Consider the following 57,671-nt stretch of genomic DNA (forward strand, 5'->3'; position numbering starts at 1 on the left):
ACCAGCTGGGGACGCGTCTATGTCGTCGAAGCTCTCTGCAGACTCGACGACCCGGCTGCCCGACCATGGCTGCTTCGCAGGGCCTGCGACGGCGACTTCCTCAACGGATACTTCGCCGACAAGGTCGCGACAGTCGCCAGACTCCATGAGGCGCTTGCAGACCTCGATACCGACAGCGAGATGGTCGACCACATCGGTCGACTGCTTCATCTGATGAGCGACTGCGGGGGAATGGGGCTCACCCTCGCTCACTACCCCCATTCGAGAGCGGTCCTAGAAGCTCATGCTCGCCATGTGGGTTCGCTCAGCCCGACGATCGAGCGCTACTTCACGATCGCTGTGCTCACTCAGCACCTGACCACGGAGCATCCCGAGGCTGCGGGGTGCACTGCGACTCAGCAGGAAGCGCTCCGAGAGACGTACCTCGAAGTCCTCGACCGAGAGGAGTGGACCGAGACGCACGCGCTGGGTTCACTGCGGATGACAACCGGATGCGGTGGCTCGCCGACCACCGGGCGTCACAGCTGAGGCTGCGTGCGTTCCCCGATCTAGAGTCGGATACCGAGGAATAGCGCACGTCAGGAATAAGTGCTCTCCGCCAGTATCGAGGCCCACGCCTCAGGGCGTGTGCGACCCGGTCGGGGCGGTGGAGTCGGCTCCACCGCCCCGGCGGGCGCGGCCCGGCAAGGCGCGAAGAGGGCGCCGGCGGACAGCCGGCGCCCTCTTTCGGTACAACGAGGGAGCCTCAGGCCTCCCGCGCCCGGCCCATGACCGCCGGGAAGGTCGCCGGGTCCGCGTCGAAGCCCCGGACGTCGTCGTGGAAGACCCAGCCGTCGGACGGGTCGCGCACGAACTCCGCGATGGTCGCCGCCGTGGCAGCGGGCACCGTGCCGAAGTCCCCCTCGGAGAGCACCGAGTAGCCCTCGCGGATCCTGAACCCGGGATCGGCGACGCCGTCGAGCGCGCGGTACGCCGAGCGCTGCTGGATGACCACGCCGACGACCACGCGCGCGTAGCGGGCGTCCAGTCGCTCCAGTTCCGCGGTCATGACCTCGTCCCAGCCGAAGCCCTTGCCGTCCTTGCTGTCGCGGTTGAGATAGATGGTGCCGTCGGGTGAACGGCTGTCGAAGTGCACCACATAGGCGGGCTCCCCGTACGGGGCGTCCGCGAGGTACGTGGCGGCGACGATGTCGAGGTCCGTGGGCGGCTCTCCCGCCGGGCTCGGATCCCACTTCAACGCGATCTCGACCTTGCTCAAACCCTTGTTGAGGCCATTCACAGGCTTCCCCTTCCCCGTCTCCCCGTTGCTCCCCGTCGGCCCTCGGCCTGAACTGCCCTCTGCGCAAGGCAGGTTGTCCATCCTGCCACGCGCGCGTGCACCGTCGCGCGTCCGCGGTGGGCCAGAGCGTGACCGACGCCACGTCCGGTGGCCTTACGATGGCGCGGTGCTGGTCAAGTGGATTCGCTGCACCGTGGTCGACCGCCGCGGTTTCGAGCGGGGGCAGCGAAAGTGGGCGGGGCTTCTGGGCGAGCCGGGATTTCGTGGCCAAGGCGGGGGCTGGAGCAGGGCCCGTCCCTCCGTGGCCCATGTCTTCGCGTTCTGGGAGAGCCGCGCCTTCTACGACTCCTTCATGGCGCGCTCGCACGATCGGCTGGCGGCCACCCAGGCCGGTACCTTCAAGAACGCGCAGGTCAGGCTCTTCGACTACCGCTTCGACGTGAAGACCGGCTTCGAGCCCCGGTTCACGGACACCGACCTGCTCCGCGTCGCGCTGTGCCGGGTCCACGAGGAGCGCGCGGAGCACTTCACCCTGATGCAGGAGAAGGTCTGGAACCCCGCCATGGCCGGCTCGCCCGGCATGATCCGCGGACTGTTCGCCGAGGCACCGGGGCATGAGTTCCTGGTGCTGTCGATGTGGCGCTCGGAGGCCGAGCACGGCAAGTACCGGACCGAACGCGTCGAGCGCCTCGCGCTGCGGGCGCAGACCGAGGCGGACATCGCCTCCCTCACCGGTGACATAGTGGAGCTGGAGCCCTCGTGGACGGTCTGATCCGTGTGAGCTACGCCGTATGGAGCCCGTACGAGTGCTCGGAACGCCGTCACTCGATCTAGGGTTTCGGCATGGCACGACCACGGCGCATCGTCCTTGTCCGCCACGGGGAGTCAACGGGCAATGTTGATGACACCGTGTACGAACGCGAACCCGACCACGCGCTGGCGCTGACCGAGCGCGGCTGGCGGCAGGCGGAGGAGACCGGAAAGCGGCTGCGGGAACTGTTCGGCCGCGAGCACGTCAGCGTCTACGTCTCGCCCTACCGCCGTACCCACGAGACGCTGCGCGCCTTCCACCTCGAACCGGAGCTGATACGGGTCCGTGAGGAGCCCCGGCTGCGCGAGCAGGACTGGGGGAACTGGCAGGACCGCGACGAGGTACGGCTGCAGAAGGCGTACCGCGACGCCTACGGGCACTTCTTCTACCGGTTCGCCCAGGGGGAGAGCGGAGCCGACGTGTACGACCGGGTCGGCGGCTTCCTGGAGAGCCTCTTCCGCAGCTTCGAGGCCCCCGACCACCCGCCCAACGTGCTGATCGTGACCCATGGGCTCGCCATGCGCCTGTTCTGCATGCGCTGGTTCCACTGGACGGTCGCGGAGTTCGAGTCGCTGTCGAATCCCGGGAACGCGGAGATGAGGATGCTCGTTCTCGGAGACGACGGCAAGTACACGCTTGACCGGCCGTTCGAACGCTGGCGTGATCCGGAGCCGTACGGGATCACCGGATGGAGTGGCAGCCGATGACCTCCGACTCCTCTTCCTCAGGGCGCCTGGAGCGCGCCCTGGCAAGCCTGCGCGGACTCTCCGTGGGGGACGCACTCGGCTCGCAGTTCTTCGTGCCGGACCACTATCCGCTGCTCAAGCGCCGCGAGCTGCCGCCGGGCGACTGGCAGTGGACCGACGACACCGAGATGGCCGCCTCGGTCGTCGCCGTCCTGGCCGCGCACGGGCGGATCGACCAGGACGCGCTGGCCCGCTCCTTCGCCGAGCGGCACGACTTCGACCGGGGGTACGGTCCCGCCGTCAACCGGCTGCTGCGGCTGATCCGGGAAGGCGGCGACTGGCGGGAGCTGGCCGCCGCGCTCTTCAACGGACAGGGGTCCTGGGGCAACGGAGCGGCCATGCGGATCGCCCCGCTCGGTGCCTGGTACGCGGACGACCCCGAGCAGGCCACCCACCAGGCGGAGATCTCCGCCTACCCCACCCACCAGCACCGCGAGGCCGTCGTGGGCGCCATGGCGGTGGCCGCGGCCGCAGCCCTGACCGCGGCGCCCGGGGGACCGCCCAGGGCCGAGGCGCTGCTGGACGGCGTCATCGCCCTGGTTCCCCGCAGCGCGGTCGGCGCGGGGCTGAGGCGTGCCCGGGACATGCTCGACTACGGCGACGCCGCCACCGTCGCCGCCGTGCTCGGCTGTGGACGGCGTACGACGGCGCACGACACCGTGCCCTTCGCTCTCTGGTCGGCCGCCCGGGCGCTCGGTGACTTCGAGACGGCGTTCTGGACGACCGCGCAGGCCGGCGGAGACATGGACACGACCTGCGCGATCGTGGGCGGCGTGCTCGCCGCGGGCAAGGCGGGGGCGCCCCCGGCCGCATGGGTCGAGCGCACGGAGGAGCTGCCCGGCTGGCTGCCGACCGCCTCGTGACGGGCCGCCGGGCCGGCTGAGAACCGGACCGCGCCCCTGTCCGCCCGGTCCCGCGGACCGCCGGGAGGACCAGCGGCCGGCCTCTCGGCCGACCGTACGCTGCCCGGTGACTCGTCGGGGTGGTGATGGGGGAGTCGAGGGAAGTCGACGAAGGTGTGCCCGGCGCTCCCCCCGACGACTCCTGGACCGTGCCGCACCGCCGTCGGCCGCGTCCGCGGCCGGTGGCCCATCGGACCGTGGTTCCACGCTTCGCGAACGCGACCTGCCAGGACCTGGGGGAGTGTTGCGTGAGGGCAGCCGGATCGAGGCTTCCGGTCGGCTTCTTTCCCACCGTCGGCAGCGAGGTCGCCGATCCTGAGACCGGAGCGGATGCACGACTGCGAACGCAGTCGGTCACTGCCCGGCGGCCTTCCCGCCGAGGCTGCGCGGCGGCCCGGATTCGTAAGGGGAACCGGGGTGTCGCCCGCGGATCACGGCGGCGTAGGCTAAGGGCGCCATGCCGTACGAACCGCCCACTCACACCGTCGAGCGCTCCCTCCGCGCCACGACCGGAGCGAAGATCATTGCCGGTGTCGACGAGGTGGGCCGCGGTGCGTGGGCCGGTCCGGTCACCGTCTGCGCGGCCGTCACCGGACTGCGTCGACCCCCTGCGGGTCTCACCGACTCCAAACTGCTCACCGTCAAGCGACGCACCGAGCTCGCGGAGGAACTGCGCACCTGGGTGACCTCGTACGCCCTGGGGCACGCCTCCCCGGAGGAGATCGACGACCGGGGGATGACCGCAGCCCTGCGCCTCGCGGCCGTACGGGCCCTCCAGGGCCTGCCGCTCCGCCCGGACGCGGTCATCCTGGACGGCAAGCACGACTATCTGGGCACCCCCTGGCGGGTGCGCACGGTGATCAAGGGAGACCGGTCGTGTGTGGCGGTCGCGGCGGCCTCGGTGATCGCCAAGGTGCAGCGCGACAAAATGATGGCCGAACTGGGTATCGACCATGCAGACTTCGGTTTTGCGGACAACGCCGGGTATCCGTCTCCCGTGCACAAGGCCGCACTGGCGGAGCGGGGACCCACCCCGTACCACCGGTTGTCGTGGGCGTATCTTGATGCGCTGCCCCAGTGGCGGCACCTCAAGAAGGCCCGCAGCTGGGCGGACGGAAGCGTTCCGGAGATCGAGGGCCAACTCGGCTTCGATTTCTGACGCGTCCGCTCGCACCGCAGTGCCCCCGCCGACGCGAGCCGCACCACCGTTTGATAAATATCAGCCCATGCCTCTCATTCCCGAGGAGCCTCAGATTCACGAGAGTGCCCAGGGTCCCCGCGCCACTCCGGCCAGCGGCCGCACCGCGCCGACCCCCCGCCCCGTACCCGGCCCACGTTCCGTGGCCCCGTCGCGACCCGGTCGTCCCGGTCCTCCGCGGCCCACGCCTCCGGTGCAGCGCGCGCCCCGCGACCCGGCCGCCGTCAAGCCCGGGCCGCCGGCCCCGGCCGCTGCCGCCGCCGCTCCGCAGGTCCAGCTGATCCCGGCCTCGGCCGAGGGCGCGCTGGACGCCGCCGAGGAGGCGGTTGACCTGCTGCTGGAGTCGGGCCGCGCCCCCGGTGAGGTCCTGGTGGTCACCACCGGCGAGCCCCACCCGTGGGCGACCCACGAACTGTCCTTCGGTGAGGCGTCCTACTGGGCGCAGCACGACGCCCGGGACGACGTCTTCTACTTGGACGCCGCCTCCGTCGGCCGGGCCGCCGAGCGTCCCGTCGTCGTGGTCGCCGTCAACGGTGGTCCCGCCTCAGCCGCCGCCACCGCGCTGCCGCTGGCCCACTCCCGGGCCGGAGCCCTGCTGATCGTCTGCGGCGACCCGCAGCAGATCAACGCGGTACTGGGCGCCGGACTCTGAGCCGACGGGCGGCAGCTGGAGCGGGCGGCCCCCGGTGTCGACGCCGGGGCGCCGTGCCGGCCGCCGTCGGCGCGTGCGGTGACAAACCGGCGGTGACTGCTCGGCGGGCTCGGTGACCGGTAGTGGGGGCGTGGGGGAGTCCGGCGGTCGCGTGCGGGCCCGTGACCGCACGGCGGTCCGGCGGAGTCGTGCTCGGCCGCGGACTCCGGCGCCCCGGCTCCTGCGTGCCTGCGACCCCTCGCCGTGCCTGCGGCAACGTGGCGGAACGCCTCGGCCCGCCGGGCCGGGGTTCGCGTGTCCACGGCGCCGGGTGCGAGATCGGGTGCACACGTCGAGGGCGTTCCCGCGTGGTCGTGCGGCCGGAGGCCGGGGCGGTCCGCTGTGCGAGCGGCTCAGGGCCGACGGCTCAGCGTGCGGCGGCGCGACGCAGCACGTCCGACGCCGCACCCCCGGTGCGCGGCAGCGGCGGAGGCGCTTCGGACAGCGCGAACGGCTCCGGGGCGGAGTCCGTGTTGGGCCGTCGGCCGCCCCGGCCCTCGCCGAGAACCTGCCAGCCGTCACGGGTCAGCGTGACGTACGCACCGCACCGCAGCCCGTGCAGGGTGCAGGCGTCCCGCAGACCCCACATCAGCGCACCGTCCTCCTCCGTCCAACGCGCGTCACCCTCACGGCAGTAGAGGAGTACGGCGGTGCGCACCGGGGTGCGGCGTCTGAGGTCGTGCGGGATGATCCGGCGCAGCTGGGCGAGCAGCGCGTTGCGGAAGATCCACCCGTCGGCCGGTGCCTGCCGGCGCACGAACGAGGCGCTGGCCCGCACCCGCTCGTCCGGATCGAGCACGGCCACGATCGCGGTGGCCGGCCCGGGGCGGTGCCGCGCATGCAGCCCGCTGACGACCTCCCGCGGATTGCGCAGCAGCGGAATGCCTGCCGCGGCCCACTCGGCGGGCTCCAGCAAGCGGGTGGCGGAAGCGTCGGACGTGGACGTCGACAACGGCGCCGCCGAGGACGGAGCGAATCCGAAGGTCACGTTCCTCCCTTCGGCTACGGCCCACACAGCGGGCGGGTCGGATTCGGGGGAGCGCACACCGCAACAGAGCCCTACCGGACCACGGCCGAGCCGTACGGGGAGCGGACCTCAATTCTTCCTGTCGAACTGGGATGCGGCAACGAGCAATTGGGGCCACCGAGGGTTATGTAGTGGTGCGCGGCTTATATCACTACCCAGAGTGGCCGGGGTCGATGCACGGGGCGTGGGGAGAGCCGCCGTCACGGAGGGTGAAGTGGCTCATTGTCAGTGCCGTCGGGTTGCATGGAGGCATGGACGATGTGGAGCTGCGCACCGAGGCCGACGCGATCCTCGCCGAACTGGTGGGGGCGCCGCAGGGTGCGGCGCGATTGCGGGAGGACCAGTGGCAGGCGGTGGCCGCCCTGGTACGCGAGCGTCGGCGGGCGCTGGTGGTGCAGCGCACCGGGTGGGGCAAGTCGGCGGTCTACTTCGTCGCCACCGCCCTGCTGCGCCGCCGCGGCGCCGGCCCCACGGTGATCGTCTCCCCGCTGCTGGCGCTGATGCGCAACCAGGTCGAGTCGGCGGCGCGGGCCGGCATCCGGGCGCGCACCATCAACTCGGCCAACCCGGAGGAGTGGGACGCCATCCACGAGGAGGTGGAGCGGGGCGAGACCGACGTGCTCCTCGTCAGCCCCGAGCGCCTCAACTCCGTCGACTTCCGGGACCAGACGCTGCCCAAACTGGCGGCCACCACCGGCCTGCTGGTGGTCGACGAGGCGCACTGCATCTCGGACTGGGGCCACGACTTCCGGCCCGACTACCGCCGGCTGCGCGCGATGCTCGCCGAACTGTCCCCGGGTGTGCCCGTGCTGGCCACCACCGCGACCGCCAACGCGCGCGTGACCGCCGACGTGGCCGAGCAACTGGGGACCGGCGCCGGGGAGGCTCTGGTGCTGCGCGGCCCGCTGGAGAGGGAGAGCCTGCGGCTGGGCGTCGTACGCCTGCCCGACGCGGCGCACCGCCTGGCGTGGCTCGCCGAACACCTCGACGAACTGCCGGGGTCCGGGATCGTCTACGCGCTGACCGTGGCGGCGGCCGAGGAGGCCACGGCCTATCTCCGGCAGCGTGGTTTCCCGGTGGCCCCGTACACCGGCCGCACGGAGAACGCCGACCGACTCCAGGCCGAGGAGGACCTGCTGGCCAACCGGGTCAAGGCACTCGTCGCGACCTCGGCCCTCGGCATGGGGTTCGACAAGCCCGACCTCGGTTTCGTGGTCCATCTCGGCTCGCCCTCCTCGCCGATCGCCTACTACCAGCAGGTGGGGCGCGCCGGCCGCGGTGTCGACCACGCCGACGTGCTGCTGCTGCCCGGCAAGGAGGACGAGGCCATCTGGCGCTACTTCGCCGACACCGCCTTCCCGCCCGAGGCACAGGTCCGCCAGACCCTGGCGGCCCTCGCCGACGCGGGGCGACCGCTGTCCGCACCCGCTCTGGAGGCCCTGGTCGACCTGCGGCGCACCCGGCTGGAGACCATGCTCAAGGTGCTCGACGTGGACGGCGCGGTCAAGCGCGTCAAGGGCGGCTGGATCGCCACCGGCGAGCCGTGGGTCTACGACGCCGAGCGGTACGCGTGGGTCGCCCGGCAGCGCGCCGCCGAACAGCAGGCCATGCGCGACTACGTCAGTACCGACGGGTGCCGTATGGAGTTCCTGCGCCGGCAACTGGACGACGAGGGAGCGGCCCCGTGCGGCCGCTGCGACAACTGCGCGGGCCCCTGGGCCGACCCGTCCGTCTCCGCGGAGGCGCTGACCGGGGCGACCAGGGAACTGGACCGGCCGGGAGTGGACGTCGAGCCCCGCCGCATGTGGCCGACGGGGATGCCCGCCCTGGGCGTCGACCTCAAGGGGCGCATCCCGGCCAAGGAGCAGTGTTCGGCCGGGCGGGCCCTGGGCCGGCTCTCGGACATCGGGTGGGGCAACCGGCTGCGCCCGCTGCTCGCCGACGGCGCGCCCGACGGTCCTGTCCCCGACGACGCGCTGCGGGCCGCGGTGGCCGTGCTCGCGGACTGGGCGCGCTCCCCGGGCGGCTGGGCGTCGGACGGCCCGGACGCCGTCCCCCGGCCGGTGGGCGTCGTGGCCGTGCCCTCCCTGAGCCGGCCGCGGCTCGTGGAATCCCTGGCCCAGGGCATCGCGGCCGTCGGCCGCCTGCCCTACCTCGGCACCGTGACCTACACCGGGGCGAGCGACCCGCACCGGGCGCACCGCAGCAATTCCGCCCAGCGCCTGAGAACCCTGTCCGATGCCTTCGCCGTCCCCGAGGAACTGGCCGCCGACCTGGCCCGCGCACCGGGGCCCGTCCTGCTCGTGGACGACTACTCCGAGTCCGGCTGGACCCTCGCCGTCGTCGCCCGCCTGCTGCGCCGGGCGGGTGCCGAGCAGGTGCTGCCCCTGGTCTTGGCCGTGGCGGGCTGAGAGCGTGGTGGGCCGGACCGGGCCGGGCCGACCGGTCGGTGGCGCGTGGCCGGGCCGCTGTGCTCGTGGCTGCGGAGGGACGGCGGGAGACGTTCCCGCGGTCATACCGGGGGAGGAGCGACCGGCGCCGTGCAGCGAAGGGACTTCGGCGTCCTGTTCCGGCAGTCGGTTGACGTGGTCCTGATCGGAGTTATCCACAGGTCAAGCGGAGCTTCGCATTCCGCGAGATCGTCTGATCATGACGCATCACAGCGAAAACAGTGCATCTTCCGAGAATGACGACATGTCAGGAGTTCGCCGACCGGCACCGGCTGGCGAACCTGCCCCGGACGGCGCAGTCACGCCGCCGTACGTGTACGAGGGCGCCGCTCCGTACGACGGCGCGGCCACGTTCGGTCAAGGCAGCGGTGCCCACCAGGTCACCCTGCGCACCCCGGCCGAACTGGCCGACGCCCTCCCCTACCTGCTCGGCTACCGTCCCGAGGACAGCATCGTCCTGGTGTCTGTGCACCGACACTCCGGACGCGGCCGGTTCGGCGGCCGGGCCCGGCTCGGCATCCCGGCCAACCGCGACGACTGGCAGTCGGTCGCCCGGCAACTGGCACACGGCCTGGTGACGGGCGGTGAACGCAGGGGAGCCCGACCCGAACAGATCGTCGCCTATCTGTGCCAGGAGCCGGCACCGGGCGAGTCGGCCCATGAGGTGATGGAACGCCTGCGGCCCCTCGCCCAGCATCTGCGCGTAGAGAGCGGCCGACTCGACGTCCCCGTGATCGAGGCGCTCTGCATCTCCGGCGGCCGCTTCTGGTCGTACTGCTGCGGCAGCGCCTGCTGCCCGCCCGAGGGCACGCCCATGGGCCTGCCGGGCACCTCCGTGCTGGCCGCGGCCGCCACCTATGCCGGCATCCAGGTCAGGGGCAGCCTGCGCGCACTGCGCGCCCGGCTCCAGCCTTTGGAGACCTCCCTGGTCTCGGAGCAGGAAGCGGCACTCGACGCCCTGGGCAGCGCGCTCGTCCCCAGGATCCTCGACGACTCCGGCCGCGCTCAGGTGGCCGCGGAGACGATGGCCCTGGCGCACAAGGTGCTGCGACGCTTCGCCGAGGTGCCGCCCCCGTCCGGCAGGCAGACCGAGGACCGCCGCGACGACGACCTGCTCGACGCCGACGAGGCGGCCACCTTGATCCTGGGCCTCCAGGACCGGACGACACGCGACCGCGCCGCCGAATGGATGGAGGGGGACGAGGCCGCACCGGCGCTCCGGCTGTGGCGGGCCCTGGCCCGCCGCTGCGTCGGCTCCTACGGCGAGCACGCCGCCGCCCCCCTGAGCCTCGCCGGCTGGGTGGCCTGGTCGACCGGCGACGAACTCGAAGCACGGGAAGCCCTCGCCATGGCCCTCGGCGCCGACCCCGCGTACCTCTTCGCCCGTCTTCTGCACCAGGCGTGCAATGAGGGCCTCGACCCCGAGTCGGTCCGCCGCTGCCTGCGTGCCGAACGCGTCGGTCGTACCGCGGGTGCGGCACGCGATGTGCGCTCCGGCGGACCTGACACCGGTGCGCTGTCCGGCGACGGCCCGTCCGGAGCCTCCGTCCTGCCCGGCCCGAGCGAGACGGACCCTCAGTGCCGTGTACCGGCCACCACAGCGCTGCCCCGCCGCAGTCGCCGATCCCGTATGCGGACGCCCTCCGGATCCGGACCTCGCCGCCCCGCAACCTCCACACGTGACGGCGTCCCGAGGCCCCGTACGCCGGGGAAGACGAACGCACGACGCCGCGGCGCGGCCGCGGAGGGACCGCGGCCGACTGACGGCGACGGCCCTGTGGAGTGACACGGCCGACGGGCACCAACAGCGGCCCGACGGGGTGCCAACAGCGGATCGGCGGCGTCGCACGGCGGGCCCGACCGGGTGCCACGAGCGGGCGACGGGGTGATGCGGAGGGCCGCTCCGGCGCCAACAGCAGGCCGATGCCGCGCCGTGAAGGCGGGAGGGGCGGGGGCCGCTACTCCACGAGTGGCGGGGTGCCGCAACGGCTGGAGTGGCGGGCTGCCGCAAGAACACGGGCGCGGCGATGTCGGGCGGTGCCGCTCAGCTCCCCGTCTCGTGCCGCACGCCACCTCGCCGAATCACCCCCGCCATTCGGTGGGCACCGCCCCGTACGGGCGTGACCCGGGCGAGGGCCGGTCCGTTCACCTGAGTGGCGCAACGACCTGAGCGGCCCACCGTCGCGCAGGCCGCGCGCCGCCCCGTATCCGTCCGGTCGGGCCCCGGCACCGCACCCGCCCGAGGCACAGAGAGCAGAAGAAGCAACCGTATGCACCAGCCGACTCCGCCCTCCTCCGACGACTGCCTCCCCTCCGGACGGCCCGGGCACCACCCGGGGCCCGGCGTCGGTACCGCCGGCACCAGCGTGCCGGCCGACCGGTTCCGCCACGGCGCCGAACGCGCCTCCCCGACCAGCGGCCGAGGTGGCCTCCCCGAAGCGGACGCAGCAGCGAGCCGATCCGACGGGGAACGCGTTCCCGCGGCCACCCCCGTCCCGGCTCCCGCAGCGCCACGCCCCCCGGCCCCTCGGCCGCCCGCACCGGCACCGGCACCGGCCACCCCACCACCCGCCACCACCCCCCACCCGCACGCCGCTGTCCCCCCAGTCCAGCCCGGGGCCCTCGGCCCGCCCGCCCCCGGCCCGCGCACAAGCCCCGCTCCGACCGCCGGAACCGCACCCACACCGCCGCGTGGCCCGGGGGATCTGCCCCCGGCACACGAAGTGCTGATCTGCGTGGCCCTTCCCGGCCTGGCCATCTCCCCACCCGGAGGCCAGCTGACCGGCCGCGGGCTGGACGGCTACTACCGGGCGGGACGGCGCGTCCTGTCCCGGTGCCAGGTCCGCGTCGCCGGACGCGAACCCCTGCCCGTGCAGTCCCGGCTGACGTCGGCCGACCGAGCCCACTTCGTCGGCACGCTGCGCGCCTCCCCACCCGGCGGCCCCGACCCCGATGTCGTCGTGGAGCGGATCCGCACCGCCGACGGCACCGAACGCATCACCCTGCGCAGCTCCGCGCCCCGCCCGATGCGCCTGCCGGTCGAGGTGGCCCTCGGCACGGACCTCGCCGACCTCGGGACGATCGCCGCGGGCGCCACCGGCCCCGACCTGCCCGCCAGCGTCCACGACTCCGGACTGCGCTGGTCGGCCTCCACCGGAAGGTCGTCGGTGACCGCCACTCCGCCGCCCACCGACTCGCTCGCCTCCGCCGGCCTGCTCCGCTGGGAGGTGGACCTCCCGGCCGGCGGAAGCGCCACCCTGGAGTTGCGGGCCCGCCTGGACGGAACCGGCCCCGTCCGGCCCGCGGGCCGCACCGCCACCAGCCCCGTGGCCCACGCCAGGGCCGACGGCGACGACCCTCGGGCCGAAGCGCTCCTGAGGACCAGCATCGAAGACCTGCGGGCACTCCTCGTACGCGACCCGGCCCGACCGACGGACCAGCACCTCGCCGCCGGCGCCCCCTGGCGCTGCGGCCTGGCCCCGGCCGAGGCACTCGCCGCGGCCCGCATGACCCTGCCCCTGGGTACCCGCCTCGCCGCGGGCACCCTGCGTACCCTCGCCCGCACCCAGGTCACCGCCCGCGGACCGCGCTACGGCATGATCCCGGGCCCCCGACGTGACGCCGGCCCCCACCTGCCCCCGGGCTGCACCGGCACCGAGGCCACCCTCCTCTTTCCCGTCCTGCTCGCGGAGGCCCGCCGCTGGGGACTGCCCGAGGGCGAGACGGAAGAACTGCTCCCGACCGCCGAACGCTGTCTCACCTGGCTGACCACCATCGTGGACGAGAGCGCCTACCTGTGCGACCCGCAACCCGGCGGACCCGTGCGCTGCGAGACCCAGGCGCAGGCGCACCGCGCGGCCCTGCTCGGCGCGGACCTCCTCGACGCCTGTGGCAGGCCGGGCAGCATGGGGCTGCGGCACTGGGCGCAGACCCTGCGGACCGCCTTTCACACCGACTTCTGGATCGACGACCCCTCCGGCGGCCGTCCGGCGGCCGCGCGCCTCGCCGACGGGCGTCCGCTGCCGTACCTCGGGGCGGGCGCCGCCCATCTGCTCGACACCGGCCTGCTGGGTGCCGGCACCGTGGCCCCCGGCCTCCTCGACAATGTGCGCACACAGCACCTGGCCCGACTGCTGGCCGGCCCGGCCCTGGACTCCGGGTGGGGCCTGCGCGGGCTCGGCGCCGAGGAGAACGGACACAACCCCTTCGGCCACCGCAGCGGCGCGGTGCGGGTCCACGAGACGGCCGTCGCCGTCGCGGGGCTGACCGCGGCCGGCTACGAGCGCGAGGCCGGCTCACTGCTCAACGGGGTCCTCTCGGCCGCCGCCGCCTTCGGCTACCGCCTGCCCGAGATGTACGCCGGCGAGCGGCGGACCGACGGCGGCGTACCCCTGCCCCACCCCGCCGCCTGCCGGCCCGCCGCCACCGCCGCGGCAGCCGGCGTCCTGCTGCTGACCACCCTGGCCGGCATCCGCCCCGACGCCCCCGCCGGAACGGTCACGCTGCGGCCCGTGCGCAGCGCCCCCCTGGGCGAGATCGGCCTGACCGGGCTGCGCGTGGGAGGCGCTCCCTTCTCCGTACGCGTCAGCAGACTGGGCCTGGCGATGGTCGAGGAAGCCGCCGACGGACTGCAGCTCGGGGTCTGACCTGGCCCTGCGTACCGCCCACAGGGGGCCGGACGACCGTCGCCGCGCCACGGCAAAGCCCCCGGCGCGCGGCGGGGGACCAGCCACCGATGCGACCGACCGAGGGAGTGTTTATCGTCAGGCAGACGACTATGATCGCGGCATGCCCTACGACCCGTCAGCCTTTCCGCCCTTCGCCGTCACCGTGGACCTGGTCGTGCTGACCGTGCGCCGCCATGCCCTGTGCGCGTTGGCGGTCCGCCGGGGCGAGTCACCGTTCCAGGGGCGGTGGGCATTGCCGGGCGGCTTCGTACGGGCCGACGAGGACCTGGCTCAGGCGGCGGCGCGCGAACTCGCCGAGGAGACCGGACTGCGAGCCCACGACCCGGCCGCCCCCGCCCAGGACAACGGGGCCCACCTGGAACAGCTCGCCACCTACGGCGACCCCGAGCGCGACCCCCGGATGCGCGTGGTCAGCGTCGCCCACCTCGCTCTGGCACCCGACCTGCCCGCGCCCCGCGCCGGCGGTGACGCCAGCAACGCCCGCTGGGCTCCCGTCGAGGAACTGCTGCAACAGGGCGGCTACGGCCGCGACGGCGAACCCGTCGCCCCCCTCGCCTTCGACCACGCCCAGATCCTCTCCGACGGCGTGGAGCGAGCCCGATCGAAGATCGAGTACTCGTCACTGGCCACGGCGTTCTGCCCGCCCGAGTTCACCGTCGGCGAGCTGCGCCGTGTCTACGAAGCGGTGTGGGGCGTCGCGCTGGACCCGCGCAACTTCCACCGCAAGGTCACGGGCACGCCCGGCTTCCTCGTCCCCACCGGCGGCACCACCACCCGCCAAGGCGGCCGCCCCGCACAGCTGTTCCGCGCGGGCGGGGCCACTCTGCTCAACCCGCCGATGCTGCGACCCGAGGTGTGAGCGCCGGGCACCTGGCGATACCCGAAAAACCGGACATAGCGCGCTATCTTGCTACGGGTGATCCAGGCCTTCGGACTGACCAGCACCCCCCGCAAGGACCTCCCGCCCGCCGTCGACGACCTCACCTTCGAGGCACCCGCGGGTCGCGTCACCGCACTGCTCGGCGCGCCGGGCGCGGGCAAGACCACGGCCCTGAGACTCATGCTCCAGCTGCAACAGGGCCGTGGCATCACCCACTTCAGGGGGCGCCCCCTGCACCGCATCGCCCACCCGTCGCGCGAGGTGGGAGTGGTCCTCGGGGACATCCCGGGCCACCCCGGCCGTACGGTGCGCGGACACCTGCGCATGCTCTGTGCCGCGGCCGGAGTCCCGGCCCGCCGGGCCGACGAAGTCCTCGAAGTGGTCGGCCTCGTCAGCCTGCGAGACGAACGCCTCGGCACGCTCTCGCGCGGCATGGACCGTCGGCTCGGCCTCGCCTGCGCCCTGCTCGCCGACCCCCACACCCTGGTGCTCGACGGCCCCACCGAAGGCCTGCCCGCCCGTGAAGGCCGATGGCTGCACGGCATGCTGCGCGCCCATGCCTCGCAGGGCGGCACCGTGCTGCTGACCACCGCCGACCCCAAGGAAGCGGCACGCACCGCCGACCGTGTCGTCACCCTCGAGCAGGGCCGACTGGTCGCCGATCAGGACGCCACCGTGTTCGCCCGCACCCGCCTGCGCCCCCGCGTCGCCGTTCGCACCCCGCACGCGCCCCGCCTTGCCGCCCTGCTGACCCGGGAGGCCCGCGCCGCACAGCGCTCCGTCGAGGTCGTCCAGGAGGGCGGCAACCGGCTCTCGGTGTACGGCAGCAGCTGCGCCGAGGTCGGGGAGACCGCGTTCCGCCACAGTGTCCTCGTCCACCGGCTCGCCGACGAAGTGGGCGACGAGGGACCGGGCGCCGGCGCCGACGGCCTCACGCGGAACGACGGTGTCGGCCCGTCGGGAGCCTGCGCCACCCCACCTCACTCCGCATCCGTCCCACAGCCCGCATCCGTCCCACAGCCCGAGCCCGGCCCGGAGCCCGAGCCCGTCCCGCAGCCTCGGCCCCTCCCGGAGCCCGAGCCCTGCCCGCAGCGCGAACTGGGGCCCGACCGGGAACCCGCCTCCCCTCCCGAGCTCCCCGCCCCCGACGCCCAGCCGGCCCCGCCGAGCCACGATGCGGCTGGTGGCGAGACGGGAGAGGGTGAGTCCGTTGCCGCGACGGACGCTCCTCCCCGCCCCTCACCCCTCCCCACCCGCCCTCCCGCCCTCCCGCCCCCCATCTCCGTCCGCCCCGCCCCCAGCCCCCTCCGCCCCCTGCGCTACGAACTGCGGCGTGCCACCGGCATCGGCACCGGGTTCCTCACCGGCGCGGCCGTGCTCGTGGCCTCCGCGGTCACCGCGGTGGTGGCGGCGAGCGTCGGGCACACTCCGCAGGCGCGGCTGCTGGCCGCGTGGCCGGCCGAGTTGCCGCTGCCGCCCGCCGCGCTCGGGGCGGGGCTGCTCGGCGCGCTGGCCTTCGGTGACGAGTTCCGGCACCCCGCGCTGGCGGCGGATCGTGGCACCGTGCCCCGCCGGCTGGGACTGCTCACCGCGAAGCTCCTCGTGGCCGCGGTCACGGCGCTGCTGCTGGCGTTCCTCACGGTGGGGTGCGACGCGGAGGTGCTCTATCTCTTCTACGGTCGGGAGCTGGGGAGAGTTCCCGAGGAGTGGGCGGTGTTGAGCGCGGGGTGGGCGGGGCTGGTGGTGGGCTGTGCGTGGGCGGGGGTGCTCGCGGCGGGTGTGTTCCGGTCCACGACGGCGGGGCTGGCGGCGGTGGTCGGCGTGCCCGTGGTCGTCGTACCGCTGGTGCGTCGGGCGTGGGCGGGCGTCTCGGTGCGGAGCGCGGCCGGGTTGCCCGAGCGGCTGAGGGAGACGGTGCTGCCGCAGTGGCCCTTCGGAGGGGAACAGCATGTGACTGCTGTGACCCGTGTGATCGCTCAACCCGTCGGCTGGGCGCTGGCGTTGTCGTTGGCCGCCCTGCTCTGCGCATATCTGGTCACGACTCTGCGGAGCAGGGTCCGATGACGACCATCCGTGCGCTTTCCGTCACGGCGTGTGCACAACTCCCCGCAGAAAGCCCGTTTCTTTCCGATTAGGCGTCAATTGCGACGGGGTGAGCGATCACCCTTTCGTGTGCTTTTCACCAAAGACCTCAAGGGAGTTGGAGACGACGCCGACAAAGGATCCGTGAGTACCCTTGCGCACACCATGATGACCGCCGCCCGCTCCGCCGACTCCGGTCTGGCAGGCCCGGGCGAACTCGACCGCTACCCCTACGCGGAGGCCCCCGCCGCCGCCGACCGTGTCGGTGCTCCCGCCTGGGAGGGCGCGGATCCCGAGCTGGGCCGGGTGGGCCGGCGCTCCGCGGGCAGCCGCGGGCGCGGGCTGCACGGCCAACTCGTCCAGCAGCTCGGCCAGATGATCGTCTCGGGCGACCTGGGCGCCGACCGTCCGCTGGTCCCCGAGGAGATCGGGCAGCGCTTCGAGGTCTCCCGCACCGTCGTCCGCGAGTCGCTCCGTGTCCTCGAGGCCAAGGGCCTGGTGAGCGCCCGGCCCAACGTCGGCACGCGCGTGCGCCCCGTGAGCGACTGGAACCTCCTCGACCCGGACATCATCGAGTGGCGGGCGTTCGGTCCGCAGCGCGACGACCAGCGCAGGGAGCTGGGCGAGCTTCGCTGGACCATCGAGCCCCTGGCGGCCCGGCTCGCCGCCGGGCACGGGCGCGAGGACGTCCAGCAGCGGCTGGCCGACATGGTCGAGATCATGGGGCACGCGATGGCGCAGGGGGACGCGCTCACCCACGCGCGAGCCGACGCGGAGTTCCACTCGCTGCTGATCCAGGTCGCGGGCAACCGCATGCTGGAGCACCTCTCCGGCATCGTCTCGGCCGCGCTCCAGGTGTCCGGCGGCCCGGTCACCGGCTGTGACCGGCCCACCGAGGCGTCCCTGGCGCACCACGCGCGGATCGTCGACGCTCTCGCCGCGGGCGACGGCTCGGCCGCCGAAGCGGCGATGCGGCAGCTGCTCACCGTTCACCCCGAGGTGGAACGTGTGGTGCCGGCTCCCCGCGAGCACTGACCGCGCGCCGCGCGCGGTGCCGCCGGTGATGTCCTCCCCCCGTCCGTGCCGCCTTCGGGGCCGGTGCCCCGCCCCGTCGTCGGACCCCGCAGAGCCGCCCCGGGCCCTGCGGCGTCCGACGGTGGCGGTGCACGGTGGTGGCGCGGGTCACCGGCCATGGGTCTCCACTGCAGCACCGGTGACCGTATCTGTTCGCGTATGAACACTTTTGAGCGCTTTCGCGGTGTGACTCGGGCCACGCAGATTGGGCGTAACGCTCGTGGGAGCCCTGCGATGACCTAAGAGGTGACAGCCGCGGAGGGAATACGGACGCCGTTCAAGGCGCTGTGCATCTTCCCGGCCCCCGCCCGCGCCGTCGGCCCATCCCCAGGCCGGTGGTCGGCTCCTGTCCGCTGTGGACGGGGCCGGAAGCCGTTTTCCAACGTTCCGAGAGGTTGTTCGTGTCGGCCAGCACATCCCGTACGCTCCCGCCGGAGATCGCCGAGTCCGTCTCTGTCATGGCGCTCATTGAGCGGGGAAAGGCTGAGGGGCAGATCGCCGGCGACGATGTGCGTCGGGCCTTCGAAGCTGACCAGATTCCGGCCACTCAGTGGAAGAACGTACTGCGCAGCCTCAACCAGATCCTCGAGGAAGAGGGTGTGACGCTGATGGTCAGTGCCGCGGAGCCCAAGCGCACCCGAAAGAGCGTCGCAGCGAAGAGTCCGGCCAAGCGCACCGCCACCAAGGCGGTCGCCGCCAAGACGGTGACCACGAGGAAGGCCACCGCCGCTCCGGCCGCGCCCAGCGCGCCCGCCGCAGCCGATCCCGCCGCCGAGGAGGCCGCGCCCGCCAAGAAGGCAGCGGCCAAGAAGACCACCGCCAAGAAGGCGGCGGCGAAGAAGACGGTCGCCAAGAAGGCAGCGGCCAAGAAGACCACCGCCAAGAAGGACGACGCCGAGCTGATCGAGGACGAGGTCCTCGAGGAGACCAAGGCCGGCGACGAGCCGGAAGGCACCGAGAACGCGGGCTTCGTCCTGTCCGACGAGGACGAGGACGACGCGCCCGCCCAGCAGGTGGCCGCGGCCGGTGCCACCGCGGACCCGGTCAAGGACTACCTCAAGCAGATCGGCAAGGTCCCCCTGCTCAACGCCGAGCAGGAGGTCGAGCTCGCCAAGCGCATCGAGGCGGGCCTGTTCGCCGAGGACAAGCTGTCCAACGCCGACAAGCTGGCCCCGAAGCTCAAGCGCGAGCTGGAGATCATCGCCGAGGACGGCCGCCGCGCCAAGAACCACCTGCTGGAGGCCAACCTCCGTCTGGTGGTCTCCCTGGCCAAGCGCTACACCGGCCGCGGCATGCTGTTCCTGGACCTCATCCAGGAGGGCAATCTCGGTCTCATCCGCGCGGTCGAGAAGTTCGACTACACCAAGGGCTACAAGTTCTCCACGTACGCCACCTGGTGGATCCGGCAGGCGATCACTCGCGCCATGGCCGACCAGGCCCGCACCATCCGTATCCCGGTGCACATGGTCGAGGTCATCAACAAGCTGGCGCGCGTGCAGCGTCAGATGCTCCAGGACCTGGGCCGCGAGCCCACCCCGGAGGAGCTGGCCAAGGAGCTCGACATGACCCCGGAGAAGGTCATCGAGGTCCAGAAGTACGGGCGCGAGCCCATCTCGCTGCACACCCCGCTGGGCGAGGACGGCGACAGCGAGTTCGGCGACCTCATCGAGGACTCCGAGGCCGTCGTTCCGGCCGACGCGGTCAGCTTCACGCTCCTCCAGGAGCAGCTGCACTCGGTCCTGGACACGCTCTCCGAGCGCGAGGCGGGCGTCGTCTCCATGCGCTTCGGCCTCACCGACGGTCAGCCGAAGACCCTCGACGAGATCGGCAAGGTGTACGGCGTGACGCGTGAGCGCATCCGCCAGATCGAGTCCAAGACCATGTCGAAGCTGCGCCACCCCTCGCGGTCCCAGGTGCTGCGCGACTACCTCGACTAGGACCACTTCGGCCCGGACGGGTCGAACGCGTACGACGCCGAAGGCCCGGTTCCCGATACGGGAGCCGGGCCTTCGGCGTGGACAGCGCAGGTGCGCCGCGTCCGCCGGTGGATCACTCTGGGTGTCTGATCGTCGTCTCAGGGTGAGGAGTATCCCATGCGTCGTGCTCTCGTCCGGGCGCTGGCCCGGCCGCTGGCCCTGGTGGCCGCCGCCCTGGCGATACCGCTGGTGACGGCCGCCCCCGCGGCTCCGACGGCCCCGGCGGCCTCCGACGGCATCGTGGTGGGCGGCTTCCCCGTCGATGTCTCCGACAGCCCCTGGACGGTGGCGCTGTCCAGCCGTGACCAGTTCGGCCGTATGCGCTCGGGACAGTTCTGCGGGGGCGCGGTGATCGCACCCACCTTCGTACTCACCGCGGCTCACTGCATGGCCGAGGAGGTTCTCGGGGCGCCACCGGACCGCGCACGCGACCTCAAAGTGATCGTGGGACGCACCGACCTCTACTCCTCCGAAGGCCGGGAGATCGCCGTGCGGGGGGTCTGGGTGAATCCCGACTACGACAGTCGCAGCAACGCCGGGGACTTCGCCGTGCTCACCCTGGCCGAGCCGGTGCCGCAGGCGTCGGTGATCCGGATGGCCCCGGCGGGTGATCCGGCGTACGCCCCCGGGAACGACGCCACCGTCTACGGCTGGGGGGACGCCACGGGGACGGGGGGCTACGCGCACAGCCTGCGGGCGGCGCGGATGCACGTACTGCCCGACGCTCTGTGCCGGACCGCGTATCCGGGCGGGCTCAGCGGCGGCTACAGCGCCGCGACCATGGTGTGCGCAGGGGAGCGGCTGGGCGGCCCGGACGCCTGCCAGGGGGACAGCGGTGGCCCCCTCGTGGCGCAGGGCCGACTGATCGGCCTGGTGTCGTGGGGGAGCGGGTGTGGGCGGGCGGGGAGCCCCGGCGTCTACACGAGGGTCTCCGACGCCGTACGGGCGCTGGTCCGGCCGCAGGCGGCCACTGAGGGCCCCGTGGGCGCGCCCGGCGGGGGCTGAGGGCGTCTTTCGACCACGAGTGCGGGCGGCAACCCCTGGGCAGGGTGGCCGCCCGCGTGCCGGCCTGTGCCGGTCTGGCTCGTCGTGGTGCGAAGGGACCGAAGGGTCAGCGCTCTGCGTCCGAGGCGGATGCCGGGGCGGACGTGAGCCGCTCCGTCTCGTCCTGTATCTCAGCGGCGATCTTCTTGAGTTCCGGCTCGAACTTGCGACCGTGGTGGGCGCAGAAGAGCAGTTCTCCGCCGCTGAGCAGGACGACGCGCAGGTATGCCTGGGCGCCGCAGCGGTCGCAGCGATCAGCGGCCGTCAGCGGGCTCGCGGGGGTCAGAACAGTAGTCACGTCGCCTCTTCTCTAGCTCGACGAGCTGTCGTACCAGGGTCAACATCCAACCAGCCCGAAAACGTTCCCGCTCGTGGCTTCTCCTCGAAAAAATCTTCCGAGGTGGCTGGCTGCTGCCGGTTTGGCGGCGAATGTGCCGTATTGCGTCTCTTGTGCCTACGGTTTCGCTCTGTCGATCATGGCTCGGTCCTCCCGGCCGGGTTGCCGGTTTGTTCATGAGGACGTGCCCGGAGCCTAAATGGTTCATGCCTCGAAGGGAACGTGATATGTACTTCACTCCATCGAGGGATCGAACATCCATACGACTCTGGACTAGGGTGACTTCAGACGAGGGTGGCGTTACAACGGCTCTACCAGGCCTCGGTACCCTCTGAGCGGCAACCGACGCCGCGCCCTTACCCAGAAGGGCCCCACCTGAAATTCAGCGAGGAGCGAACCGCGTGACCGCCGAGACGTCCGTGCCGTCCACAGCTCTGCTGGCAGGAGCAGACCGGGACGGTTCCAACTACACCGCGCGGCACCTGCTCGTCCTCGAGGGGCTCGAGGCCGTACGCAAGCGCCCGGGTATGTACATCGGCTCCACCGACAGCCGTGGTCTGATGCACTGCCTGTGGGAGATCATCGACAACTCCGTCGACGAGGCCCTCGGCGGCTACTGCGACCACATCGAGGTGATCCTCCACGACGACGCCTCGGTGGAGGTCCGCGACAACGGCCGCGGAATCCCGGTCGACGTGGAGCCCAAGACCGGTCTCTCGGGCGTCGAGGTCGTCATGACCAAGCTGCACGCCGGCGGCAAGTTCGGCGGCGGCTCCTACGCCGCCTCCGGTGGTCTGCACGGCGTGGGCGCCTCCGTGGTGAACGCCCTGTCGGCCCGCCTGGACGTCGAGGTCGACCGCGGCGGGCACACGCACGCGATCAGCTTCCGGCGCGGCGTCCCCGGCGCCTTCACGGGAGCCGGCCCGGACGCCGGGTTCGACGCGAAGAGCGGGCTGCGCAAGGCCAAGAAGATCCCCAAGGCGCGCAGCGGCACGCGCGTGCGCTACTGGGCCGACCGCCAGATCTTCCTCAAGGACGCCCGGCTCTCCCTGGAGAACCTGCACCAGCGCGCCCGCCAGACGGCGTTCCTGGTGCCCGGCCTGACCATCGTCGTCCGCGACGAGTTCGGCCTCGGCGAGGGGGGCAGCAAGGGCGAGGAGTCCTTCCGCTTCGACGGCGGCATCAGCGAGTTCTGCGAGTACCTGGCCACCGACAAGCCGGTCTGCGACGTCCTGCGCTTCCAGGGCCAGGGCACCTTCAAGGAGACCGTCCCGGTCCTGGACGACCGCGGCCACATGACCCCCACCGAGGTGGTGCGCGAGCTCGGCGTCGACGTCGCCCTGCGCTGGGGCACCGGCTACGACACGGCCGTCAGGTCCTTCGTCAACATCATCGCCACGCCCAAGGGCGGCACTCACGTCGCCGGCTTCGAGCAGGCGGTCGCCAAGACGATGAACGAGGTGCTGCGCGCCAAGAAGCTGCTGCGCGTCGCCGAGGACGACATCGTCAAGGACGACGCCCTGGAGGGCCTGACCGCCGTCGTCACCGTGCGTCTCGCCGAGCCGCAGTTCGAGGGCCAGACCAAGGAGGTCCTCGGCACCTCGGCGGCCCGCCGCATCGTGAACAACGTGGTCTCCAAGGAGCTCAAGGCGTTCCTGACGTCCACCAAGCGGGACGCGGCCGCCCAGGCGCGGGTCGTCATGGAGAAGGCCGTCGCCGCCGCGCGCACGCGGATCGCGGCCCGCCAGCACAAGGACGCGCAGCGCCGCAAGACGGCCCTGGAGTCCTCGTCGCTGCCCGCCAAGCTCGCCGACTGCCGCAGCGACGACGTCGACCGCAGCGAGCTGTTCATCGTCGAGGGCGACTCCGCGCTCGGTACGGCGAAGCTCGCCCGGAACTCCGAGTTCCAGGCGCTGCTGCCGATCCGCGGCAAGATCCTCAACGTGCAGAAGTCGTCCGTGACCGACATGCTCAAGAACGCCGAGTGCGGCGCGATCATCCAGGTCATAGGGGCGGGCTCCGGGCGCACCTTCGACATCGACGCCGCCCGCTACGGCAAGATCATCATGATGACCGACGCCGATGTGGACGGCTCCCACATCCGTTGTCTGCTGCTGACCCTCTTCCAGCGCTACATGCGGCCCATGGTCGAGGCCGGCCGCGTCTTCGCCGCGGTGCCCCCGCTGCACCGCATCGAGATCGTCCAGCCGAAGAAGGGCCAGGACAAGTACGTCTACACGTACTCGGACCGCGAACTGCGCGACAAGCTGATGGAGCTGCAGAGCAAGGGCATCCGCTACAAGGACACCATCCAGCGCTACAAGGGCCTGGGTGAGATGGACGCCGACCAGCTGGCCGAGACCACCATGGACCCGCGTCACCGCACCCTGCGCCGCATCAACCTCTCCGACCTGGAAGCCGCCGAGCAGGTCTTCGACCTGCTCATGGGCAACGACGTCGCCCCGCGCAAGGAGTTCATCTCCAGCTCGGCCGCCACGCTGGACCGGTCCCGCATCGACGCCTGACCCCACCCCTCCGGCTCCCGCGGCGACACCCGCGGGAGCCCGCCTCACGGCCGCCGAGGGGGGAGAAGGTTCCCTTTCGTCACCTGATGGGGTGAAGCGTCGAGGGAAGAAGAAACGTGGATCTTCCCGTTCTGTCCATCCTTGGGCATGCACTTCAGTAATGGTCGTCTTCGTACGGACGGGGACGGTCGCGAGACATCGGGCGGACAGGGCCCGGGGCGGTCCCCCGCCACCGAAGGGGCGCCGGGGGAGGTGCGCTACGACGACCCCTGGTACGACGCGCTGGCCGCGGGCTGGGGCGAGCCGGGCCTCGCGGACGCTCCCGGCGTGGCCGCCGAGGCCGAGCGCCGGGACCTGCCCGAGGGTGCCCCGGAGGCCGCCGACATCTATCTGCGGGTGCAGCGCGGCGCTGCCTTCCAGGAGGTCCGTGACCGCTACCGCGGATTCGTGGTGCCGGCGTCCGCGGGGTTCTTCCTGTGGTACCTCGCCTATGTCGTCGCCGCGACGACCGCGCCCGGCCTGATGGCCCACCGCGTCATCGGCGCGGTGAACGTGGGCCTGCTCGCCGGGCTCGGCCAGTTCCTGACCACCTTCGTGCTCACCTGGGCCTACGCCCGGCACGCGCGGCTGCGCCGGGACCGCGCGGCGCTCGAACTGCGTTGGGAGACCCAGGAACTGACCCGCGCGGCGAGGGGCGGTGTGTCATGACCGGTCATCACCAGACGCTGGCGCTGGTGCTGTTCAGCGCCTTCATCGCGGTGACACTGGCGATCACCACCTGGGTGAGCCGCCGACGCCAGGGCTCGCCGGAGGAGTTCTACGCCGGCGGGCGGCTGTTCTCCCCCCTGGAGAATGGTGTTGCCATCGCGGGCGACTACATGTCCGCCGCCTCCTTCCTCGGCATCTCCGGTCTCATCGCCCTCTTCGGCTACGACGGGCTGCTGTACTCGGTCGGCTTCCTCGTGGCCTGGCTGGTGGTGCTGTTCCTGGTCGCCGAACTGGTGCGCAACTGCGGGCGGTTCACACTGGCCGACGTTGTCGCGGCCCGGATGAGGGAGCGACCGGTGCGGATCGCGGCGGGCACCTCGTCGGTCGTGGTGTCGGTCCTGTACCTGGTCGCCCAGATGGTCGGCGCGGGCAGCCTGGTGGCGCTGCTGCTGGGGCGCAGCGGCGCGGCGGCGCAGTGCTGGACCGTGGTGGGCGTCGGTGCCCTCATGGTGGTCTACGTGTCGCTGGGCGGGATGCGGGCCACCACGTGGATCCAGATCGTCAAGGCGGTCCTGCTGCTCGCCGGCACCGTCGCGCTCACCGTGCTCGTCCTGGCACGCTTCCACGGCGACTTCGACCGCCTGCTTCTCACGGCCGCCGAACGCAGCGGCCACGGGGACGCCTTCCTGGCTCCGGGCCTGAAGTACGGCGGGGGCTGGACCGCCCGCCTCGACTTCATCAGCCTGGGTCTGGCCCTGGTCCTGGGCACCGCAGGCCTGCCGCACATCCTGTCCCGCTTCTACACCGTGCCGACCGCCCGCGCCGCACGCCGCTCGGTGGTGTGGTCGATCGGGCTGATCGGCGGCTTCTACCTGATGACGATCGTGCTCGGCTTCGGCGCGGCCGCCCTGGTCGGCCCGGACGCCGTGCGCGCCTCCAACGCGGCCGGGAACACGGCCGTCCCGCTGCTGGCCCTGGACCTTGGCGGCGGCGCCGACTCCACCGGTGGGACGGTTCTGTTCGCGATCGTGGCCGCCGTCGCCTTCGCCACCATCCTGGCCGTCGTCGCCGGGATCACCCTGGCCTCCTCCGCGTCCGTGGCACACGACCTGTACGCCTCCCTGCGGCGCCGCGACAGGGCCCCGCGCAGCGAGGTCGCCGTGGCCCGGGTCGCCGCCGTCGGTATCGGCGCGGTCGCGATCGCACTCGGCCTGCTGGCCCGCGACCTCAACGTCGCCTTCCTGGTGGGCCTCGCCTTCGCCGTCGCCGCGTCGGCGAACCTGCCCGTCCTGCTCTACTCGCTCTTCTGGCGCGGCTTCACCACCCGGGGCGCCGTCTGGGCGGTGTACGGCGGGCTCGTCCCGGCCGTGGTTCTGGTCGCGCTGTCCCCGGTCGTGTCGGGCAGTCCGGAGTCATTCCTGCCCCACCTGGACTTCCAGGTGTTCCCGCTGCGCAACCCCGGACTGGTCTCCGTCCCGCTGGGCTTCCTCGCGGGCTGGCTGGGCACGGTCACCTCGGCCGAGCCGGCCGACGAGGCCAGACACGCGGAGACCGAGGTGCGGTCGCTGACGGGGGCGGGAGCCGTGTAGCCGACGGCGGCCCGCCGGGCCGTACGGCCCCGGGCACGCGCGCAGAGGTACGCCTCGGTGAGCGCGCGGACGTGTGTCACCCAGGTACGCGCGCGGGCCGTGCGGCGTCCGCCCGTGACTTCCGGCCGGACCGTCGAGACGGCAGCGGGCCGCCTGCGTACTCAAGGGCAGGCGCGGCCCCTTCCTCCCGCCCCGGCCGTGCCTCAGGCGCGGGTCGCCCACACGTAACGGTGTTCCGGGCGGCCCGCGTCGCCGTACTTGAGGGTCAGCCGGGCGCGGCCCGTGCGCTCCAGGAGCTTCAGATAGCGCTGGGCGGTCTGCCGGCTCACCCCCGTGCGCTCCGCGACGTCCTGCGCGGACAACGGTCCCTCGGCGCTCACCAGCGCCTGCCGCACCAGCTCGGCGGTGGTGGGGGAGTGCCCCTTGGGCAGCACGGGGTCCGACGGCGCGGACAGGGCGCCGAAGATGCGGTCCACGTCGGCCTGCTCGGCCTCGCCGCCGACGTCGAGGGTGCGCCGCAGGTCGGCGTACGCCTCCAGCTTGGCCCGCAGGCCGCCGAACGAGAACGGCTTCACCAGATACTGCAGCGCGCCCTGCCGCATCGCCGCCTGGATCGTCGACACGTCCCGGGCCGCCGTCACCATGATCACGTCGGTCTGGTGGCCGCGCCGCCGCATCTCCCCGACGACGTCGAGACCGGTCCCGTCGGGCAGGTAGTGGTCGAGCAGGACGAGGTCGAGGCGGGGCGACAGCTCCAGTCGGTGCAGCGCGTCCGCCGCGCAGTGCGCCTCACCGGCGACATGGAAGCCCGGCACCTTCTCCACGTACGCGGCGTTGACCCGCGCGACCCGGACGTCGTCGTCCACGACCAGGACCTCGATCATCACGACTCCTCCTCGTCGGTGGAGCGCGCGGGCGCGCTCAGGGCCGGCTCCGCGTCCGGTCCGGTCAGGGCCTCGGGCAGGACGACGGTGAACTCCGCGCCGCCGCCCGTCGCCTCGCCGACCACCGCGCAGCCGCCCTGCCGCTCGGCGAGCCGGCGCACCAGTGACAGCCCGATGCCGCGCTTGCCGTGTGCGGGCGGCTGCTTGGTGGACCAGCCCTCGGTGAAGATCGACTCGCGCTGGTCGGCGGGGATGCCGGGGCCGGTGTCCCGCACCCGCAGCACGGCCGTGCGCCCGTCGGTGCGCAGCTCGACCTCCACGCGCGCGTGGCGGGTGCCGGCCACGGCGTCCAGGGCGTTGTCGACGAGGTTGCCGACGACCGTGACCACCGCGTGCGGATCGGCCAGACGGTCCGGGAGCCGGCTGTCGTCCGTGACCCGCAGGGCGACGCCGCGCTCCGCGGCGACGGTCGCCTTGCCGACCAGCAGCGCGGCCACCAGCGGGTCGCGGACCCGTTCGGTGACCTGCTCGGCCGTGGCCCGGTGGTCGCCGACCACCTCGCCCACGAAGTCCACCGCGTCGTCGTACATCTCGAGCTCCAGCAGCCCGAGCAGCGTGTGCATCCGGTTGGCGTGCTCGTGGTCCTGGGCGCGGAGGGCGTCGATGAGCCCGCGCGTCGAGTCCAGCTCCCGGCCGAGCTGTTCCAGCTCGGTGCGGTCGCGCAGGGTGGCGACGGCGCCGCCGTCGTCGGTCGGCATGCGGTTGGCGACCAGGACGCGCTGCCCGCGCACGGTGACCAGGTCGGTGCCCGTCACCCGGCCGGCCAGCACATCGGCGGTCCGGCCCGTGCCCAGCGCCTCGTCGGGGGAGCGGCCCACGGCCTCCTCCCCGACGCCGAGCAGACGCCGAGCCTCGTCGTTGAGCAGCCGCACCCGGCCGGTCCGGTCGAGCGCCACGACGCCCTCGCGGATCCCGTGCAGCATCGCCTCCCGCTCCGCGAGCAGCGCCGAGATGTCCGAGAACGCCAGGTCCCGGGTCTGCCGCTGGACCCGCCGGGAGATCAGCCAGGCGGCCAGCGCGCCTACGGCCAGGGCGCCGCCCGCGTACGCCAGCAGGCCGGGGACGGCGTGCACCAGCCGGTCGTGGACGCTGTCGTACGCGATGCCGACGGACACCGCCCCCACGATCCGGCCGTCACCGTCCCGCAGCGGCACCTTGCCGCGCGCCGAGCGGCCCAGGGTGCCGGTGTCTATCTGCATGACCTCGTGGCCGGCCAGGGCCTGGCGCGGGTCCGTGGAGACGTGGCCGCCGATCTGCCGGGGATCGGTGTGCGACCAGCGGGTGCCGTTGAGGTCCATCACCACCACGTACTCGGCGCCGCTCGCCCCGCGGATGCGTTCCGCCTGCCGCTGCACCGGGCCGTCGGCCGTCGGCGGGGTGTCGCGCAGGTCCTCGGCGAGGCCCGGGATCGTCGCGGTGGTCTGGGCGATGGCCAGCGCCCGGCGCATCGCCTCGTCGTCCAGCTGGTTGCCCAGCGGGGCCAGGAACAGGCCGGTGACCAGGACGACGACCCCGGCGGCGATCGCCACCTGCATCAGCAGCACCTGGGAGAACGCCCGCCGCGGCAGGCCCAGCCGCAAGCGGCGTGCGGGGGTAGTGGAGCGCATGCCATGACGGTACGGGCAGGGGGCTGCCGGGCCGTAGAGCTGTGGCACGGATCTCTTGCGGCACGGTACGTACCTCTTGACCGGGTGGATCGTCGCGTTGACCGCTCGGGGGCGGGGCGACCGCCTGTGGCTGTGCCTCCATCGTGGATGCCGCGATCGTGATTACGACGATGGTGAATACCGCGATCGTGAGCGCGTCAGCTCGCCAGGGCTGTCGCCGGTGTCAGCTCGCGCACCTCGACGACCTCCACACGGGCGGGCGAGCCCAGGACCGACGCCCCGCAGCTCTCCGGGCGGGGCGGCAGCGACGCGCCGTGGGCCACCAGGACCCGCCACCGGCGTCCGTCCAGGTGAGCGACGGTCACCTCCCAGCGAGGCGCCTCACCGACCGTGCGGACGACGCTGAGCGCCTCGGCCGCGTACTCGCCGACCGCCGTGCGCACGGCCAGCTCGGCCGCCTGTCCGGGCCGCTCCCACGCCGAGCCGCCGCGGCACGCGTCGACGACGATCCGGCCCTCGCGCGCGCCCCGCAGCGCCTCCACGACGGTGCGCGCCTCGGCGCGGCCGTACGCATACCCGTACGGCAGGACGAGCACGGTCGGGGAGAAGCGATGACCACCCAGATGGGTGACCTCCCAGACGCCCTCCTCGCCCGAGTCGGCCAGCTCCGCCGCGAGCGGGCGGCCCAGGAGGGCGCAGCAGCGGTCCCGCTTGCCGTTGGTGCACACCAGGGCGAGCGGGCCGCCGGTGTGCGCGCGGGCGCCGAGCGCGGCGTCGAAGGAGCGGTGGTCGCCCCGTTCCAGGGCGCGGAAGTCCAGGTCCAGCAACCGGCGCGGGTCAGCGGTCGTGGCGGTGCGCAGCCAGACCCGGCCCGGCACGGTGTGCGCCGCGAACACCCGGCGTACGGATGGGGCACCGACGTCCGCGTGACGGCCGGGCCGTCGGATCAGCGCGATCCGCACCCCGGTGCCCTTGACGGCCCTCTTCAGGGCGCGGCCGACCGCCGGGTCGAGATGGCTGGACACCAGCGCCTCGGCACCCCAGGGGCCGGGCTGCTCCAGCAGGATCCAGGTCCTCGCCGTGGCCGCGGTTCCGGAGACGGGCTCGTCGAGGTCCCGCGAGACGGTCGCGCACGTACTCACACAGGTGAGCCTAACCTGACTTGGCGCGTGGTGGCGCCCCGAGGGCGGTGTGTCCTCCTCCGCGCGGCCCGGCTCCCTCGGTGGTGCGACCCGTCCCCGGCGCACGGCGCGCCCGGCCCCGCAAAGGAACGGCCGTGCGCGGACTACTCCGGCGACGGCAGCGGCCGCGGTGGCCGCGGACCGACGTAGTGCCCGCTCGGTCGCATCCGCAGGGGCCGCTCCCCGTACTCCTCCAGAGCGTGGGCGATCCAGCCGGCCGTGCGGGCGACGGCGAAGATCGTCTCGCTCGCCGTCGACGGCATGCCCGACGACGCGGTCAGCACGGCGAGCGCCAGGTCCACGTTGGCGTGCAACGGGGCGTGGCGGGCGGTCGTGGCGACGACGTCCCGCGCCGCGGCGAGGGCGGGCTCGGCCCGCGGGATCTCCGCCAGGAGGGCGAACAGCCTACGCGCGCGTGGATCCTCACCCCGGTAGAGGTGGTGGCCCAGACCCGGGATGCGCCGTCCGGCCCGGAGCTCCTCCGCGATCACGGGGGCCGCGTCGCCCCGGTCGAGGACCTCCAGCAGCATCCGGTGCGCCAGGCCGCCGGCCGCCCCGTGCAGGGGGCCCTCGATGACGCCCAGTCCGGCGGAGACCGCCGCATAGGCGTGCGCCCTGGCCGACGCGGCCACCCGGACGGCGAGCGTCGAAGCGGCCAGGTCGTGGTCGACGAGCAGGCCGAGGGCCGTGTCCAGGACGCGCAGCGAAGCCTCGTCGGCGGGGCGGCCACTGAGCCGCCCCCACAGCCGCCGGGCCAGCGGGCCCCCGTCGTCCCGGGGAACGGAACCCTGCGGCGGCAGCGCTGCCACCAGGGTGGGGATGAGGGCCCGCGCGGTACCGAGCACCGCGCGCTCGGAGAGGTCGAAACGCAGCGGGTCTGCCGCCCCGGCGGCGATGGCGGCGACCCGCAGCCGGTCGATGGGGCCGGTGTGGCCGGGCAGTGCCTCGACGGCACGGCGGGCCACCGCCACGGCGGCCTCGGGAGCGGTGAAGGCGGCGCCCTGCCGCAGCCTGTCGGTCCACAGCCACTCCGCGACCTCCTCGTAGGAGTGACGGGTCGCCAGCTCGGTCGCGTCGACGCCCCGGTAGTAGTACCGGTCCTGGTCGATCAGGGTGACGCGGGTGCGCACGGACAGCTCGCCGCCGGAGCCCGCGGGCGCCGCACTCTCCCGCCGGTTGCGCCGGGCCAGCGCCGCCACCTCACCGGCGTCGAAGGTGGAGGCCCGGCCGCCGGGCACCCGGCGGCTGCTGAGCTGCCCGCGGCTGACGTACGCGTACACGGTCTCGGGCTTCACGCCGAGCAGTTCGGCGGCCTCCTTGGTGGTCAGCCGACGTTCGGGGTGGCCGGGGCCGGATTCCTGATCACGCATGGGGTCACGGTATCCACAGGACACCGGCGTGGACTCCCGCCCACGGGCCGCTCGCGCCCCTGGCCGTCGTCGGCCGCGCAAGCGCGGCTGACGACCGTTCCCTGTGCAAGCGCGGCCGACGACCGTCCACCGCGTGGTGCCTCCACGGCCGGCTCCTATCCTGGGTCGGCACGGAATTCAGCGGTCGTGCGCCCGGCCGTGGGCCGGCGTACGCGCAGGGGGAGAGAGGTCGCACGTTGGCGCAGCGCCACAGCCCGCAGCAGATCCCGGTCGTCGTGCTCGCCGGATTCCTCGGTTCCGGCAAGACGACCCTGCTCAACCATCTGCTCCACCGCAGCGGCGGAAGCCGGATCGGCGCCATCGTCAACGACTTCGGCGCGATCGAGATCGACGCCATGGCCGTCGCCGGCGCTCTCGGCGACTCCACCGTCTCCCTCGGCAACGGCTGTCTGTGCTGCGCAGTCGATGCCACCGAGCTGGACGTCTACCTGGAGCGGCTGGCCCGCCCCTCCTCCGGGATCGACATCATCGTCGTCGAGGCCAGCGGACTGGCCGAGCCGCAGGAACTCGTCCGCATGCTCCTGGCCAGCGAGCACCCCGGTGTCGTCTACGGCGGGCTGGTCGAGGTCGTCGACGCCGCCGAGTTCGACGCGACCCGTTCCCGGCACCCCGAGATCGACCGGCACCTCGCGCTCGCCGACCTGGTGGTCGTCAACAAACTCGACCGGGCGGCGGACGGCGAGCGGATCCTCGCCCTCGTGCGGTCCCTGGCCGACGGCGCGGCCGTCGTCCCCGCCACTTACGGCCGGATCGACCCCGAGTTCCTGTTCGACTGCCGGCCGGCCGAGGAGCGCGTCGGCCAGCTCTCCTTCGACGACCTGCACGAACACACCGAGGACAGCCACGCCGGGCATCTCCACACCGGGTACGACAGCCTGTCCTTCGTGTCCGGGCGGCCCCTCGACCCGCGCCGGCTGATGGGATTCCTCGACAGCCGGCCCGACGGGCTGTACCGGATCAAGGGCTACGTCGACTTCGGGCCGCACGACATCCGCAACCGGTACGCCGTGCACGCCGTCGGACGCTTCCTGCGCTTCTACCCCGAGCCGTGGCCGGGTGCCGAGGCGCCCTCCACCCAACTGGTCCTCATCGGCTCCGACATCCGCACCGACGCGCTCGCCGAGGAACTGCGGGCGTGCGAGGCCGACGCCCCGCACGCCGACGAGCACGCCATGTGGGGCATCCTGCGCTACGTACGCGACCCCGAGGACGAGCCCAGGGAACGGCCGGCCTGAAGAGCCGGGCGGAGGGGTCCCGCGCGCACCCCTCCCGCACCGCGACGCAGGGCCCGGCGCTCAGCCGCCGGGCCGTCCGCGTACCCCCGGTGTGCACCGGAACCTCACCCGGCGATGCCCCTGGCCGGACGCCGTGTGGCCCGCCCCTCCGGACGAGGCGCGGGCCACGGGCCACGGGATGTCGGCAACGGGTCCGGTCAGGAGACCGGCCCCGCCACCACGGACACCGTCTTCGGCAGCGACACGCCCGAGCCGTCACGGCGCGGGTCGATCTCCGGCAGCTCGGCCGGGGTGCCGTTCTTCTGCGCGGCGCGCGCCGGCGTCGCACCCGCCCAGGCGAGGGCCAGGCAGTCCTCGCCCTTCAGGAACCGCTGGCAGCGCACACCGCCGGTGGCCCGCCCCTTGCGCGGGTACTGGTCGAACGGGGTCAGCTTGGCCGTGGTCTGCACGGAGTCGTCCAGCGTGCCGCGCGAGCCGGCCACCGTGAACACCACCGCGTCGGCCGCCGGATCGACCGCCGTGAACGAGATGACCTTCGCGCCGTCGGCGAGCTTGATGCCCGCCATACCGCCCGCCGGGCGGCCCTGCGGACGCACCTGCGCCGCCTGGTAGCGCAGCAGTTGTGCGTCGTCCGTGATGAAGACCAGATCCTCCTCGCCGGTGCGCAGCTCCACCGCGCCGACGATCCGGTCGCCCTCCTTGAGGGTGATCACCTCCAGCGCGTCCTTGTTGGCCGGGTAGTCGGGCACCACCCGCTTCACCACGCCCTGCTCGGTGCCCAGCGCCAGACCCGGCGACGACTCGTCGAGCGTGGTCAGACAGACCACCGTCTCGTCGCCCTCCAGAGACATGAACTCCGCCAGGGGAGCGCCGCCCGACAGGTTCGGTGCCGCCGCGGTCTCCGGCAGCTGCGGCAGGTCGACGACGTCGACCCGCAGCAGCCGGCCCGACGAGGTGACCACGCCGACCTCGCCGCGCGCGGTCGCCGGCACCGCCGAGACGATCACGTCGTGCTTGGTCCGCCGGGCGCCCTCGTCCACCGTGAAGGGCTCGCCGGTCGCCGTACGCGCCAGCAGGCCCGTCGAGGAGAGCAGTACCCGGCACGGGTCGTCGGCGACCTGGAGCGGCACCGCGGCGGCCGTTGCGCCGGAGGACTCCAGCAGGACCGTGCGCCGCTCGGTGGCGAACTTCTTGGCCACCGAAGCCAGTTCCGCCGAGACCAGCTTGCGCAGCTCCGCGTCCGACTCCAGGATCCGGGTCAGCTCGGCGATCTCCTCGGTGAGTCTGTCCTTCTCCGCCTCCAGCTCGATGCGGTCGTACTTGGTCAGGCGGCGCAGCGGTGTGTCCAGGATGTACTGGGTCTGCACGTCCGACAGGGAGAAGCGCTCCATCAGGCGCTCCTTGGCCTGCGCGCTGTTCTCGCTGGAGCGGATCAGCCGGATCACCTCGTCGATGTCGACGAGGGCGGTCAGCAGGCCCTCCACCAGGTGCAGCCGGTCGCGGCGCTTGCCGCGGCGGAACTCGCTGCGGCGGCGCACCACGTCGAAGCGGTGGTCGAGGTAGACCTCCAGCAGCTCCTTCAGACCCAGCGTGAGCGGCTGGCCGTCCACCAGCGCCACGTTGTTGATGCCGAAGGACTCCTCCATGGGCGTCAGCTTGTAGAGCTGTTCCAGGACCGCCTCGGGGACGAAGCCGTTCTTGATCTCGATGACCAGACGCAGGCCGTGCTCGCGGTCGGTGAGGTCCTTGACGTCGGCGATGCCCTGGATCTTCTTGGACCCGACCAGGTCCTTGATCTTGGCGATGACCTTCTCGGGGCCGACGGCGAAGGGCAGTTCGGTGACCACCAGGCCCTTGCGGCGCGCGGTCACGTTGTCGATCGACACCGTGGCGCGGATCTTGAACGTGCCGCGGCCCGTCTCGTAGGCGTCACGGATGCCGGACAGGCCGACGATCCGGCCGCCGGTGGGCAGGTCGGGGCCGGGGATGTGCCGCATCAGCGCGTCGAGATCCGCGTTCGGGTAGCGGATCAGATGGCGGGCGGCGGCGATGACCTCGCCCAGGTTGTGCGGCGGCATGTTCGTCGCCATGCCGACGGCGATCCCGGACGAGCCGTTGACCAGCAGGTTCGGGAACGCGGCGGGCAGCGCCACCGGTTCCCGCTCCTGGCCGTCGTAGTTCGGCGCGAAGTCGACGGTGTCCTCGTCGATCGACTCCGTCATCAGACTGGTGGCGGCGGCCTGGCGACACTCGGTGTACCGCATGGCGGCCGGCGGGTCGTCGTTGCCCAGGGAACCGAAGTTGCCGTGGCCGTCGACGAGCGGCACCCGCATGGAGAAGGGCTGCGCCATCCGCACCAGCGCGTCGTAGATCGACGCGTCGCCGTGCGGGTGCAGCTTGCCCATGACCTCGCCGACCACGCGCGCGCACTTCACATAGCCGCGGTCGGGGCGCAGCCCCATCTCGTTCATCTGGTAGACGATGCGGCGGTGGACGGGCTTGAGCCCGTCCCGGGCGTCCGGCAGGGCGCGGGAGTAGATGACCGAGTACGCGTACTCAAGGAAGGAGCCCTGCATCTCGTCGACGACGTCGATGTCGAGGATCTTCTCCTCGTACGAGTCGTCGGGCGGCGGGGTCTTCGTGCTGCGGCGGGCCATCGCTGCCTGGCTCCTTGCTGAAGCGTGACGGGATCTGACGCGGACCATTGTGGACCGTGGCACTGACAGGACGGGCACGGACCCGATCGCGACCGCCCCGGTCCCGCACGCGGGATCACCTCCCCGCGGCTGCCTGAAGGCTACGCGATCCGCTTTCGGCGTACGTCCGGCGGGAACTTCGCCGACTGTCCGCACGGTTGCATACAGTGACAGGACCGGCAGGAAATCCGCGGTTCGACGACCGCGTCCGCGATCGAAGGGACGTACATGCCCATGGGTCACACGGCCACAGCCCAGGCAGGCTCCGGGGGCCTGACAGCGACCGAGCACCGCCTGGCCAACGGCCTGCGCGTGGTGCTCTCCGAGGACCACCTGACCCCGGTCGCCGCGGTGTGCCTCTGGTACGACGTCGGCTCGCGCCACGAAGTCAAGGGGCGTACCGGTCTGGCTCACCTCTTCGAGCACCTGATGTTCCAGGGCTCCGCCCAGGTGACGGGCAACGGACACTTCGAGCTGGTGCAGGGCGCCGGCGGCTCGCTCAACGGGACCACCAGCTTCGAGCGGACCAACTACTTCGAGACCATGCCGGCCCACCAGCTGGAGCTCGCCCTCTGGCTGGAGGCCGACCGCATGGGCTCCCTGCTGGCCGCCCTGGACGACGAGTCCATGGAGAACCAGCGCGACGTCGTCAAGAACGAGCGCCGCCAGCGCTACGACAACGTCCCCTACGGCACCGCCTTCGAGAAGCTGACCGCCCTGGTCTACCCCGACGGCCACCCCTACCACCACACGCCGATCGGTTCGATGGCCGACCTGGACGCGGCGACCCTGGAGGACGCGCGCGCCTTTTTCCGTACGTACTACGCGCCCAACAACGCCGTCCTGTCCGTCGTCGGCGACATCGACCCCGAGCAGACCCTCGCCTGGATCGAGAAGTACTTCGGTTCCATCCCCGCGCACGACGGCAAGCCCGCCCCGCGCGACGGCTCGCTGCCCGAGGTCATCGGCGAGCAGCTGCGCGAGGTCGTCGAGGAGGAGGTGCCCGCGCGCGCCCTGATGGCCGCCTACCGGCTGCCGCACGACGGCACGCGCGCGTGCGACGCGGCCGACCTCGCCCTGACCGTCCTCGGCGGCGGCGAGTCCTCCCGCCTGTACAACCGGCTGGTGCGCCGCGACCGCAGCGCCGTCGCGGCCGGCTTCGGCCTGCTCCGCCTGGCCGGCGCGCCCTCGCTGGGCTGGCTGGACGTGAAGACCTCCGGCGACGTCGAGGTCCCGGTGATCGAGGCCGCCGTCGACGAGGAGCTGGCCCGGTTCGCCGAGGAGGGCCCCACCGCCGAGGAGATGGAGCGCGCCCAGGCCCAGCTGGAGCGCGAATGGCTGGACCGGCTCGGCACGGTCGCCGGCCGCGCCGACGAACTGTGCCGGTACGCGGTGCTGTTCGGCGACCCGCAGCTCGCCCTGACCGCTGTCCGGCGCGTGCTGGAGATCACCCCGCAGGAGGTGCGGGAGGTCGCCCAGGCCCGCCTGCGCCCCGACAACCGCGCGGTACTCGTCTACGAGCCGCTCGCCCCGCAGCACGTCGAGACCGCCGAGGACGTCGCGGGCACCGAAGACCCGGAGTCCGCGGCCACCGTGGAAGCCGACGAGACCCAGGAGAGCGCCAAGTGACCGAGCTCGCCACGATGGACTTCCACCCCCGGCCCCAGGCCGGCGAGGCCAGGCCGTGGGCGTTCCCGGCCCCGGAGCGCACCGCGCTCGGCAACGGCCTGACCGTCCTGCACTGCCACCGCCCCGGCCAGCAGCTCGTCGCCGTCGAGGTCCTCCTCGACGCGCCGCTGGACGCCGAGCCGGCCGGCCTCGACGGCGTCGCCACGATCATGGCGCGGGCCTTCTCCGAGGGCACCGACAAGTACTCCGCCGAGGAGTTCGCCGCCGAACTGGAACGCTGCGGGGCGACCCTCGACGCGCACGCCGACCACCCGGGCGTCCGCCTCAGCCTGGAAGTGCCGGTCTCCCGGCTGCACAAGGCGCTCGGGCTGCTCTCCGACGCCCTCAGGGCGCCCGCCTTCGCCGACAGCGAGGTCGAGCGCCTGGTGCGCAACCGCCTCGACGAGATCCCGCACGAGCTGGCCAACCCCTCCCGGCGGGCCGCCAAGGAGCTGTCCAGGGAGCTGTTCCCGGCGACCGCGCGCATGTCCCGGCCCCGGCAGGGCACCGCCGAGACCGTCGAGGCGATCGACTCGTCCGCGGTCCGCGCCTTCTACGAGCGGCACGTCCGGCCCGCCACGGCCACGGCCGTCGTGGTCGGCGACCTCACCGGGGTCGACCTCGCCGGGCTCCTCGGTGACACCCTGGGCACCTGGACCGGCTCGGCCGGCGAGCCCCGGCCGGTGCCACCGGTGACCGCGGACGACACCGGCCGCGTGATCATCGTGGACCGTCCCGGTGCCGTGCAGACCCAGTTGCTCATCGGCCGGGTCGGCCCCGACCGGCACGACCGGGTGTGGCCCGCCCAGGTGCTCGGCACGTACTGCCTGGGCGGCACCCTCACCTCGCGCCTGGACCGTGTGCTGCGCGAGGAGAAGGGCTACACGTACGGGGTGCGCTCCTTCGCCCAGGTGCTGCGCTCCGCGCCCGACGGTTCCGGTGCCGCCATGCTCGCCATCAGCGGCTCGGTCGACACCCCGAACACCGGACCGGCCCTCGCCGACCTGTGGACGGTGCTGCGCACCCTCGCAGCGGGCGGCCTCACCGACGCCGAGCGCGACGTGGCCGTGCAGAACCTCGTCGGGGTGGCCCCGCTGAAGTACGAGACCGCCGCCGCCGTCGCGGGCACGCTCGCCGACCAGGTCGAGCAGCACCTGCCCGACGACTACCAGGCGACGCTCTACCGGCAGCTCGCCGCCACCGGCACGGTCGAGGCCACCGCGGCGGCCGTGAGCGCCTTCCCGGTGGACCGGCTGGTGACCGTCCTCGTGGGCGACGCCGCGCAGATCAAGGAGCCGGTGGAGGCCCTGGGAATCGGCGCGGTGAAGGTCGTGCCCGCCGAGTAGCTCCCTGCCGAGCGGCGACACCGCCGTACGCGCGTGTGCGGGGGCCCTGGCGGCGGAGACGACACCAGGGCCCCACGCCGTCCTGACACCCGAGCTCCGGATATCCGAGGGGCGGATGCCCGGAGTTCGGATACCAGAGGTCCGGATGTCCGAATTGGGGGAGAGGTTGCCCGTCTGCCCTGTGGCATGCGCTACAAAAGTCCGCATCCGTTTGGGAATCGAAGGTCACCGCCTCTAGCGTCGTCCGGGCTGTTCGTCAGGCAGTGCGCCGCACCCGCGGCACCGGACAGTCATCGCCGAGTCCCCGTACGGCGCGAGCCAGGGGAGCCGGGGACCCAACGCAGTCGTCCCTGGGGTGCATCGGGCGCCCGCGCGTGTCGCGAGGGGCCCGTAGGAGACCTTCCTGCTCCGAACCCTCCCCCTGTGCCCGAAGGGCCTGGGGGTACCCCCACCGCTAACCCGGTAGGCGAGACGGAAGGAAAGGACCGCTCGACCATATGGCGTTCAACTGCGCCACCGGGAAGCACCGTCGCCCCAGCCGGATGCAGCGCACCACCGCCCGCGCGGCGGGCATCGCGGCGCTCACCACCACCGGCGTCATGGCCACCGTGACCACCCCCGCGCTCGCCGCGGAGACCTCCGCCGAGCAGACCGGGCTGACCCCCGTCCTCACGGTCAACGACGATGTCGCCGAGCAGATCGACGACCAGGCCACGGCCCAGTGGCAGGCCGCCGAGGCCGAGGTGGCCCGCCAGAAGGCGGCGGCCAAGGCCAAGGCCGAGCGGGAAGCCGCGGCGCGCGCCGCCCGTGAGGCCGAGCGCCGGCGCCTGAACGCCTTCGTGTCGCCGGTCAACGGCTCCTACGTCTCCACGGGTTACCGCTCCGGCGGCTCCCTGTGGTCCTCGGGCAGCCACACCGGCATCGACTTCCACGCCGCGAGCGGCACACCCGTCCACGCGGTCGGCCTCGGGACCGTCGTGGAGGCGGGCTGGGGCGGCGCCTACGGCTACCAGGTCGTGATCCGGATGAACGACGGCACGTACACCCAGTACGGCCACCTGTCGTCCATCGGCGTGGCGGTCGGCGAGCAGGTCGCCCCGGGCCGGCGGATCGGCCTGTCCGGCGCCACGGGCAACGTCACCGGACCGCACCTCCACTTCGAGGCCCGCACCACCCCCGAGTACGGCTCGGACATCGACCCCGTCGCCTATCTCCGCAAGCACGGCGTCGCTGTCTGACGACCACGACCGGCCGGACCGTCCGAGACGCACGACAGCACGGACCGTCCGAGACGCACGACAGGACGTACGGCCCCGGCTCATCGAGCCGGGGCTTTCGCCGTTTCACGGGGCCTGTTGTCCAAAAAATATCCCTGGATTCCGGGCTGCCATCGGATATTGCCGTCCATTGCATTAGAGTCGCTCACCACACGTCAATCGTCGACGTTTCACGGGGATTAATGCGGAGGTCGGTCATGCGCATTCCGGCGCACTCGGTGTGCACGGCCATCCGGGACGACATCGTCGCGGGTGTCCACGAGCGCGGCAGCCGGCTCACCGAGGAAGTCCTGGCCCGCCGCTACGGCGTCTCGCGCGTCCCCGTGCGCGAGGCACTGCGCACCCTGGAGGCGGAGGGGTTCGTCGTCACCCGGCGCCACGCGGGAGCGTGCGTGGCGGAACCGACCGAGCAGGAGGCCGCCGATCTGCTGGAGATGCGGATGCTCCTGGAGCCGTTCGGTGCCTCCCGGGCCGCCCAGCGGCGCACCGAGGCGCACCTGAAGGTCCTGCGCGGCCTCGTCCGGCTGGGCCAGGAGCGCGCCAGGCGCGGCAGCAGCGACGATCTGCGCTCCCTGGGCGGCTGGTTCCACGAGACGCTCGCCCAGGCCACCGGCAGCCACGCCCTGACCTCGACGCTCACCCAGCTGCGCCACAAGATCGCCTGGATGTACACGGTGGAGGCGCCGGCCAGTCCGGTGGACTCCTGGGCGGAGCACGGTGCGATCGTGGACGCGGTGGCGCGCGGCGACGGGGAGCGGGCGCGGGCGCTCACGGCGCTGCACACCGAGCGCACCCACCCGGCGCACCGGCTGCGCTTTCCGGGCGGTGACCGCGCGGACCGTGTGAGGACTTCGCAACATGCCGTAAACATCCCCGGCCTGCGGCATTAACACGAGCACCGTATACAAAGAAGAGATATTCGGTGGGCGGGTATTCCCGCTGCCTTTTCGGTGCGCCCCGTGAATTCACGGTCGCGCCCTTTTCGCGTGCCCGTGCGGCCAGGTCTTGAAGCATGCGCCCCGGATTTCATCCGACCGTACGGAAAACGGCGAAGCCGCGCCGCCGGACAGGGCGACGCGGCTTCGCGCGCTGCGACAGGTGTCGCGTGAGACGCCGGGAACGGTGCCCGGGCGGACTCAGACGGTCTCGGGAAGCTCCTCCAGCCCCTCGGAGACCAGCTTCGCCAGACGGTCGAGGGCCGCGTCCGCGCCCTCGGCGTCGGAGGTGAGGACGATCTCCTCGCCGCCCTGGGCGCCCAGGCCGAGCACGGCCAGCATGGAGGCCGCGTTGACGGGGGTGCCGTCGGCCTTGGCGATCGTCACGGGGACCCCTGCGGCCGTGGCGGCCTGGACGAAGATGGAAGCGGGGCGGGCGTGGAGGCCCTCGGCCCAGCCGACGTTGACGCGGCGCTCAGCCATGTGATGCTGCCCTTCAGTTTCTCAGGGTTGTCTAGACCAGTGTTCCACATCGTGACGCGTGCCCGGAGGGGTCCTGTGGCCCCCCCGGCGGTGACCGTCGGGCCGCGGCCTCGGCCCGACGAGCGTCCTCCACAGACTGCCTCGCGCCGTTGTCGTACGCGAGCCGTACTCTGGGCCCCATGCAGAGCGCGACGGACCGGCAGGAGTACCCCGCCCACTGGGAAGCCGACGTGGTGCTGCGCGACGGCGGTGCCGCGCGCATTCGCCCGATCACCGTCGACGACGCCGAGCGCCTGGTCAGCTTCTACGAGCAGGTCTCGGACGAGTCGAAGTACTACCGCTTCTTCGCGCCCTACCCGCGCCTGTCCGCCAAGGACGTCCACCGCTTCACGCACCACGACTTTGTGGACCGGGTGGGACTCGCGGCCACGATCGGCGGCGAGTTCATCGCCACCGTACGCTATGACCGCATCGGCGCCGACGGGACGCCCGCCTCCGCGCCCGCCGACGAGGCCGAGGTCGCCTTCCTCGTCCAGGACGCGCACCAGGGCCGCGGTGTCGCCTCCGCGCTCCTGGAGCACATCGCGGCCGTCGCCCGCGAGCGCGACATCCGACGCTTCGCCGCCGAGGTGCTCCCCGCCAACACCAAGATGATCAAGGTGTTCACGGACGCCGGGTACACCCAGAAGCGCAGCTTCGAGGACGGCGTCGTACGCCTGGAGTTCGACCTCGAACCGACCGAGCGCTCCCTCGCCGTGCAGCGCGCGCGGGAGCAGCGCGCCGAGGGCCGCTCCGTACGGCGCCTGCTGATGCCCGGCTCGGTCGCCGTCGTCGGCACCGGCCGCGCACCCGGCGGCGTCGGTCGCGGCATCCTCGACAACATCAAGGACGCGGGCTACACCGGGCGCCTGTACGCCGTGAACAAGGCTTTCCCCGCCGACCTGGCGGAACTCGACGGCGTACCCGCCCGCCGCTCCGTGCGCGAGATCGACGGCCCGGTCGACCTCGCGGTCGTCGCCGTCCCCGCCGAGCGCGTGCCCGACGTCGTCACCGAGTGCGGCGAGCACGGCGTCCAAGGCCTGGTCGTGGTCTCCGCCGGGTACGCCGAGAGCGGCCCCGAGGGCCGTGAGCGCCAGCGCGCCCTGGTCCGCCACGCGCGCGCGTACGGCATGCGCATCCTCGGCCCCAACTCCTTCGGCGTCATCAACACCTCGCCCGAGGTGCGGCTGAACGCCTCCCTCGCACCCGAGCTGCCCCGCCCCGGCCGCATCGGCCTGTTCGCCCAGTCCGGCGCCATCGGCATCGCCCTGCTGTCCCGGCTGCACCGGCGCGGCGGCGGCGTCACCGGCGTCACGGGTGTGTCGACCTTCGTCTCCTCCGGCAACCGCGCGGACGTCTCCGGCAACGACGTCCTGCAGTACTGGTACGACGACCCGGACACCGACGTCGCCCTGATGTACCTGGAGTCCATCGGCAACCCGCGCAAGTTCACCCGCCTCGCCCGGCGCACCGCCGCCGTCAAACCCCTCGTCGTCGTCCAGGGCGCCGCGCCCCAGGGCCACGCCGTGCGGGCCACGCGGCTGCCGCACGGCACCGTGTCCGCCCTGCTCGGGCAGGCCGGGGTGCTGCGCGTCGACACCATCACCGAACTCGTCGACACCGGCCTGCTGCTCGCCCGGCAGCCCCTGCCCGGCGGGCCGCGCGTGGCCATCCTCGGCAACTCCGAGTCCCTCGGCGTGCTCACCTACGACGCCTGCCTCTCCGCCGGGCTGCGACCGCAGCCCCCGCGGGACCTGACCACCCAGGCGTCGGCCGGAGACTTCCACGCGGCGCTGGCGCACGCGCTGGCCGACGACACGTGCGACGCGGTCGTGGTGACGGCGATCCCCGCCATCGGCGAGGCGTCGCCGGACGACGCGGAACTCGCGGAGGCGCTGCGCTCGGCGGCCGAGGCCGTGCCGGGCAAGCCGGTCCTGGTCGTCCACGTGGAGCTGGGCGGACTGGCCGGCGCGCTCTCCGCGGCCGCGAGCACCGCGCCCCCGGCCACCCGGCCGGGCATGCCCCTGCCCGACCGACAGCCGACCGCCGTGCCCCGGCACGACTCCCACCGGACCCCGCAGCCGGCCACGGAAGGTCCGCCCGCCGCGGCCGCCGACCCGCAGCCGACCGCCGGGTCCGACCGGCCCGCCCCCCGCCTCATCCCCGCCTACCCCGCCGCGGAACGCGCGGTGCGCGCGCTCGCCGAGGCCGTCAAGTACGCGCAGTGGCGGCGCGAGGCCGCCGAGCCCGGCAGGGTGCCCGAGTACGAGGACATCGACGAGAAGGGCGCCGCACGGCTGATCCACGGCCTGCTGGCACGCGGACAGGGCCTCACCCTCGGCACCGACGCCACCCGCGACCTGCTGGGCCACTACGGCATCGAGGTCCGCCCGGCGGTCCTCGCCCGCACCCCCGACGACGCCGCACGGGCCGCCGCCGGCCTCGGCTACCCGGTCGCCCTGAAAGCCACCGCCCCGCACCTGCGCCACCGCGCCGACCTGGGCGGAGTACGGCTCGACCTCGCCGACGAGGACCAGCTGCGCCGCGCGTACGGAGAGCTGACCGAGCTGTTCGGGCCGCCGCAGGAGCTGCGTCCGGTAGTCCAGGCGATGGCTCCGCGCGGTGTCGACACCGTCGTACGCGCCGTGATCGACCCGGCGGCCGGGGCCGTGCTCTCCTTCGGCCTCGCGGGCGCCGCCTCCCAGCTCCTCGACGACATGGCCCACCGCCTGATCCCGGTCACCGACCGCGACGCCACCTCGCTCGTCCGGTCGATCCGCACCGCGCCCCTGCTGTTCGGCTGGCGCGGTTCCACCCCCGTCGACACCCCCGCCCTGGAGGAACTGCTGCTGCGCGTGTCCCGCCTGGTCGACGACCACCCCGAGGTCGTGGCCGTCACCCTGGAACCGGTCGTCGTCGCCCCCCACGGCCTCACCGTCCTCGGCGCCTCGGTACGGCTGGCCCCGCCCCCCGCCCGCGACGACCTCGGCCCGCGCACCCTCCCGCTGTACTGAGCGGCGCGAGCGGTCCCTCGCAGTCAGCGGGTCCCCGTAGGATGGACGGCATGGCCAAGACCAGTACGACGACCCAGGGGCTGCGTGCGGCGATCGAACGCAGCGGCTACTACCCGGCCCTCGTGGCCGAGGCGGTGGAGGCCGCCGTGGGCGGCGAGCCCATGCGGTCGTACCTGGTCCACCAGGAGACCACGTTCGACCAGAACGAGGTGCGCCGGCACGTGACCGTGCTGGTCCTCACCGCCAACCGGTTCATCGTCAGCCACACCGACGAGCAGGCCGCCGACAGCACCTCCCCGACGCCGTACGCGACCACCTCGACGGAGTCCGTGAAGCTCGACCGCATCTCGTCGGTCGTCGTCAGCCGCGTGGTCGCCAACCCGGAGTCGTACACGCCGGGCACCCTCCCGCGCGAGGTCGTGCTGACCATCGGCTGGGGCGCCGTCTCCCGCATCGACCTGGAACCGGCCGCCTGCGGTGACCCCAACTGCGACGCCGACCACGGCTACACCGGCAACTCCACGGCCGACGACCTCAGCCTGCGCGTCAGCGAGGCCGGTGACGGCCCGGAGACGGTCCGCCAGGCGCTCGCCTTCGCGCAGTCGCTGTCCGAGGCGACCGCGGACCTCACGCGCTGATGGCACAGCCCGCCCCCTGGGAGCACGCCGAACCGCTCACCGTGGCCTCCGCGCCGGTGCCCGCCTACGGCAGCGGCTCCCTCGCCGACCTGCTGCCCACCCTGGCGGCCGGCATGGGCGTCCCCGGCGTCACCCCGGCCATCCCCGAGCTGACCGGAACCGACCGGGCCTGCGTCTTCCTGATCGACGGCCTCGGCTGGGAGCAACTGCGCGCCCATCCGGATGAGGCGCCCTACCTGACCTCGCTGCTGTCCGGCTCCCGCGGCGGCACCGGCCGCCCGATCACCGCCGGCTACCCGGCGACCACCGCGACGTCCCTCGCCTCCGTCGGCACCGGCCTGCCCCCGGGCGCCCACGGCCTGCCCGGCTACACCGTGCGCGATCCGGCGACCGGCGAGCTGATGAACCAGCTGCGCTGGCAGCCGTGGACCGCGCCGGACGCCTGGCAGCCGTACCCCACGGTCTTCCAGCTCGCCCACGACGCGGGCGTGCACGCCGCACAGGTCTCCTCTCCCGCCTTCGCGAACACACCGCTCACCAAGATCGCGCTCAGCGGCGGGACCTTCCACGGCCGGCTGACCGGGGAGGAGCGCATGGACCTCGCCGCCGAGCAGCTCGCCGCCGCCGACCGCGCCCTCGTCTACACGTACTACGCCGAACTCGACGGCGCCGGCCACCGCTACGGCGTCGCCTCCGACACCTGGCGCGGCCAGCTCATGTACGTCGACCGGCTCGTCCAGCGCCTGGCCGAGCAGCTGCCCCCGCGCAGCGCGCTCTACGTCACCGCCGACCACGGCATGATCGACGTGCCCTTCGACGAGGAGCACCGCCTCGACTTCGACCTGGACTGGGAACTGCGCGCCGGCGTCGCCCTGCTCGGCGGCGAGGGCCGCGCCCGCCACGTCTACGCGCTGCCGGGCGCCGAGGGCGACGTGCTGACCTGCTGGCGCGAGGTGCTGGGCGAGCAGTTCTGGGTCGCCTCCAGGGACGAGGCGATCGCGGCGGGTTGGTTCGGACCGCACGTCGACGACCGCGTGTACGCGCGCATCGGCGACGTGGTCGCCGCCGCCTGCGACGACGTGCTGATCATCGCCTCGGAACGGGAGCCGAAGGAGTCCGCCATGGTCGGCAACCACGGTTCCATGACCCCCGACGAGCAGCTGGTCCCCCTGCTCGAAGTACGCTCCTGAACGCCCCCGCGTCCTCGCTCGCCCCTGCCGAAAGGTGCTCACCCCCTCATGCCCGAGCTGGTGTTCTTCTCCGGAACCATGGATTGCGGGAAGTCGACGCTGGCTCTCCAGATCGAGCACAACCGCTCCGCGCGCGGCCTGCAGGGCATGATCTTCACCCGTGACGACCGCGCGGGCCAGGGGAAGCTGTCCTCCCGGCTCGGCCTGGTCACCGACGCCGTGGAGGTCGGGGACGGCCAGGACCTTTACGTCTACCTGGTCGACCACCTCTCCCGGGGCGGCCGAGCCGACTACGTCATCGCCGACGAGGCGCAGTTCCTCGCGGAGGAGCAGATCGACCAGCTCGCGCGCGTGGTCGACGACCTGGGCATCGACGTCTACGCCTTCGGTATCACCACCGACTTCCGCTCCAAGCTGTTCCCCGGCTCCCAGCGCCTCGTCGAACTCGCCGACCGCGTCGAGGTCCTCCAGGTGGAGGCCCTGTGCTGGTGCGGGGCCCGTGCCACCCACAACGCCCGTACGGTGGGTGGGGTCATGGTGGTGGAGGGCGCACAGGTCGTCGTGGGGGACGTCAACCAGGCCGACGCCGTCGGCTACGAGGTGCTGTGCCGCCGCCACCACCGCCGCCGGATGACCGCCGCCTCGGCCCGCGCGGCGGCCCTCTCCCCGGACGTTCTGCCGGTGCAGCGGGCCTGAGGCCTCAGGCCGGGTCCTGGATCAGGGCGAAACGCGCTCCCTCGGGGTCGGAGACGATCGCCACGCGCCCGTGGCCGCTGTCCCGGACCGGCGTGATCACATGGCCGCCCAGCTCGGTGACCCGGGCCAGGGCCGCGTCCGCGTCGGCGACCTCGAAGTACGTGAGCCAGTGCGGTCCCCGGTCGCGCGGCAGCGCGGCGCCCATGCCGTGCACGGCGGCCACCGGCCGGCCGTCGATGCGCAGGGTCACCTGGTCGAAGTCGGCGGACGCCTCCGCCTCCTTCCGCCACTCGTGGCCGAACACCGTCTCGTAGAACTTGACGACGCCCGCCGTGTCGTAGGTCAGCAGCTCGTTCCACACGGGCGTGCCCGGCACGCCGGTGACCCGGGTGCCCACGTGGACCCCCGCCTGCCAGATGCCGAAGACGGCGCCGCACGGGTCGGAGCCGATCGCCAGGCGTCCCGCGTCGGCGGCCTCCAGGGGGCCGACACCGACGGTCCCACCGCACAGCCGCACCGCGTCGGCGGTCGCGTCCACGTCGTCCGAGGCCAGGTACGGGGTCCAGGCGACGGGCAGATGACGGTCCGGGGGAAGTTGGCCGATACCGGCCACCTCATGGCCGTCGAGCACCGCCCGCACGTAGGTGCCGAGTTGCTGCGGACCGGGTCGGAAGGTCCACCCGAACAGTTCGCCGTAGAACTCCTGGGTGGTCGTCAGCCCGTGCACCATCAGGCTCACCCAGCAGGGTGTGCCGGGCGCGTACCGGGCGTGCGCTTCGCCGTCGCGGCCGGCCGACCCACGTGCCTCGGTCATCGTCACTCTCTCCTCGGCCCCTCGCGGTGGCCGTGTCGCTTCCGCCCTGCAGCCCCCGTGCAGATGCTCGCACCCCCGGTGGTGCCACACGTCCCGGGCGCGCCGCCCGTACGGCGGTCTGCGATCGGAGGATGCCCGATGTGTGGTTACCCGTCCGTTTCCGCGCGTCTGCCGACGGATGTCGGTCGGCGGTACTGCATGTGCTCGAACCAGTACGCCTCGTGATCGGGCCTGTCCGGCGGAGCAGAGTAGCCGGACACGGGCGGCGGGGCCACCCCGTGCGCGAGGATGGTGGCCATGAACGCCATCATCTCCGCGACCGAACTCGCGAGCGAACTGACCGGGGTGAACCCGCCGGTCCTGCTCGACGTCCGCTGGCAGCTGAGCCTGGCCAAGGCGGCCGGTGAGCCGCCCTTCGACGGACGCGCGGCCTACGCGGCCGGCCACGTCCCGGGCGCCGTCTACGTCGACCTGGACCGGGAGTTGGCGGGCTCCCCGGGTGCGGCGGGCCGGCATCCGCTGCCCGACCTGGCGGAGTTCGGCGCCGTGATGCGCCGGGCGGGCGTCTCCGCGGCGCGGCCCGTGGTCGTCTACGACGGCGGTCAGGGGTGGGCGGCGGCCCGCGCCTGGTGGATGCTGCGCTGGACGGGTCACCCGGACGTGCGGGTCCTCGACGGCGGGTTGCCGGCGTGGCGGGGCGAACGCTCCGTTGACGTCCCGACGCCCGCCGAGGGGGACTTCGAGCCCGAGCCGGTGCCCGGGGGGCTGCTCGACGCGGACGGGGCGGCCTCGCTGGCCCGGTCCGGAATCCTCCTCGACGCGCGCGCGGGGGAGCGTTACCGCGGCGAGGTGGAGCCGATCGACCGTGTCGGCGGGCACATCCCGGGCGCGGTCTCCGCACCCACCACCGACACGGTGGGTCCGGACGGCCGCTTCCTCCCCGCCCCGGACCTCAGGTCCCACTTCAAGGCGCTGGGCGCCACCGACGACACCGCGGTGGGCGTCTACTGCGGTTCGGGTGTCTCCGGCGCACACGAGGTGCTGGCACTGGCCGTGGCGGGAATCCCGGCGGCGCTGTACGTCGGTTCCTGGTCCGAGTGGTCCTCGGACCCGTCGCGGCCGGTGGCCGTGGGGCCGGATCCGCAGTAGCGGGGCGCGGCATGGGCTGGGTGCCCGGCGAAGGGGTGGTACGGCGTTCTCGAACGGACCGGCGCGTCTTCCCGCGCGGTGCGCCCGGAGGCCGGCACGGCTTCCGGCGACCCGTCAGGGCGGAGTCGGCCGGCTTCCGACGTGGCGTCAGCCGGGCGCCCGCCAAGGCCGTTTCCACGGCCGTCAGCCGCTGTCGGCGCGGCGCGGTACGTCGGCTGCCGTCCCGACCGCATTCGGCCGCTGCCGGCGATCCGGTGCCGGCGGAGGCCGATTGCACGGCCGTCAGCCGTTTTCGGCGCGGTACGTGGGCATGCGGACCCGACCGTCTTGGGCCGCTGCCGACGACCCGGGTGCCTGGCGGACGCCGCGCCGACCGCCTTCGAGCCGATGCCGGCGAGCGGCCCGCTCTCGTGGCGACAGCCCCGCGCCGTGCCGGGGCAGGGTGACCGGTGGGCGGCGAGGCGCGGCGCGACGAGGCCGGTGAGGGGCGCGCCGGTGGACGCGTCCCTCACCGGCCTCGTCGTACGGTCCGCTCCTACTCCTGCTTCTTGCGCCGCGTGCCGAAGACGATCTCGTCCCAGCTCGGCACCGCCGCCCGGCGGCCGGGCCGGACGCCGTCGGCCTCGGCCTGGCGGTCGGTGGAGCCGATCAGGCGGTCGCGGTGGCTGCCGACGGAGCGCGGCATGAGGACGTCCGCGTAGGCGGAGCCGGCGGACGCCGCGGGCGCGGGGGGCTCCTCGGCCTCCGGTTCCTCGACGGCCTCCTCCGGCGTCTCCGCCGGACGTTCGGGTACGACGAGGTCGCCCCGGAAGCTCGGCACCGCCTCCAGCAGACTGGTCAGCGAGTCCCGCTCGCGCTCGCCGCTCTCCTCGGCCGGTTCGGAGGCCTGCGCGGGCAGGCTCGGCCGCTCGCGGTCGAGGGAGCGGTCCAGCGGCCGGTCGCGCGGCAACCGCGCGATACGCGGCACGAACGGAAAGCTGGGCTCCGGCGCGGCGAGGTCGTCGGACTCGCCGATCAGTGACCGCGCCTCGTCGTCGACGGCCTGGACGAGCCGCCGGGGCGGGTCGTAGGTCCAGCTCGCCGAGTGCGGTTCGCCCGCGACCAGGTAGACCAGCAGCACCTCCCAGGTGCCGTCGTCGCGCCGCCAGGAGTCCCACTGGACGGTGTCCTTCTCGGCGCCGCGCAGCAGCAGCCGTTCCTGGACGGCCTCGCCGAGCTGCGGTCCTGCGTTCTCGCCGGGCCGTCGCACCGGGGTCTTGCGGGCCCGCTCGGCCATGAAGGCGCGCTCGGCCAGCACGGGGCCCTCGAAGCGGCGTACGCGGTCGACGGGGATGCCCGCCATCTGCGCGACTTCTTCGGCAGTCGCGCCGGCTCGTATGCGGGCCTGGATGTCGCGGGGGCGGAGATGGCTCTCCACCTCGATCTCGATCTGGCCGAGGCGGGGACGGTCGCCGCGCACGGCGGCGCGGAGCCGTTCGTCGATCGGAAGCGTGTACTCCGTGCTGTCCGCAGCCTTCAGCACCAGCCGTGTGCCGTCATTCGAGACGGCCACGACACGCAGTTCGGGCATGGGGACCTCCCGGGTGGTGCCTGCCGACGTCACGTGCGTCGCTGCTTCCGCTAGTCGAGTGTGGCCTGCCCGGGTGCAGCCTGCCACAACCTTGCCGAGTTGCCCGGCGTGTCGGGCGCGGGCCCTGGATCGCCGTTATGGCACGGTTACCTCTTGGCCACGCTAAGTGACCAAGCCTGTCACCCTGTGCAACGAGCCCCCTCTTGGCGGTTCAGGCAGGCTCCGGACACCCTGACGGGAGACCGGACCCAGGGCTCGCAACAGTACTCCATTTGGGCCAGGTGCGTGGATTGGCACGCCGCCCAACTTCTGGCAAGGGCCGCGACTTGGCCGCCCCCTCGGGGGTTCGGCGATCTTGAACGTGGTGCACTTCACGCGAACCACCCAAGCGGAACCGGTGATTTCGTTCGCGCGCCCCCTCCCGGTGCGGGTGGTTGATCAACGTTGACGGCTTCTGAGGTGCCGGTCCTGCTCCGGCGACCGGCGGCGTTCCGACACCTCTTCCAGCGCACGGGCGAGCGGATTCGTGACCCGCCCGCCCGCTACGACCCGAGCACCCTGCGCAAGTAGTCGTTCTGGAACAGGCGGTTCGGGTCCAACCGGTCCCGCAGTGCCGTGAACTCGCCGAAGCGGGGGTAGACGGAGGCGAAGTACTCGGCGTCGCGCGTGTGCACCTTGCCCCAGTGCGGGCGGCCCTCGTACGCGGTGAAGATGCGCTCCGCCGCGGTGAAGTACGCCTGGTAGGCCGTGCCCTTGGCCATGTGGACGGCGATGTAGGCGCTGTCGCGGCCCGACGCCGTGGACAGGGTGATGTCGTCGGCCGGCGCGGTGCGCACCTCGACCGGGAAGCTGATCCGCAGCCCCGAGCGGTCGACCGTCGCCTTCAGTTCGCGCAGCGTCTCGGTGACCGCCTCCCGGGGCACGGCGTACTCCATCTCCACGAACCGCACCCGGCGCGGCGATGTGTACACCTTGTAGGGGATGTCGGTGTAGGTGCGCGCGGACAGGGCCCTGCTGGAGATCCGGGCGATCGCCGGCACCGTGGCGGGTACCGCCCGGCCGACCCACTGGGCCGCCTGGAAGACGCCGTTGGAGAGGAACTCGTCCTCGAGCCAGCCCGCCACGGGCCCCACCGGCCGACGCGGACCCGCACTGCGGTTGTTGCGCTTGGTGTTGGTGCTCCCGGTGTGCGGGAACCAGTAGAACTCGAAGTGCTCGTTCTCGGCCCACAGCTCGTCGAAATCGGCGAGCACCTTCTCGAACGGCATCGGCTCCTCCCGTGCCGTGAGCAGGAAGAGCGGCTCCACGGCGAAGGTGATCGCGGTGATGACGCCGAGGGCGCCGAGGCCGATCCGCGCGGCCGCGAAGACGTCCGGGTTCTCCTCGGCCGAGCAGGTCATGACCGAGCCGTCGGCCGTGACCAGTTCGAGCCCCTTGACCTGTGCGGCCAACGAGCCGGAATCCCGGCCCGTGCCGTGCGTGCCCGTGCTGGTGGCACCGGAGACCGTCTGCTCCATGATGTCGCCCATGTTGGTCAGCGACAGGCCCTCGCGCGCCAAAGCCACGTTGACTCGCTTGAGCGGGGTGCCGGCCTCGACCGTGACCGTCATGGTCTCCCGTTCGACGGCGCGGATACCGGTCAACAGTTGAGGGCGTATCAACACCCCGTCCGTGGTGGCTATGGAGGTGAAGGAGTGGCCGGTGCCGACCGCCTTCACCTTGAGACCGTCCTCGGCGGCCCGCCGCACCTCCGAGGCCAGTTCCTCCACGGAGGCGGGCTCGACCTCCCGCGCGGGGCGGGCGACGACATTGCCTCCCCAGTTACGCCATGTGCCGTTCCTGACGCTCGTCGTGCTGCTCAACGGTGCCTCCCCGAGCCGGAGCCGGCCTGCTGAGCCGGCGGTACCCCAGGAAACCCACCGCCACCGCGACGGCTCCGGCCACCGCCGGAACCCCGTACCCGGCCCGCGCGCCGGCGGCGTCGATCACCCGACCGGCGACCGAGGAACCGAGCGCGACACCGACCGCGAGCCCGGTGCTCACCCAGGTCATGCCCTCGGTCAGTCGCGCGCGTGGTACGTGCTCCTCGATGAGGGACATCGTCGTGATCATCGTGGGTGCGACGGACAGCCCCGCAACGAAGAGCGCCACGGCCAGAAGCGGCAAGTTTCCGACCAGTAGGAGGGGGATCATACTCATGGCCATCATGGACACGCCCAGCAGCCAGCGGCGCTCCGGCGCTCCCGCGAACCGCTGCAGGCCGAACACCGCACCGGCCGCGCAGGAGCCCGCCGCGTACAGCGCCAGGACCACACTCGCGGCCCCCTTGTGGCCGCGCTCGTCGGCGAAGGCCACCGTCACGACGTCGACGGCCCCGAAGATGGTCCCGGTCGCGGTGAAGGTGGCCACCAGCACCCGCAGGGCGGGCGAGCGCAGCGCCGAACCACCGCCGCGCTGCTCGCGCGGGTGGGGGACCGGTTCGGTGGCCCGCTGTGCGGTCAGCCAGAAGACGCCGGCGGCGAGGAAGCAGGCCGCCAGCAGCGGGCCCGCCTCCGGGAACCAGGCCGTGGACAGGCCGATGGAGATGATCGGCCCGAAGACGAAGCACACCTCGTCCACCACGGACTCGAAGGAGTACGCGGTGTGCAGGTGCGGAGTGCCCCGGTACAGGGCCGCCCAGCGTGCGCGGACCATCGCGCCGACGCTGGGCACCGAGCCGATCCCCGCCGCGCAGACGAAGAGCACCCAGTCCGGCGAGCCGAAGTGGGCGCTCAGCAGCAGCCCGGCCGCCGCGGCGAGCGCGACCAGGGTCGCCGGCCGCAGCACCCGGCGCTGGCCGCGCCGGTCCACCAGACGGGAGATCCGCGGGCCCACCGCCGCCGCCGCGAGCGCGATGGTCGCCGCCAGGGCGCCCGCCAGGCCGTAGCGCCCGGTGAGCTGGGAGACCATCGTGACCACGCCGATGCCCATCATCGACAGCGGCATCCGCCCGAGGAGCCCAGCGGCGGAGAACGCCCTGGTGCCGGGTGCGGCGAACAGAGCGCGGTAGGGGCTGGGCACGGGCGTCTCCGGTCGGCTCCGGTCACGCGCGGACGACCGGCGGCACGGCCCGGCGTGAACAGGGATGACTCGTTCGAGTGAACGAGAGCGCCTCGTAAGGTGCGAAGGCGGCCGACATAGCTTACGGGCCGGGCCGTCCGCACGCACCGGGTTTTCGGGGCCTCCCCCGCGCCCGTCAGGTCGACGCCCACCGCCGTCCCCGGCGGACCCGGGCCCGCCGCCCCGCCGTTTCCGGGCTGTCGGTGGCGGGTGGCAGGATCGAGGCATGCCAGACGCGCTCCAAGCCAGCCCCTACGACGCCCTGCTCCTGCTCTCCTTCGGAGGCCCCGAAGGCCCGGACGACGTGGTCCCGTTCCTGGAGAACGTGACGCGCGGGCGCGGCATCCCCAAGGAACGCCTCGAGGAGGTCGGGCAGCACTACTTCGGGTTCGGCGGGGTCAGCCCCATCAACGGCCAGAACCGCGCCCTGCTGGCGGCCCTGCGCAAGGACTTCGCCGACCACGGCCTGGACCTGCCGGTCTACTGGGGCAACCGCAACTGGGCCCCGTACCTCACCGACACGCTGCGCGAGATGGTCGCCGACGGCCGCCGCCGCATCCTGGTCCTCGCCACCAGCGCCTACGCCTCGTACTCCGGCTGCCGGCAGTACCGGGAGAACCTGGCCGACGCGCTGGCGACCCTGGAGGCCGAGGGGCTGCGGCTGCCGCGCGTCGACAAGCTGCGGCACTACTTCAACCACCCCGGCTTCGTCGAACCCATGATCGACGGCGTGCTCCGGTCGCTCGCCGACCTCCCCGACGACGTCCGCGACGGCGCCCACATCGCCTTCTCCACCCACTCCGTCCCGACCGCCGCCGCCGACACCTCCGGTCCGGTCGAGGGCCACGGCGACGGCGGCGCGTACGTGAGGCAGCACCTGGAGGTGGCCCGCCTGATCGCCGACGCCGTCCGTGAGCGCACCGGCGTCGACCACCCCTGGCGACTGGTCTACCAGTCCCGCTCCGGCGCCCCGCACATCCCGTGGCTGGAGCCCGACATCTGCGACCACCTGGAGGAGCGGCACGCCGCGGGTGCTCCGGCGGTGGTCATCGCGCCCATCGGCTTCGTCTCCGACCACATGGAGGTCCTCTACGACCTCGACACCGAGGCGAAGGCGAAGGCCGGGGAACTGGGCCTGCCGATGCGTCGCTCCGCCACCGTCGGCGACGACCCGCGCTTCACCGCCGCGATCCGGGACCTGGTCCTGGAGCGCGCCGCCACCGAGCGCGGCCGGCAGGTCACCCGCTGCGCCCTCGGGACGCTCGGCGCCGACCACGACCTGTGCCCCGTCGGCTGCTGCCCGTCCCGTGCCCCCAAGCCGGCCGCCGCCGGCGCCGACAGCCCCTACGCGTGAGGATCCCGGTGACCGAGCCCCTGCACGACTCCCCGCACGACTCCCTGCACACCGAACTGCTCGCCCTCGCCCAGGAGGCCGCCCGCCGGGCCGGCGCCCTGCTGCGCGACGGCCGCCCCGCCGACCTCGCGGTCGCCGCGACCAAGTCGAGCCCCGTCGACGTGGTCACCGAGATGGACGTCGCCGCCGAGAAACTGATCACCACCCTGATCGCCGAGCGGCGCCCGGACGACGGCTTCCTCGGCGAGGAGGGCGCGACCAGCGAGGGCACCAGCGGCGTCCGCTGGGTGATCGACCCGCTCGACGGCACGGTGAACTACCTCTACGGCCTGCCCACCTGGGCGGTGTCCATCGCCGCCGAGCAGGACGGCGAGACCGTCGTCGGCGTGGTCGAGGTCCCCATGCGCGGCGAGTCGTACCGGGCGGTCCGCGGCGGCGGAGCCTGGGCCACCGGCCCCTGGGAGGGCGAGCGCCGGCTCACGGTCCGCCCCGCGCCCCCGCTGGACCAGGCGCTGGTCTCCACCGGCTTCAACTACGTCGCCGAGGTCCGAGCCCACCAGGCGGAGATCGCCGGGAGGCTGATCCCGCTGCTGCGGGACATCCGGCGCGGCGGCTCGGCCGCGATCGACCTCTGCGACGTGGCCGCCGGCCGGCTCGACGGCTACTACGAGCGCGGGCTGCACCCCTGGGACCTCGCGGCGGGGGACCTCGTCGCCCGGGAAGCGGGCGCCCTGACCGGTGGACGCCCGGGAGAGCGCCCCTCACGCGACCTGGCCATCGCCGCGTCTCCGGGCGTCTACGAGCCCCTCCAGCGGCTACTGGAGGACTTCGGGGCCTGGCACGACTGAGGCCGCCTCCGCCGCCCCGGAGGGCCGGGGCCCTGGCGGCTCCGGCACGGGCGGGACGAGGGCCGTCCCGTCCCGACGCGGGCCGGCCGGCGCGCCCGGTGGGGGCGGGCTCGGTGGGGGCGGCCCAGAGTGACCGGTACGGCCGGGAACGGCCGCGAGCGGCTGCGGCTGCGGCGAGCGAACGCGGTGTGCCGCGCGCGGTGCCGGTGACGGCACGGTACGGGGCGCCGGGGCGCGCCGCGTTGTCCGGCGCGGTAGGGGTGCCTTCGGGCGGTGCCCGGGTCGGCATGGTCCGGGGCCCGTGCAGTGCCGGAGCCGGCACGACCCGGGTCGGCGGGCCGCGCTGTGTGGTCGTGCACTGCGGGTGGCGGGCCGCGCCCTGTGGTCCGGCACGGTGTGCTGCGGCGGGCTGCGGCCGACGCGTGCGGCGTCAGCGGGGCGGCCCGCCGCGCGGGAGGCACCGGGAGGGAGGGCGCCGCCCGGCCCGCCGCACCCGAGGGCCGTCCGCCGTGGCACGCCCCGGACCGCCCGGACAGAGGGCGCCGTGTCCGAGGTGGCCGCGGCCGGCGGCGCGGACCCCACGGGGCGACGACCGCGGGTCGGCCTCGCGGAGGGGCGATCGCCGGCCGTCCCGCCCCAGGACACACGCGAAGGGGCCCCGGCGCTGGATTCGCCGGGGCCCCTGTCGTGCGCACGAGCCGGTCAGACGGTGGGCGCACCGACCTCCACACCGTGTTCGGCGGCGAGACGGTGCAGGTCGTCGAGCTCTGCCTGCTCCACCTCGACGAGGAAGTCGTCGCCCTCGTCACGAGCCCTCGTCAGGTCCGACTCGGTCGCCCTTATGCGCTGCAGAAGTCCTGCGGTGAATGCGTCCATGCTGCGCCCCCTCGTCCTGGGTCGTGGGTCGATGGCACGGGGGTGTGCCGTTTCGGAAGGGGCGATCACGCCTCGACAGGGTGCCCAGCGCAGCCCGGGCTGGGCGGCGGCGGTGCCGGACACCCACGCCCGCTCTGCGGAAAAGCGGATCATCGTGTACCGCATGGTGCTGCGGCACACGCAGAGCGTGATCGCGGGGTGTAAACCGTCCTCCCCCCGCTGTCTTCCGTGGAAACCTCAACCCGCGGAGAAAATCCGTCATTCCCGCGCTCGGATCCCGCCGGTGGGCCGCAGCACCCCGCCTTACTGCCGACTTACGGCCGAAAAGGGCAGGATGGAGGTCCACACCCCAAGCAGACCCCTGCCCGCGCGCGCTCCTGCGGCGCTACGCGGGTGGACACAGGAAGGACAAGCGACGTGCGCGTACTCGTCGTCGAGGACGAGCAGCTGCTCGCCGATGCGGTGGCCACCGGACTGCGCCGGGAGGCCATGGCCGTCGACGTCGTGTACGACGGTGCGGCCGCCCTGGAGCGCATCGGCGTCAACGACTACGACGTGGTCGTCCTCGACCGCGACCTCCCGCTGGTCCACGGCGACGACGTGTGCCGCAAGATCGTCGAGCTGGGCATGCCCACGCGTGTGCTGATGCTCACCGCCTCCGGTGACGTCAGCGACCGTGTCGAGGGCCTGGAGATCGGCGCGGACGACTACCTCCCCAAGCCCTTTGCCTTCAGTGAGCTCATCGCACGCGTGCGTGCCCTCGGCCGGCGTACCAGCATCCCCCTGCCGCCCGTCCTGGAGCGCGCCGGCATCAAGCTCGACCCGAACCGCCGCGAGGTCTTCCGCGACGGCAGGGAGGTGCAGCTGGCGCCGAAGGAGTTCGCCGTCCTGGAGGTGCTGATGCGCTCCGAGGGCGCGGTCGTCTCCGCGGAGCAGCTCCTGGAGAAGGCGTGGGACGAGAACACCGACCCCTTCACCAACGTCGTACGGGTGACCGTCATGACCCTGCGCCGCAAGCTGGGCGAGCCGCCCGTCATCGTCACCGTCCCCGGCTCCGGATACCGGATCTGATCCCCGTGGCCGCGACCCCGGCGCCGCCCCAGGCGCCCCCGAAGCCCACCTGGGACCCACGGCGGCAGGACCCGCCCTTCCCCTGGCTGCGCCCCACCATCCGGATACGGCTCACGCTGCTGTACGGCGGCATGTTCCTGATCGCCGGCATCCTCCTGCTGTCGATCATCTACCTGCTGGCCGCGCAGGCGATCAACACGGGCAACCAGCCCCCGTTCAAGATCGCGGGGGCCAGCGCGCTCAAGGTCACCAGCGACAACTGCCCGGCGATCAACAACGCCGCCACCAACCTCACGCTGACCGACTTCAACGAGGCGATCAGCAGCTGCATCGACCTCCAGCGCCGGCAGGCGCTGGACAACCTCCTCAGCCGCTCCCTCCTCGCCCTGCTCGGGCTCGCGGTGATCGCCTTCGCGTTCGGCTACGCGATGGCCGGCCGCGTGCTGTCCCCGCTCGGCCGGATCACCCGTACCGCGCGCGCGGTCGCCGGATCGGACCTGTCCC

Annotated in this window: 44 protein-coding genes and 1 pseudogene (1 of these 45 running past the window's edge); 31 read left to right on the plus strand and 14 right to left on the minus strand. The window is 73.0% G+C overall.

From position 1 onward, the window contains the following. A pseudogene (locus tag AC3ET3_RS22880) lies at positions 1–528 on the plus strand (hypothetical protein); the annotation flags it as partial. 217 nt (positions 529–745) lie between these two features. Here AC3ET3_RS22880 and AC3ET3_RS22885 read toward each other — a convergent pair. Continuing rightward, complete coding sequence (locus AC3ET3_RS22885) at positions 746–1,279, minus strand: TerD family protein (RefSeq protein WP_435612797.1); 534 nt, start codon at positions 1,277–1,279, stop codon at positions 746–748. 166 nt (positions 1,280–1,445) lie between these two features. Here AC3ET3_RS22885 and AC3ET3_RS22890 point away from each other — a divergent pair, with 166 nt between their 5' ends. From AC3ET3_RS22890 to AC3ET3_RS22910, 5 genes are all read left to right on the plus strand, one after another. Beyond that, positions 1,446–2,051 carry a YdbC family protein gene (locus AC3ET3_RS22890; protein ID WP_432136299.1) on the plus strand — a complete coding sequence of 202 codons (606 nt, stop codon included), beginning with the start codon at positions 1,446–1,448 and terminating at the stop codon, positions 2,049–2,051. A 71-nt stretch (positions 2,052–2,122) separates the two neighbouring features. Then, positions 2,123–2,797 carry a histidine phosphatase family protein gene (locus AC3ET3_RS22895; RefSeq protein ID WP_432136300.1) on the plus strand — a complete coding sequence of 225 codons (675 nt, stop codon included), beginning with the start codon at positions 2,123–2,125 and terminating at the stop codon, positions 2,795–2,797. Continuing rightward, a complete protein-coding gene (locus AC3ET3_RS22900) occupies positions 2,794–3,699 on the plus strand; it encodes an ADP-ribosylglycohydrolase family protein (protein ID WP_432136301.1) in 906 nt (301 codons plus the stop codon). The genes AC3ET3_RS22895 and AC3ET3_RS22900 overlap by 4 nt, the downstream gene beginning before the upstream one ends. A 496-nt stretch (positions 3,700–4,195) precedes the next feature. Next, positions 4,196–4,897 carry a ribonuclease HII gene (rnhB, locus tag AC3ET3_RS22905; RefSeq protein ID WP_432136302.1) on the plus strand — a complete coding sequence of 234 codons (702 nt, stop codon included), beginning with the start codon at positions 4,196–4,198 and terminating at the stop codon, positions 4,895–4,897. Between the two features lie 67 nt (positions 4,898–4,964). Further along, the gene (locus AC3ET3_RS22910; protein WP_435612798.1) at positions 4,965–5,588 is read left to right on the plus strand and encodes a hypothetical protein; all 624 of its coding nucleotides are present in this window, start codon (positions 4,965–4,967) and stop codon (positions 5,586–5,588) included. 406 nt (positions 5,589–5,994) lie between these two features. Here AC3ET3_RS22910 and AC3ET3_RS22915 read toward each other — a convergent pair whose 3' ends face one another. Then, complete coding sequence (locus tag AC3ET3_RS22915; protein ID WP_432136304.1) at positions 5,995–6,615, minus strand: hypothetical protein; 621 nt, start codon at positions 6,613–6,615, stop codon at positions 5,995–5,997. Between the two features lie 290 nt (positions 6,616–6,905). On the opposite strand from AC3ET3_RS22915, the gene AC3ET3_RS22920 reads away from it, so the two are divergent. The 8 genes from AC3ET3_RS22920 (at position 6,906) to AC3ET3_RS22955 (ending at position 20,809) form a co-directional block, all read left to right on the plus strand. Beyond that, on the plus strand, positions 6,906–9,065 hold the full coding sequence (locus tag AC3ET3_RS22920; RefSeq protein WP_435612799.1) for a RecQ family ATP-dependent DNA helicase: 2,160 nt from the start codon (positions 6,906–6,908) through the stop codon (positions 9,063–9,065). Positions 9,066–9,417: 352 nt separating this feature from the next. Further along, positions 9,418–10,890 carry a DUF4192 domain-containing protein gene (locus AC3ET3_RS22925; RefSeq protein WP_435612800.1) on the plus strand — a complete coding sequence of 491 codons (1,473 nt, stop codon included), beginning with the start codon at positions 9,418–9,420 and terminating at the stop codon, positions 10,888–10,890. Between the two features lie 943 nt (positions 10,891–11,833). Beyond that, positions 11,834–13,750: a glycogen debranching N-terminal domain-containing protein gene (locus AC3ET3_RS22930; protein WP_435612816.1), complete on the plus strand. Its 1,917-nt coding sequence runs from the start codon at positions 11,834–11,836 to the stop codon at positions 13,748–13,750. A 142-nt stretch (positions 13,751–13,892) separates the two neighbouring features. Continuing rightward, on the plus strand, positions 13,893–14,651 hold the full coding sequence (locus AC3ET3_RS22935) for an NUDIX hydrolase (RefSeq protein WP_432136307.1): 759 nt from the start codon (positions 13,893–13,895) through the stop codon (positions 14,649–14,651). A gap of 57 nt (positions 14,652–14,708) precedes the next feature. Next, entirely contained in the window at positions 14,709–16,736 is a 2,028-nt protein-coding gene (locus AC3ET3_RS22940) for an ATP-binding cassette domain-containing protein (protein ID WP_432157305.1), read from the plus strand. A 162-nt stretch (positions 16,737–16,898) separates the two neighbouring features. Continuing rightward, the gene (locus AC3ET3_RS22945; RefSeq protein ID WP_432157304.1) at positions 16,899–17,789 is read left to right on the plus strand and encodes a FadR/GntR family transcriptional regulator; all 891 of its coding nucleotides are present in this window, start codon (positions 16,899–16,901) and stop codon (positions 17,787–17,789) included. 440 nt (positions 17,790–18,229) lie between these two features. Continuing rightward, positions 18,230–19,765, plus strand: coding sequence for an RNA polymerase sigma factor (locus AC3ET3_RS22950; RefSeq protein ID WP_432136310.1), 1,536 nt, complete (start codon positions 18,230–18,232; stop codon positions 19,763–19,765). A 156-nt stretch (positions 19,766–19,921) separates the two neighbouring features. Beyond that, entirely contained in the window at positions 19,922–20,809 is an 888-nt protein-coding gene (locus AC3ET3_RS22955) for a serine protease (protein WP_432136311.1), read from the plus strand. Between the two features lie 106 nt (positions 20,810–20,915). On the opposite strand, the gene AC3ET3_RS22960 is transcribed toward AC3ET3_RS22955, so the two are convergent. Continuing rightward, entirely contained in the window at positions 20,916–21,146 is a 231-nt protein-coding gene (locus AC3ET3_RS22960) for a DUF7455 domain-containing protein (RefSeq protein WP_432136312.1), read from the minus strand. Between the two features lie 440 nt (positions 21,147–21,586). On the opposite strand from AC3ET3_RS22960, the gene AC3ET3_RS22965 reads away from it, so the two are divergent. The 3 genes from AC3ET3_RS22965 (at position 21,587) to AC3ET3_RS22975 (ending at position 26,007) form a co-directional block, all read left to right on the plus strand. Beyond that, positions 21,587–23,710: a DNA gyrase/topoisomerase IV subunit B gene (locus AC3ET3_RS22965; RefSeq protein ID WP_432136313.1), complete on the plus strand. Its 2,124-nt coding sequence runs from the start codon at positions 21,587–21,589 to the stop codon at positions 23,708–23,710. A gap of 147 nt (positions 23,711–23,857) precedes the next feature. After that, positions 23,858–24,418, plus strand: a complete 561-nt coding sequence (locus AC3ET3_RS22970) for a DUF485 domain-containing protein (protein WP_435612801.1) — start codon at positions 23,858–23,860, stop codon at positions 24,416–24,418. Continuing rightward, on the plus strand, positions 24,415–26,007 hold the full coding sequence (locus AC3ET3_RS22975) for a solute symporter family protein (RefSeq protein WP_435612802.1): 1,593 nt from the start codon (positions 24,415–24,417) through the stop codon (positions 26,005–26,007). The genes AC3ET3_RS22970 and AC3ET3_RS22975 overlap by 4 nt, the downstream gene beginning before the upstream one ends. Positions 26,008–26,210: 203 nt before the next feature. On the opposite strand, the gene AC3ET3_RS22980 is transcribed toward AC3ET3_RS22975, so the two are convergent. The 4 genes from AC3ET3_RS22980 to AC3ET3_RS22995 all read right to left on the minus strand — a co-directional run bounded on the left by AC3ET3_RS22980 (position 26,211) and on the right by AC3ET3_RS22995 (position 31,109). Beyond that, positions 26,211–26,891, minus strand: a complete 681-nt coding sequence (locus tag AC3ET3_RS22980; protein WP_435612817.1) for a response regulator — start codon at positions 26,889–26,891, stop codon at positions 26,211–26,213. After that, the gene (locus AC3ET3_RS22985) at positions 26,891–28,558 is read right to left on the minus strand and encodes an ATP-binding protein (RefSeq protein WP_432157300.1); all 1,668 of its coding nucleotides are present in this window, start codon (positions 28,556–28,558) and stop codon (positions 26,891–26,893) included. Before AC3ET3_RS22985 ends, AC3ET3_RS22980 begins: the two co-directional genes overlap by 1 nt. A gap of 197 nt (positions 28,559–28,755) precedes the next feature. Then, positions 28,756–29,700 carry a ferredoxin family protein gene (locus AC3ET3_RS22990; RefSeq protein ID WP_432136317.1) on the minus strand — a complete coding sequence of 315 codons (945 nt, stop codon included), beginning with the start codon at positions 29,698–29,700 and terminating at the stop codon, positions 28,756–28,758. Positions 29,701–29,843: 143 nt separating this feature from the next. Beyond that, a complete protein-coding gene (locus AC3ET3_RS22995; protein ID WP_435612803.1) occupies positions 29,844–31,109 on the minus strand; it encodes a citrate/2-methylcitrate synthase in 1,266 nt (421 codons plus the stop codon). 236 nt (positions 31,110–31,345) lie between these two features. On the opposite strand from AC3ET3_RS22995, the gene AC3ET3_RS23000 reads away from it, so the two are divergent. Next, positions 31,346–32,404 (plus strand): CobW family GTP-binding protein, encoded by a 1,059-nt coding sequence (locus AC3ET3_RS23000; RefSeq protein WP_435612804.1) that lies wholly within the window; start codon positions 31,346–31,348, stop codon positions 32,402–32,404. Between the two features lie 197 nt (positions 32,405–32,601). On the opposite strand, the gene AC3ET3_RS23005 is transcribed toward AC3ET3_RS23000, so the two are convergent. Beyond that, the gene (locus AC3ET3_RS23005; RefSeq protein WP_432136320.1) at positions 32,602–35,061 is read right to left on the minus strand and encodes a DNA gyrase/topoisomerase IV subunit A; all 2,460 of its coding nucleotides are present in this window, start codon (positions 35,059–35,061) and stop codon (positions 32,602–32,604) included. A 267-nt stretch (positions 35,062–35,328) separates the two neighbouring features. Between AC3ET3_RS23005 and AC3ET3_RS23010 the strand changes: the two genes are divergently transcribed. The 4 genes from AC3ET3_RS23010 (at position 35,329) to AC3ET3_RS23025 (ending at position 40,281) form a co-directional block, all read left to right on the plus strand. Beyond that, entirely contained in the window at positions 35,329–36,729 is a 1,401-nt protein-coding gene (locus tag AC3ET3_RS23010) for a M16 family metallopeptidase (RefSeq protein WP_432136321.1), read from the plus strand. Then, entirely contained in the window at positions 36,726–38,114 is a 1,389-nt protein-coding gene (locus AC3ET3_RS23015; protein WP_432136322.1) for a M16 family metallopeptidase, read from the plus strand. The genes AC3ET3_RS23010 and AC3ET3_RS23015 overlap by 4 nt, the downstream gene beginning before the upstream one ends. 497 nt (positions 38,115–38,611) lie before the next feature. Next, positions 38,612–39,352 (plus strand): M23 family metallopeptidase, encoded by a 741-nt coding sequence (locus tag AC3ET3_RS23020; RefSeq protein ID WP_432136323.1) that lies wholly within the window; start codon positions 38,612–38,614, stop codon positions 39,350–39,352. A 236-nt stretch (positions 39,353–39,588) separates the two neighbouring features. Further along, positions 39,589–40,281, plus strand: coding sequence for a GntR family transcriptional regulator (locus AC3ET3_RS23025; protein ID WP_432136324.1), 693 nt, complete (start codon positions 39,589–39,591; stop codon positions 40,279–40,281). A 246-nt stretch (positions 40,282–40,527) separates the two neighbouring features. Here AC3ET3_RS23025 and AC3ET3_RS23030 read toward each other — a convergent pair whose 3' ends face one another. Beyond that, on the minus strand, positions 40,528–40,809 hold the full coding sequence (locus tag AC3ET3_RS23030) for an HPr family phosphocarrier protein (protein ID WP_435612805.1): 282 nt from the start codon (positions 40,807–40,809) through the stop codon (positions 40,528–40,530). A gap of 179 nt (positions 40,810–40,988) precedes the next feature. On the opposite strand from AC3ET3_RS23030, the gene AC3ET3_RS23035 reads away from it, so the two are divergent. The 4 genes from AC3ET3_RS23035 to AC3ET3_RS23050 are packed head-to-tail and all read left to right on the plus strand — an operon-like array spanning position 40,989 to position 46,386. Further along, complete coding sequence (locus AC3ET3_RS23035) at positions 40,989–43,862, plus strand: bifunctional acetate--CoA ligase family protein/GNAT family N-acetyltransferase (protein WP_432157296.1); 2,874 nt, start codon at positions 40,989–40,991, stop codon at positions 43,860–43,862. Positions 43,863–43,903: 41 nt separating this feature from the next. Further along, positions 43,904–44,500 carry a DUF5998 family protein gene (locus tag AC3ET3_RS23040; protein ID WP_432157295.1) on the plus strand — a complete coding sequence of 199 codons (597 nt, stop codon included), beginning with the start codon at positions 43,904–43,906 and terminating at the stop codon, positions 44,498–44,500. Further along, positions 44,500–45,690 (plus strand): alkaline phosphatase family protein, encoded by a 1,191-nt coding sequence (locus tag AC3ET3_RS23045; protein WP_435612806.1) that lies wholly within the window; start codon positions 44,500–44,502, stop codon positions 45,688–45,690. Before AC3ET3_RS23040 ends, AC3ET3_RS23045 begins: the two co-directional genes overlap by 1 nt. A gap of 48 nt (positions 45,691–45,738) precedes the next feature. Continuing rightward, entirely contained in the window at positions 45,739–46,386 is a 648-nt protein-coding gene (locus tag AC3ET3_RS23050) for a thymidine kinase (RefSeq protein ID WP_432136329.1), read from the plus strand. Positions 46,387–46,390: 4 nt separating this feature from the next. Here AC3ET3_RS23050 and AC3ET3_RS23055 read toward each other — a convergent pair whose 3' ends face one another. Next, on the minus strand, positions 46,391–47,200 hold the full coding sequence (locus tag AC3ET3_RS23055) for a VOC family protein (RefSeq protein WP_432136330.1): 810 nt from the start codon (positions 47,198–47,200) through the stop codon (positions 46,391–46,393). A 297-nt stretch (positions 47,201–47,497) separates the two neighbouring features. On the opposite strand from AC3ET3_RS23055, the gene AC3ET3_RS23060 reads away from it, so the two are divergent. Further along, positions 47,498–48,349 carry a sulfurtransferase gene (locus AC3ET3_RS23060; protein WP_432157293.1) on the plus strand — a complete coding sequence of 284 codons (852 nt, stop codon included), beginning with the start codon at positions 47,498–47,500 and terminating at the stop codon, positions 48,347–48,349. Between the two features lie 535 nt (positions 48,350–48,884). Here AC3ET3_RS23060 and sepH read toward each other — a convergent pair. From sepH to AC3ET3_RS23075, 3 genes are all read right to left on the minus strand, one after another. Then, positions 48,885–49,919, minus strand: a complete 1,035-nt coding sequence (sepH, locus tag AC3ET3_RS23065) for a septation protein SepH (RefSeq protein WP_432136332.1) — start codon at positions 49,917–49,919, stop codon at positions 48,885–48,887. A 542-nt stretch (positions 49,920–50,461) separates the two neighbouring features. Further along, on the minus strand, positions 50,462–51,781 hold the full coding sequence (locus tag AC3ET3_RS23070; RefSeq protein WP_432136333.1) for a D-arabinono-1,4-lactone oxidase: 1,320 nt from the start codon (positions 51,779–51,781) through the stop codon (positions 50,462–50,464). Beyond that, positions 51,741–52,979 (minus strand): MFS transporter, encoded by a 1,239-nt coding sequence (locus AC3ET3_RS23075; RefSeq protein ID WP_432136334.1) that lies wholly within the window; start codon positions 52,977–52,979, stop codon positions 51,741–51,743. The genes AC3ET3_RS23070 and AC3ET3_RS23075 overlap by 41 nt, the downstream gene beginning before the upstream one ends. Positions 52,980–53,244: 265 nt before the next feature. Here AC3ET3_RS23075 and AC3ET3_RS23080 point away from each other — a divergent pair, with 265 nt between their 5' ends. Further along, positions 53,245–54,372, plus strand: a complete 1,128-nt coding sequence (locus AC3ET3_RS23080; RefSeq protein ID WP_432136335.1) for a ferrochelatase — start codon at positions 53,245–53,247, stop codon at positions 54,370–54,372. 8 nt (positions 54,373–54,380) lie between these two features. Beyond that, positions 54,381–55,220: an inositol monophosphatase family protein gene (locus tag AC3ET3_RS23085; RefSeq protein ID WP_432136336.1), complete on the plus strand. Its 840-nt coding sequence runs from the start codon at positions 54,381–54,383 to the stop codon at positions 55,218–55,220. A gap of 702 nt (positions 55,221–55,922) precedes the next feature. Here the strand turns inward: AC3ET3_RS23085 and AC3ET3_RS23090 are convergent. Further along, a complete protein-coding gene (locus AC3ET3_RS23090; protein ID WP_432136337.1) occupies positions 55,923–56,096 on the minus strand; it encodes a hypothetical protein in 174 nt (57 codons plus the stop codon). 417 nt (positions 56,097–56,513) lie between these two features. On the opposite strand from AC3ET3_RS23090, the gene AC3ET3_RS23095 reads away from it, so the two are divergent. Continuing rightward, entirely contained in the window at positions 56,514–57,167 is a 654-nt protein-coding gene (locus AC3ET3_RS23095) for a response regulator transcription factor (RefSeq protein WP_432136338.1), read from the plus strand. 5 nt (positions 57,168–57,172) lie between these two features. Beyond that, a protein-coding gene (locus AC3ET3_RS23100) for a sensor histidine kinase (RefSeq protein WP_432136339.1) crosses the window boundary here: on the plus strand, positions 57,173–57,671 show its start. 755 nt of this gene lie beyond the right edge of the window; 499 of the gene's 1,254 nt are visible here — the first part of the coding sequence; its start codon is at positions 57,173–57,175; its stop codon lies off the right edge, out of view.

It is taken from the genome of Streptomyces sp. bgisy159 (assembly GCF_057707805.1).

Excerpts from the sequence above, each read along its gene's own strand:
- AC3ET3_RS23035 (WP_432157296.1), top strand. The coding sequence starts at position 40,989 with ATGCAGAGCGCGACGGACCGGCAGGAGTACCCCGCCCACTGGGAAGCC.
- AC3ET3_RS23055 (WP_432136330.1), bottom strand. The coding sequence starts at position 47,200 with ATGACCGAGGCACGTGGGTCGGCCGGCCGCGACGGCGAAGCGCACGCC.
- AC3ET3_RS22995 (WP_435612803.1), bottom strand. The coding sequence starts at position 31,109 with ATGCGTGATCAGGAATCCGGCCCCGGCCACCCCGAACGTCGGCTGACC.
- AC3ET3_RS23060 (WP_432157293.1), top strand. The coding sequence starts at position 47,498 with ATGAACGCCATCATCTCCGCGACCGAACTCGCGAGCGAACTGACCGGG.
- AC3ET3_RS23030 (WP_435612805.1), bottom strand. The coding sequence starts at position 40,809 with ATGGCTGAGCGCCGCGTCAACGTCGGCTGGGCCGAGGGCCTCCACGCC.
- AC3ET3_RS23020 (WP_432136323.1), top strand. The coding sequence starts at position 38,612 with ATGGCGTTCAACTGCGCCACCGGGAAGCACCGTCGCCCCAGCCGGATG.
- AC3ET3_RS23005 (WP_432136320.1), bottom strand. The coding sequence starts at position 35,061 with ATGGCCCGCCGCAGCACGAAGACCCCGCCGCCCGACGACTCGTACGAG.
- AC3ET3_RS22910 (WP_435612798.1), top strand. The coding sequence starts at position 4,965 with ATGCCTCTCATTCCCGAGGAGCCTCAGATTCACGAGAGTGCCCAGGGT.
- AC3ET3_RS23040 (WP_432157295.1), top strand. The coding sequence starts at position 43,904 with ATGGACGGCATGGCCAAGACCAGTACGACGACCCAGGGGCTGCGTGCG.
- AC3ET3_RS22935 (WP_432136307.1), top strand. The coding sequence starts at position 13,893 with ATGCCCTACGACCCGTCAGCCTTTCCGCCCTTCGCCGTCACCGTGGAC.
- sepH (WP_432136332.1), bottom strand. The coding sequence starts at position 49,919 with ATGCCCGAACTGCGTGTCGTGGCCGTCTCGAATGACGGCACACGGCTG.
- rnhB (WP_432136302.1), top strand. The coding sequence starts at position 4,196 with ATGCCGTACGAACCGCCCACTCACACCGTCGAGCGCTCCCTCCGCGCC.
- AC3ET3_RS22900 (WP_432136301.1), top strand. The coding sequence starts at position 2,794 with ATGACCTCCGACTCCTCTTCCTCAGGGCGCCTGGAGCGCGCCCTGGCA.
- AC3ET3_RS22920 (WP_435612799.1), top strand. The coding sequence starts at position 6,906 with ATGGACGATGTGGAGCTGCGCACCGAGGCCGACGCGATCCTCGCCGAA.
- AC3ET3_RS23090 (WP_432136337.1), bottom strand. The coding sequence starts at position 56,096 with ATGGACGCATTCACCGCAGGACTTCTGCAGCGCATAAGGGCGACCGAG.
- AC3ET3_RS22955 (WP_432136311.1), top strand. The coding sequence starts at position 19,922 with ATGCGTCGTGCTCTCGTCCGGGCGCTGGCCCGGCCGCTGGCCCTGGTG.
- AC3ET3_RS22985 (WP_432157300.1), bottom strand. The coding sequence starts at position 28,558 with ATGCGCTCCACTACCCCCGCACGCCGCTTGCGGCTGGGCCTGCCGCGG.
- AC3ET3_RS22975 (WP_435612802.1), top strand. The coding sequence starts at position 24,415 with ATGACCGGTCATCACCAGACGCTGGCGCTGGTGCTGTTCAGCGCCTTC.
- AC3ET3_RS23050 (WP_432136329.1), top strand. The coding sequence starts at position 45,739 with ATGCCCGAGCTGGTGTTCTTCTCCGGAACCATGGATTGCGGGAAGTCG.
- AC3ET3_RS22895 (WP_432136300.1), top strand. The coding sequence starts at position 2,123 with ATGGCACGACCACGGCGCATCGTCCTTGTCCGCCACGGGGAGTCAACG.
- AC3ET3_RS23010 (WP_432136321.1), top strand. The coding sequence starts at position 35,329 with ATGCCCATGGGTCACACGGCCACAGCCCAGGCAGGCTCCGGGGGCCTG.
- AC3ET3_RS23080 (WP_432136335.1), top strand. The coding sequence starts at position 53,245 with ATGCCAGACGCGCTCCAAGCCAGCCCCTACGACGCCCTGCTCCTGCTC.
- AC3ET3_RS23045 (WP_435612806.1), top strand. The coding sequence starts at position 44,500 with ATGGCACAGCCCGCCCCCTGGGAGCACGCCGAACCGCTCACCGTGGCC.
- AC3ET3_RS22980 (WP_435612817.1), bottom strand. The coding sequence starts at position 26,891 with ATGATCGAGGTCCTGGTCGTGGACGACGACGTCCGGGTCGCGCGGGTC.
- AC3ET3_RS22970 (WP_435612801.1), top strand. The coding sequence starts at position 23,858 with ATGCACTTCAGTAATGGTCGTCTTCGTACGGACGGGGACGGTCGCGAG.
- AC3ET3_RS23025 (WP_432136324.1), top strand. The coding sequence starts at position 39,589 with ATGCGCATTCCGGCGCACTCGGTGTGCACGGCCATCCGGGACGACATC.